Genomic DNA, 57,671 nt, shown 5'->3' with positions numbered 1-57,671 from the left:
AGACACGAAAGAGCCTATATGGCTAATGATATAGAAGGGGATTTAGACTTGGAAATAGGAGGACAGTATCGCTGGAGAAGAAATGGGGAAAAACATCAGTTTAATCCGTTGTCGGTAGCAAAGTTACAGAAGTCAGTACGAGATAATGATCCGAAAACATATAAAGAATATTCAGAACTGATTAATGAACAGTCTAAAAACCTAATGACTATTAGGGGGTTATTAGAGTTTTCTAATTATGATCCTATTCCTCTGGAAGAAGTAGAACCCTGGACAGAAATTGTCAAGAGGTTTAAAACAGGAGCTATGTCATATGGATCTATTAGCAAAGAAGCGCATGAGAACTTGGCAGTAGCGATGAATCGAATTGGAGGGAAAAGTAATTCAGGAGAAGGAGGAGAAAATCCGTTGCGATTCTATAAAGATGTAAATGGCGATTGGAAAAACAGTGCAATTAAGCAAGTAGCATCGGGGAGATTTGGAGTTTCTTCAAACTATCTCACCAGTGCAGCAGAGATTCAGATAAAGATGGCACAGGGAGCCAAACCAGGAGAAGGAGGACAATTACCAGGACCTAAAGTGAATCCCGAAATCGCAAAAACAAGGAATTCAACTCCTTATGTAGGGTTGATTTCTCCACCACCACATCACGATATTTATTCTATAGAAGATTTATCACAGTTGATTTACGATTTGAAGTCTGCTAACAGAGATGCCAGAATTAATGTAAAGCTGGTATCAGAAGTAGGAGTAGGAACAGTTGCGGCGGGTGTAGCAAAAGCAAAAGCTGATGTCGTATTGGTTTCCGGTTTTGATGGAGGTACAGGGGCATCCCCTTTGACATCGTTAAAACATGCAGGACTTCCCTGGGAGCTGGGAATAGCAGAAGCCCAGCAAACATTGGTAGGAAATAACCTGAGAAATAGAATTGTATTAGAATGTGACGGGCAGTTAAAAACAGGAAGAGATGTAGCGATTGCTTGCTTATTAGGAGCAGAAGAATTCGGTTTTGCAACAGCTCCTCTGGTAGCTTCTGGTTGTGTAATGATGCGAGTATGTCATCTCAATACATGTCCTGTAGGGATTGCAACTCAGAACCCTGAACTCCGTAAACGATTCAAAGGAAAACCAGAGCATGTGGTTAATTATATGTATTTCATAGCACAGGAATTACGAGAGATCATGGCACAACTCGGGTTTAGAACAGTGAATGAAATGGTGGGGCAGGTGCAGAAATTAAACCATAAAAAAGCGATAGATCACTATAAGGCAGCAGGAGTAGACATTAGTCCAATACTACATCAAGTACCCGTTGAAGAAGGGGTTAAATTATACAATACAGAAAAACAAGATCACTGTTTAGAAAAGTCAATCGATTTTGAAATAGTAAAACAGGCGCATCCCGCACTGTTTAGAAAAGAAAAAACTGTATTGGATTTTGATATTGTCAATACAGATAGAGCAGTAGGGGCTATTCTTAGTAATGAGATCTCCAAGATCTACGGAGCGCAGGGATTACCAGAAAATACGTTGCGATTGAATTTTACAGGGGCAGCAGGACAAAGTTTTGGAGCATTTGCCACCAGAGGTTTGACTATGGTAGTGAACGGGAATACAAATGACTATTTAGGAAAAGGGTTATCAGGAGCAAAACTGGTGATCAAAGTACCCCAGGAAGCAACCATTGTTCCGGAGGATAATGTTATTACAGGAAATGTAACATTGTATGGAGCGACAGCAGGAGAAGTATATATTAATGGAAAAGCAGGAGAGCGTTTTTGTGTCAGAAATTCAGGGGCAACGGCAGTTGTAGAAGGAATAGGAGATCACGGATGTGAGTATATGACCGGAGGAGTTGCTGTTATTCTGGGAGAAGTAGGTAGGAATTTTGGAGCAGGAATGTCAGGAGGAATAGCCTATATATATGATGACAAAGGTACTTTTGAGAAAAACTGTAATAAAGAATCATTAAACCTGGAAGAAGTAACATTGTATGAAGATAAGAAGGAACTAAAAGCACTTATAGAAAACCATTATAATGCGACGTTAAGTCCATTGGCTCAGCGCATTTTAGAAAACTGGGAAACAGCATTATCTAAATTTATCAAGATATTCCCAGAAGAGTATAAACAAGCCTTAAAACGATTAGAAGAAGAGAAATTAGCCGCTCAAGAAGCATAAAACGATATTGATATGGGAAAGACCACTGGATTTTTAGAATTTGAAAGAGAGATTGAACAGTATCAGCCTGTTAAAGATCGTATTAAAAATTATAAGGAGTTTACAATTCCTTTAGAAAAAAAAGCATTAAAAAATCAAGGCGCCAGATGCATGGATTGTGGAATACCATTTTGCCATAGTGGTTGTCCTCTCGGGAACCTAATCCCTGATTTTAATGATGCTGTATATAGAGGGAAATGGGAAAAAGCAGCAAGAATACTTCATTCCACGAATAATTTCCCTGAGTTTACAGGAAGGCTATGCCCGGCACCTTGTGAAGAGGCATGTGTTATGGGAATCAATCAAAACCCGATAACCATAGAGAATATAGAAAAAAATATTGTAGAGCAGGCATTTAAGAACGGATGGATTAAGGCTAAACCACCTGCTGTTCGAACAGGGAAAACAGTGGCGGTAGTAGGGTCAGGACCCTCAGGATTAGCAGCTGCACAACAACTAAACAGAGCAGGGCATTGGGTTACTATTTTTGAAAGAGATGAAAAACTAGGTGGGTTATTACGTTATGGGATTCCTGATTTTAAAATGGAAAAACAAGTAATTGATCGCCGTTTGGAGGTATTGGAAGAAGAAGGAGTTATTTTCAAACCGAATACCTGGATAGGAAAAGATATTACTGCAGAAACATTGAAGAGTGAATTCGATGCAGTGGTTTTATGTACAGGAGCAACTGTCAGAAGAAGTTTACCAGTAAAAGGAGGAACGCTCAATGGTGTTGTTCAGGCAATGGATTTCCTGAAACAAAACAATAAAAGAGTAGACGGTATCAAAGAATTAGGAGAAGAGATTCTGGCAACGGATAAGGATGTTATTGTGATAGGAGGAGGAGATACAGGATCAGATTGTATTGGAACTTCGGTTAGGCACGGAGCGACCTCTGTAACTAATTTTGAGATTATGGGTAAAGGTACTATAGAACGGCCAGCACATCAACCTTGGCCCTTTTGGCCGATGCGTTTACGGACAAGCTCATCTCATCAAGAAGGAGCAGAACGAAGATGGAGTATTTCTACGAAAGAATTTATAGGAGATGATGAGGGGAATCTGGTTGGGTTGATTACAGTAGAAGTAGAATGGGTAAAAGAAAATGGACGCTTTAACCTGAAAGAAGTACCAGGAACAGAAAAAGAATGGAAGTGTGATCTGGCATTACTCGCTTTAGGGTTTACTGGTTCCGAAACAACTATTGCAGAGCAGTTAGGAGTCGATATGGATGCCAGAACCAATATACAGGCAGAAACCGGTTCGTATGCTACTAATGTCAAAGGTGTTTTTGCTGCAGGAGATAGCAGACGAGGACAATCGTTAATTGTCTGGGCAATCGCAGAAGGGAGACAGGCAGCTCATTACGTAGATACCTATCTTATGGGGAGTTCGGATTTACCATTAAAAGGAGAAGGAGATCTGCCTAGAGTATAAAAATAAACAACCTCTGAGTAAATGTAAGATGAAGGGGTGTAGAAAAATGAATTATAATTTAGAGGGAAACCTCAATGCCTTTTAATACTGATTATTAGGTGAATAAAATATTGAAGAGTAAAGTTTGTTTGAGTGAGTTAGATAAACTTTTATTGTTGTTTGTTTTATAAATGAAAAGCTACTAACCTCAGTTAGTAGCTTTTTTGATATATAACTTTTTCTTTCTGATCATATGGAAACATCTGAGATGTTTTTAAATAAAAAAATGTAACAAAATGCAATTCTTTTCGTCATATTAATACAATGTTGCTAATTTTATTAGCATATATAAATCAATCATCAATCAAAAAACTACTATATTATGAAAAAAGACAGCAGTGTTCTCGTTCTGGCACATCTATCACAGTTATTGGATGTCATCACAGGTTTTGGAGGATTTATAGTGCCTCTGATTATTTGGTTAACCCAAAAAGACAGAATTGATCAAATGGATGCACATGGAAAATCGATTATTAATTTTCAGATCAGCATGCTGATTTATATGATTATTTGTATCCCGTTAATTTTGTTATTCGGACTAGGGATTGTAGGGTTGATTGTATTAGGAGTAATATACCTTATATATCCTATTGTCAATGCTGTTAGAGCGAGTAATGGGCAACAGCCATCTTATCCGTTGTCACTGAATATTATCGGATAGACCAATATAACAAACAATACGATAAAGCCGACCTTTAGTCGGCTTTTCTTTTGAGTTCAATACATATCCTGATATATGTATTATATGTAGGAACCGATAAGTAATGTATTGGCTCCTTCTACATCGTGATATTGTTCAAAAGTAATTGTATCGGAGAGCGTTTGGATAAGTTGATCTATTTGCTTGTAATTCTTTACGTGAATTCCTGCATTAAATACGACTTTACCATTTTTATTTAAAAGTCGTAGTAAGTTTCTCCAAAAAATAACAGAATAGTATTCTTCTGGTACTTTGTTATCTATAAATAAATCGACAATAATAATGTCGTAATGATGAACACATTTGTACACAAAATGAGAAGCATCCTGACATACAATTTGTAAATTTTTTGATTCATCTATAAAGAACTCTTCTTTTGCAATTTCAATAACAACAGGGTCGATTTCTATAGCGGTTATTTTTCCTTTGTGTTGGAATCGCTTTCGCAAAGGATTAATAATACTACCGCCTCCAAGACCTAATAAGAGGATGGTAGCTGTAGGTGGGATCTCAATTTTAGACAATCCGTAGGTTAGTAACTTTTGTAGTGTGCCATAAGAGTAATTGGCATTTTTACTATCGAGTACTTTTTTTCCATTAATCCAGGTGAGTTCAAGGGGTCCGTTAATAGTAGAGTCGATGGTCCTGGTCAAAGGCCATACGTAGCTCAGTAATTTTTTCATGTAATTATTTCTATGGTTTTAAGAGGCATTTGGTAGTACCTGAAAGACAAATGCGTATTCATGGAATAGCATTCTTATGTCAATTGATAACATACGAACTATTGAACTGTATGCTATATCTGAAAAACTAAATAAATGGGGTTGCTTTTTTAGTAGAAATAAAGAAGAAAAGGTTCTCTGGTGGAGCGTGTAAAAATTGTGTCATACGGGTAGAAATTTTAAGATTATATTTCCAATGTAACAACATATGACGATTATTTTTAGTGTTTCGTTATTGTTTTTATCAATTTTACCATAAATAAAACTGATTATGTTTTGTATAGGAGTAAAAAAAAAGGAATTTGATAAAAATAAATGAAATAATTGAATAATCTGTAAAAACAAGACCTGATAAGGGAGGAGCTATCAAGTCTTGTTTTTGCTAATAAAAATCATGAATACAGTTCTTTTTTGTAATATGGTAAGAGATATTCCTACAAATAAACATTTGAAGCTGTTTTTTTAGGAGCTTATTTGTAAGGTAGATTAGAGCGTTATTTTATAGAAGAGGATCTTTTTCCTCTTGTGATGTCAATATGAAAACCAACTGTGAGGTAATAGCTGTTTTGACTGTCAAAATCATACAGGGTTTTATTATCATCATCAATTAGTTCATAATTTTCATATACAGAATACATCCCTTTAATTGATAAACGCGTAAAACGGCTAGCCCAGAATGCATATCCGATTCCAGCTGATACAGATGTAAAAATAGCTTTTGTTGCCTGGGTAGAAGAAACGCTATGAAGAGAAACGGGGGTAGACAGCGTGGTCATAAAATCATTTAATTCTCCGGAGATACTGAATAGATGGTTTCTGTGAGGTTGATATTGAATCTGAGTTTTAGGCATTCCTATCTGTACTAGGAACATACGACCTATTTTCTTTTCAATCATTAACAATGGTGTAATTCTGGATTCTCCTATCATGGTGAAATACCCGACACCAGCACTGATTTTTAAAGTGTTTTTACTAAAAGAACGCTCTACAAAAAGTCCTCCATTCCATAAGAAGTTGTCAATGGTATGTGCTATGGGTTTATTAGAAAGTAAGGAAGTTAGACTAAAAACATTAAAACTCCACGCAGGAGTGATTCTGTGCTTAAAAAGAAAGCTATGGTTTATGGTATAGATACTTGTCAGGTCTTCAGAAAATGGAAGTTCTTGATTGTATGTGAACTCGTGAATATCCATGCCGATAGTATTGATAAATAGTGATTTCTTAGTCGTAATTGGAGGAGGTGTTATTTTTATTCGTTTTCTGTTGTAATCAAAATTTTTTTTGGAGAGAGACATTAGGTAAGTAGTCGATACCATATCTCTGTTTTGCTGAGCATAGCAATTAATACAGAGTAATAGAATAATGTATATTCCGAATTTTTGTAACATAATTTTTTCCCGTTTTTACTTTTAGGTTTGTTTGTGTTTTCAAACCCAAAGATCAACAGGAAATCTCTTCGTGAAATTGCCAAATGACAAGAAATACTTATTTGATTTCCTTTCGTATTCGACTCAGAGAAGAAGGAGTGATCCCTAAAAAAGAAGAGAGGTCTTTTAGAGGAACGCGTTTGACAATATCTGATCTCTTCATAATGTCGAGATACCGTTCTTTGGCGGATAATGTTTGGAAGTTATGAACTCCGTTGAGGACACTGGCAAAAGATTCTTCCCATAACAATCGACCAAATTTTTGCCATATAGGGTAGGTTTCGTATAACAGCTCCATTTTTTCGTGCTTGATGGTAAGCAATTCAGTGTTTTCAATTGCTTCAATATATGTATTAGATCTGCCTCGGGCTTTAATTTTAGAAATATCGGCAATCATTTCCCCTTCAAAGGCAAAATAACGAGTTAATTCGATATCATTATGCACGATATACATGCGTAAACCTCCTGAAAGAATAAAGTAATAATCAGTTACAAGTTGATTTTTTTTGATTGCAAATTTTCCTTTAGCAATCGTACGTGACTCAAACGAAGATACAATGGTGCTGAGTACATTGTCATCAATATCAATGCGTGCCTTAATGTATTTTGCCAGTTTATCCATAGAAGAAGAAAGAAGCGTGAGGGAATTTGTAGTAAGGGCTCAAAACAAAAAAACCACAACACAATTGTTGTGGTTTTCGATATATATTAATTTTCGTATTTCTAATCATTAAGCATTACTGGCATCACTAGCATCGTAACATTTTCTCCCTCATCAAGCCCATCGATAGGAGTAAGGATTCCCGCTCTGTTAGGCAGAGACATTTCTACCTGTACTTCATCAGCGTTAAGGTTATTAAGCATTTCACTCAGAAAACGAGAGTTAAACCCTATCTGCATATCATCTCCTTGATAATCACATGTCAATCGCTCTTCTGCTTTATTAGAGTAATCGATATCCTCAGCAGAGATATTAAGTTCAGCTCCTGCAATTTTTAAACGAATCTGATGTGTCGTTTTATTAGAGAAGATAGAAACCCTTTTTACTGAATTCAGAAATTGTGTTCTGGCAATTGTTAATTTATTAGGATTCTCCTTAGGAATTACTGCTTCATAATTAGGGTATTTACCATCGATAAGACGACAGATAAGCTGTGTGTCATCAAAAGAGAACTTCGCATTTGATTCATTATATTCTATAAGTACATCGCTATCACTACCCGCCAGAATTCCTTTTAGCAGATTTAATGGCTTTTTAGGCATAATAAATTCTGCAGCCTGAGAAGCCTTCACATCTTCTCTGGAATATTTAACAAGTTTATGAGCATCGGTAGCTACAAAAGTTAATTGCTCTGTAGAAAACTGAAAAAACACACCACTCATAACAGGTCTCAGGTCATCATTACCGGTAGCAAAAATGGTTTTGCTAATTGCGGTAGCCAGAATGTCCCCTAGAATATTGGTAGCACTAGGGTCTTCTAATTCTACAGCTTTAGGAAATTCTTCTCCGTCAGCATACGCAAGTGCATACTTACCGTGATTAGAGCTGATTTCTATAGTGTTATTGTCACCGACCACAAACGTCAAAGGTTGTTCCGGGAATGTTTTAAGAGTTTCTAATAATAATTTTGCCGGGACAGCAATAACTCCCTCATCTGCTGATTCAACTTCCAGTTTAGCAGACATAGTTGTCTCTAAATCAGAAGCAGAAACCGTTAAGGAATTCCCATCTAGTTCAAACAAAAAATTGTCTAAAATAGGCAAGGTATTACTATTGTTAATAACACCTCCTAATACTTGAAGTTGCTTTAGCAGGTATGAACTGGATACTATAAATTTCATGTGCGATTCGTTATGTACAGTTTACGCAAATATAATTTTAATCTGCAAGGAATATAGTATCTCTAAAACTATAGTTATTAACAATGATAGAGGAGTTATTGACCAAATAGGAGGGAAATTACTTTTGTTTTGTATTGTTTTTATCTTTTAGTAGTGCATCTGTATAATGCGCCTGATGTTTTTCTTTAGAGAAACGAAGTTTATTGTATGCTTTCGAACCTCCTTTGGGAATAGATAAAGATTGCCACTGCGAATTAGAAATCATTTTGCCAACATATACGATTTGACCAATATGATAGGAGTAATGTGCCAATTGACGATGAATCGCTTCCGGTATTCGATGTCCTATATTACGAATGTATACCAATTGATCGAAGTTGGTCTTATTAATGGTGTCTAGGGCGGTAAACAGGCAAGTCCATCCTTCTTCCCATTTTTTGAGTAATTCAGTTTTGGAATGAATATCATTTGCGAATTCCTCATCTCTTTTTCTCCATTCTTTTTCTCCGTCAGTAGTCAAAAAATCAGTCCATCGGGACATCATGTTCCCCCAGAGGTGCTTGATGAGAATTGCAATGCTGTTACTCGCTTCATTGTACTGCCAGAAAATGGCGTCGTCCGGCAATTGATGCAAGGTTTTTTCGCCTAAGGTTTTATAATAAAGGAATTGTTTTTTTATGCTCTCTATATAGTCATTTCCATCCATAATAGTTATGATAAAAAGTGTATCTCTTTAAAAATACAAAATAGTATCATATTTGCTGTAGTAAGGATACAGAGCGAAAAGAACCTAAAGAGGTTTTTTGTACTTTCTTTTTCTCAAAAAGATAAACGCAACACCAAATAAAACAAGACATAATAAAGGCATTATAATATTAATTGCCTGCCATGTACTTTTTTGACGAACTACCTTTTCTATTTCTAAAAATGGGATGTTTATTTTTTTACTTCGTACACTAATAAGTCCCGAGTCATCCATCAGATAATTGACGGCATTCATCAAAAATTCTTTATTCCCGTATTGGAGATTGAGAATCGGGTCATAGCCTAATTCCATCGGACGATTTTTTCGTACGAAGTTCTTTGCAATATCACCATCGGCAATAACAATCATTTTTGAAGGAGCACCATGATCTTTATGCGCTTCATTTTTTACAGGTTTTACGCGGTTTTTATAGTTAGATTTAAAAGAACCTTCCAATAAAACTGCCAAATTTTGCTTCCCTTGATTGTAAGAAGTAAGATCCGGTTTTTTTTGAATAATATCCAGCGATATTTGTTTAGGAACTCCTTCTAGTTTTGTTTTTTCAGAGCTTTGTAATAAGATCGTTTTTTTGATATCGTTTTTTAGGGTGTCAATCTGATTTGCAAATTCAAATTGAACCGCCTCAATATTCTTAATAACGGGATGCTCACTTTTTGTTTTAGCCAGAGGGTTGTAAAACCAAGGGAAAGTATTAAACTGAGTGTTATTTCCTTCTCCTGATGCCAGTACCAGAGGGGAGGATATTAAATCATTAACCAATACCGGATTAATTCGAACTCCGTAGGAGAATAGCAGGTCATTAAGCTGCAAATCTCGGATTGTTGCTAGTGCGCTCCCACTGGGAGTGAGCAGGCTATCGATTTCCATATCCACAGGTTCGACCATCCAGATTGCTTTTCCTCCATGCATCAGATATTGATCCAATACATATTTTTCATTTTCACTAAATGTCTGGGTAGGTTTGGTATTAATAATCAAATCAAAATTCTGTAGATCTTCCAATGTTTTTAATGGATTCCCGTTAGCAGAATCTAAAGGAAAAGAATTGAGGTGATAATGCTTTTGCAGGTTTCTAACGAAGTCGGCAATTTTCAATCCATGTAATTGCCCATTCCCTTTGAGAAGGGCAATTTTTTGTTTGTTTGATCGGAGTAGTTTCGTCAACCCATCAGCAAAAGCATATTCGAGTTGCTGAATTGAATTACTAACACGTTCTTCTGTAGAAGCTCCAATAGTATGTTTGACTAGTGGAATTCGAACACTTTTATCCTGATAATTTACAATTGCCCAGGGAACAACCGTTTCGGTTTCTGTTTTTCCGCTTTCCTTAACGGTGACCTGCATGGGGGTTAATCCGTGTTGCTGTAATTGTAGCAAAGTCTCTTCCCGGATTTCTTCTTCCTTTAGCGGATCGATGAAAATGTATTTTACTTTCGGATTCAGTGCATTGAATTCTTCCAGTAGTTGCTTGGTTTCGGTTTGTAAGCGCCTGAACTCAGAAGGGAAATCCCCTTCTAATAAAACATCAATAGCAATAGGTACTTCGATATCCCGAACTAATTTCTTAGTTGCTTCTGATAGTGTAAATCGTTGGTCATGAGTAAGGTCAAAACGCTTGTAATACGTGTTTCCAATGGCGACGACAATGACCCCAATGATACAGCTCAATGCGATGGACTTCATTTTTTGAACGATAGTTTTCTTTTGCAGGGTAATAGCTGTCATGACTAAAAAAACAATAAGCACGAGTAGAAAATATACCACATCTCTGGTATCGATAACCCCGCGGCTAATTCGTTCATAATGAAACTGCATTCCCAACTGCTCGAAAAAGAGACCACTTACCCCAGAAGGATCAAATTCTGCCAAACTGTTCCATCCCAAATAGAATAAGAAGGATAAAAGCGCTGCAATAAGAAAAGCAATAATCTGGTTTTGTGTAATTGAAGATGAGAAAATACCAATAGCAGTATATGAGGCACTTAGTAAAAATAGTGCTATATATGACCCAAAAACACTTGCAGCATCGATATTTCCCACGGGATTTCCAAGCTGGTATAAGGTGATAAAATAAAGAATGCTAGGTAGTAAAGCGATTCCTATCAGTATAAAATTTCCTAAGAATTTTCCGAGAACAATTTCTCTCTTTTTTAAAGAACTAGTTAATAGGAGTTCTAATGTTCCTGATTTTCTCTCTTCGGCAAAACTTCTCATAGTGGTAGCAGGTACCAGAAATAGTAAGATCCATGGGGCAAGCTGAAAAAAAGGAGATAAATCCGCGAAACCGCTATTCAGTATATTATAAGGACCTCTAAAAACCCATAAGAAGAGTCCGTTAATCAGTAAAAAAATAGCAATAACTAAATAGCCTATTGCCGAGGCAAAAAAAGTGTTTATTTCTTTTCTTATGAGTGCAAGCATAGTGCTGTCATTATATTTTATAGCGCATTCGTAGCAGGATCATTAAGAGGATTCTGTCATACTCCAGGCTTCTGGTTTTTGATTGAATTTGATTTTGGTTTGCGCCCAAACTTCTTTGAATAACGCAGAGTTCCTATAGTTATTGAGATGTGTTTCCGATTCCCAGTGACTGTAGGTGAAAAATTGATTAGGAGTATGCTTATCTCTAAGTAATCTCAAGTGCGAGCACCCTTCGAAATGCCGAATGTGTTGCTTGTTTTTTTCGAACACGTTTAGAAATGCTTCAACCTCTTCTGGGATAAACCCCATTTTAACGACTCGTATGATCATGTTACTTACTCAAAATTAATACTGACTGTATCTCTGTAATCTAATCCGAATAAGCTGGAAGCGCCTCCCACCGTTTTGGGATTACTTTTATAAATGGCTAATTCCAGATAATCAGAAGAATTAAAAATAGCTAATTTTTTACCATCTTCTTCTCGTTTGCTCTTTTCAATCGAGAAATTAATAGCATCACTATATCGTTCATATACATTTTCGAAGATTGCATTTCGGGCATAGATTTTGAATTTTCTTCCTTTACCAACTTCTTCGAATAGTTTTCTGGTAATATTAGTGATAAGGTTTCCGTAGTTATCAATATAGATAATGCTGCCTACAATTTGCTTATCCCCGACATTAACGATAGGAGTCATTCCTTTGATAATTTTAATCTCAGAAATATTTTTGCCAATAACCTCCAGCGTTCCTCCCCGGGCGATATGACAGGCTACTGCTACAAAAACATCAAGAACAGGAAAGTTAGTGTCAATTGCATTATGAATATTAATTTCCACAATTTTTTCGGGAATAAATTCAGAAGCGATCAATCCGATAAGACCATTATTAGCACAAATGAAGTAATGATCATTGAGCTTAACGGCAATATGTTTGTTTTCAGGGTTGGGCTCACTGTCAATCCCCACGATATGAATACTGCCTTTTGGAAAGCTTTTATAGGCATTCTGGATAATATAAGCAGCTTCGGTAATATGAAAAGGAGAGATCTCATGAGAAATATCAACAATTTTTGCATCAGGTAATTCCGTATAAATAGCACCTTTAACGGCAGACACAAAATGATCTTTGATTCCGAAATCTGTTGTTAAAGTTATAATAGGCATGAACAATAATTGTTAATATCTTTTAATTGTAAGCGTCTAAAAATATGTAAATTTGTTTTGAAGTTGTTCGAAGTTTTATACCTGAATAACAAACTGTATTATTTATGCCCTGATTGATGTATGTGTTTGTGCTATCTGTAAATGATGTTCAAAATACTCAAAAAAGGAATAAGAACGCAGACGTTTTTCCAGTTCAAACCTCAAATAACTTCGCAAACTTAGTCAATCCTAAAAACAAATCATACTAAAATTTGTATAGCTTTTGAATGAACTTATAATAGAACTAACAGAAATAAATCCAAAGGAGTTTTTTGGACTCCAGAATGGAAATATCGAATTATTAAAAAAATACTTTCCCAAACTAAAAATTGTTGCCCGAGGCAGTAAGATTAAAGTCTATGGAGAGGAAGAGACACTGGAAGAGTTTGACATTCGCTTTAATATGTTGCTAGAGCATTTTGCCAAGTATAATAAGCTGGATGAAAATGGAATCGAACGTGTGTTGACAAGCGAGAGCAAGGCAGATTATGAGACCTCTGATGTCAGTTCCGAAGTATTAGTTCATGGAGTAGGAGGAAAACTTATAAAAGCACAATCAGCTAATCAGCGCAGACTGGTAGAAACTTCTTATGCCAATGATATGGTTTTTGCAATTGGTCCTGCCGGAACCGGAAAGACCTATGTAGGAGTTGCACTGGCAGTAAAAGCCCTAAAAGAGAAACAGGTAAAACGAATCGTTCTGACACGACCAGCAGTAGAGGCAGGGGAGAACCTTGGATTTCTTCCAGGAGATATGAAAGAAAAGCTGGATCCGTATATGCAGCCATTGTATGATGCTTTACGCGATATGATTCCTCATGAGAAACTAGCTAGCCTGATAGAAAAAGGAGTGATACAAATTGCTCCCATGGCATTTATGAGAGGACGAACACTGGATAATGCTTTTGTCATCCTGGATGAGGCGCAAAATACCACACATGCCCAGATGAAAATGTTCTTAACCCGAATGGGGAAGAATGCTAAATTTATTATCACAGGAGATCCGGGACAGATAGACTTACCACGACGGGTGACTTCAGGACTAAAAGAAGCCTTATTAGTTCTGAAAAATATCAATGGAATCGGAATTATACATCTGGATGATAAGGATGTGGTACGTCATAAATTGGTGAAAAAAGTGATCGCTGCTTATAAAGAAATAGAAAACAGGAACGGATAAATACTTTTTTAGGCAGGATTTTCTTCAAAAAGACAGATATTTGCAGACACCTAATCTACTGAGATTTCAGTATAGAGGGAAGGCAGCTTGTTATAAATTTAATTTAGAGTAAAACAAATGAATACCATTACAGGTACGGATTTTAATTTTCCGGGTCAAAAATCAGTGTATAAAGGAAAAGTAAGAGAGGTGTATACAATCAATGATGAGTTGTTGGTAATGATTGCTACCGATCGTTTATCAGCGTTTGATGTGGTAATGCCTAAAGGAATTCCTTTTAAAGGGCAAATCTTAAATCAGATTGCTACTCAGATGATGAAAGCTACAGAAGATTTAGTGCCTAATTGGCTAATTGCTACTCCGGACCCAAGTGTCTCTGTAGGGCATTTATGTACCCCGTTTAAGGTCGAAATGGTTATTCGGGGATACCTGTCAGGACATGCAGCGAGAGAATATAAAGCAGGAAAAAGAGTATTATGTGGCGTACCAATGCCAGAAGGTATGAAGGAAAATGATAAATTCCCTTCTCCTATTATTACACCTTCGACAAAAGCAGATAATGGAGAACACGATGAAGATATTTCCAGAGAAGCTATTTTAGCCCAGGGAATTGTTTCGGAAGCCGATTACCTGGTTTTGGAAGATTATACCCGAAAACTTTTCCAGAGAGGAACTGAAATAGCCGCCGAACGCGGATTAATTTTGGTAGATACGAAGTATGAGTTCGGTAAAACGAAAGACGGTAAGATTGTACTGATTGATGAGATTCATACTCCTGATTCTTCCAGATACTTTTATGCAGAAGGATATGAAGAACGACAAGAAAAAGGAGAAGCTCAAAAACAATTATCAAAGGAATTTGTGAGACAGTGGTTGATCAGTAATGGTTTTCAGGGGAAAGAAGGACAACAAATACCAGAGATGAATGAAGCATATATCAATTCTGTTTCGGATCGATATATAGAGCTTTTTGAAAACATTACAGGTACTACCTTTGTAAAAGGAGATGTTACAGACATCAATAAGCGAATTGAAGAAAATGTATTGACGTATTTAGAAACTGTTTAATACATCATCTATATAAAATTAGCAAAGAGCATTCACATTAGTGAATGCTCTTTTTGTTGAAGTTATAATTTGTGTTTTTTTATCGTTTCTTCAATTCCGATTTTATGTGCTTCTTTTTTAAAAAAGTTAGGAGGTTGTCCGAATTCTTCTTTAAAACATTTAGTAAAATATTTAGCATCTTTATAACCGACCATAAACGCAGCTTCAGAAATGTTGTACCCTTGCTTAATGATTAGTGTACAGGCTCTTTTTAATTTTAAGCATCGTTGAAGTTCTACCAGTGTTTTTCCAGTAATTTCATGACATTTTCGATAAATAACAGAATAGCTCATGTGCAGGGAATCAGAAAGTTCCTCTAATTTATAATTGGTGTTTTCTATCTGTTTGTTTAATTCATCTAATAAGTTGTCCATAAAGATGTCATCTTTGGAGCGTACATGATGATCTTTGGGACGACTGATGACATCTGTTTTATACTTTGTCAGTATTTTTTCTCTGGTTTCAATAATATTGTTGATACGCAATAAGAGTTCATGAAAGTTAAATGGTTTTTTGATAAACTCTACCGCACCGGATTGTAATCCTTCTAATTTTGTTTTGGTCGTATTCTTGGCAGTTAATAAGATAATAGGAATATGAGCCGTTGTCTTTTTCTTTTGCAGGGTTTTGCAGAATTCGATTCCATCCATGACAGGCATCATTACATCACTAATAATCACATCAGGAAGGTGTTTTTCTGCCAGAGCAACACCTTCCAGACCATTTTCTGCTAAGAGGATATTATATTGATTGGATAAGATATCTTTTAAGAAAATTTGCATTTCTACATTGTCTTCTACAATCAGTAAGGTATAGATAGCTTTTTGGGAACAAGGAGTTGTCAATACGGGAACAGCTCCTGTAATAGATGGAGACAGTAATTGGTGTTCAGAAACTTCTTCTTTTATTTTTTGTTCCTCGGAAAAAAGATCTTCTCTGGAGGATAGTGTTACGGTGAAGCAACTTCCCTTAGGTGTTAGAGGGGTCACGCTGATCTCCCCGTAATGAAGAGCGATCAATTCTTTACTCAGTGCGAGTCCAATTCCAGATCCTTTGGTGTTTTTACCGATTTCTGATTGATAAAATAGTTTAAAGATATCATCCGCTTCTTCTTTTGGAATTCCAGGACCGTTATCTGTCATTTTTATAAATACCTGCTGAGCGGTTATATCCTGACTTACCGAAATTTTAATTGTACCTTCTCTGGGAGTAAATTTAAAAGCATTAGACAGCAGGTTGTATATGACATGTTCTATCTTTTCTTTATCATACCATATATGCAATGCTTTTGTCGGGTACTCTTGTATAAAATCAATGTTTTTGAAGCGCGCTTGTTCCGAAAAAGAAAAAGCGATATTCTTTAAATCTTGTATGAGATCGTTTTTAGCTACCAGTATCTTTAATCTCCCCATTTCTTTATTTCTTACAATCATAAGCTCTGTAGCGATTCTGGAAAGTCGGTTTGCATTGTTTTTAATCATTAATAATCGCTGATTGAGTAGCTGATTTCCACTGGATTTTGCACGTTCTAGCATATCGTCAATTGGACCAGTAATGAGCGTAAGGGGTGTTTGAATTTCATGAGACATTTTGGTGAAAAAATTCATCTTCACAGCATATAGCTCTTTTTCCTTGTGGTTTTGCCAGGCTTCTTTATTTAATTTATTTTTTAGTTGTAGCCAGGAACTGATACTATATATGATTAAAGAAGCAAAAATGGTGTATAAAATATATGCAGTTGTACTAAGCCACCAGGGAGGTGTAATGCGTATATTTAATTTTCTGGAAGGAATATTCCATATCCCTTTTTTAGCTCCCCCTTTTACTTCGAACGTATACCGACCATGAGGGATATTAGTATACGTGGCAATACGATCTTTTTTAGGGGTAATCCAATTTTGATCAAACCCTTTCAATCTATATGCATAGTGGTAATTGGGGTTTAACACATTATCAATGGCAGAAAACTGAAAAGAAAAAGAGGCCTGATCAGCATTTAAGTATAAGTCAGATACATTTTCGGTAGTGGTAGAGAGTTGATTCCCTAAAATTTGTTTCGCGGGTTTGTTTAAAATTTCAATGGTGTTGATATAAAGTTGTGCATCAGTTTCTTTCTGGATCATCTGCTTGGGATCAAAAGAAGTTGCTCCGTTTTCTCCTCCAAAATAAATGATTCCATGAGTGTCCTGATAGGTACTCTGTACTCCATATTCGGTCACTAAGAGTCCGTCAGCTTCATAATAGGAGGTAATCAAATCTTTTTTGAGATGGTATTGGTGAATACCATTAGTGCTACTAATCCAAAGAATATCCGGAGTTTGTATTTGTATGTCTTTAATGTCGATATCATGTAAACGCGGATTTGTGAGGTGAGAGGTATACACATTTTTCGCAATATTATATTGTAATAAAAAACCAGAACGACAAGTAATCCATAAGTTTTGCTTGTTATCAGGATGAATAGAAAAGTTCTTGCAATCGGTATCGACATGATCTTTAGGAAAAGGAATGTGAGTAAAATCAGAATTAGCGATTGAATGTTGGTTCTCATTAAAGCGAAAGATTCCTCCTCTGACAACAGATATCCAGAATGTATTTGTATTGTCTTCTTTTATATCTATGACATGATCCCCGAAAAGACCGTTTACTCCCAAATCGAAATTGGCTAAAAAGTTCTTGTCAGCATCATAGAGATGCATTCCAATTTTAGACCCTACCCAGATTCTACCCTGTGTATCTTTTAGTAAACTTAATATATGCAAGGTCGTTTTTCCAGTATTAGATGTGATCGGAATTTTACTAAAATGCTGTTTTTTGATATCATAAACCCATAAGCCGTTCTGATAAGTAGCAATCCAGATATTGCCATTAGTATCTTCTACCAGACAATTGATATATTTTCCCTTGAAAAAAGAAGTATCTGTTTGTTGGTTGTTGTATTGTACTTTTTGCTTATCAGGAAATACTCTATTAATTCCATTACCGTCAGTACCTAACCACAAAGAATTATCCGATGCTTTTAAAATCGATAAGATTTTATGAGGTGTTCCTTTGACACAGCCATTATAGTATTGAATATTGTTATTCGTATAGGGCAAGACATCTATTTTTCCTTTCTTTAAGGTCAACCATATATTCCCTTTAGAATCTTCATTAATATGAGTAATAGAGTTATTGCTAATAGAAAACTTATCCGTTTCATTGTGTTTCAGAATGGTAGTGGTATCCGTCTCCGGGTCGATTCGATATAAACCATCTCCATCAGTACCCGCCCAGATAACGCCTCTACTATCACAAAAAACTGAAATAAACATATCTGTTTTTTGTATGTTTTCATTGGTTTTGCTAAACTGTGTAAAACCGTTTCTGGTTTCCTGATTATAACAAAACAGACCGTGTAATTCAGAAGATATCCATATTCTATTCTTTTTGTCTAATGCCAATTTTATAATATCTTCCTTATCAATAGGAAAAGGAGTATCGGCTTTCGTGAATACCTTTTTTTGTGTATCAAAAAGATATAGATCTTCCGGGGTACTGACCAGGATTGTATGCGGGTTGACAAAAATCATACTATTGACCTTCTTAAAAGGAGTAAATGCCCCGGGGATACTCGCAATTTTTTTCAACGTATCAGTGGCATGACTATAGGTGTATAAAGTTCCGTGTTTTGAGCCAAACCATGTATTTGTAGCTGTAGGAAGAATATATGTGATTTGATTGGAATCGTGAAAAGTACGAAGTTGTTCCCTAAAGGAAGTGTATTCTCCGTAGGGATTTATTTTTGTTAACTCTCCTTTCTGAGTAGCAATCCACAAATTGTAATGGCGATCTTTTGTGAAAAAAAAATCTCGGTCACTGATAAAATGTTCTCCAAAAATTTGTTTATAGGAGGTAAAAAAATAGTCATACCCATTGTATTTATACAATCCATCTGTATTGGAAATCCAGATATACCCAAGGTCATCTTCTACAGTCTGAGAATAAAATGTATTAAAAGTTTTATCCAGATGTATAAAATGAGAAGAAGATTGCCCATAAAAAGAAAAGGATAAAAAACACCAAAGTCCCCAGAGGAACCATTTTCTTTTTTTGGGTACGATCGTCTTGTTTTTTAGGGGGTATTGTAGCGTTTTAGTGGACACAATAATAAAAAAATAAAGTAAAATGATCTGTTTGAACTATCGAATTTACGCATAATGTGTTCGAAAACATAATAAAATGGAAGCGTTTTTGTTAATAACCTCCCAAAGAGCTTATATAACTGAGATTAGGGATAAATAAGAACATTTTTTTAGGGTGTTTTTTTGTCAAAAATGGTTGAAGTAATAGTGGTATTAGAAGAGTTGAACAATATACACCTGTAATTAGCCTAAAAACACTACGGACTGTTTTTGAATATCTTACCAACTTTGTAACCGTAACAAAGCGAAGAAAGCTAGCTACATAATTAACTAAGAATGAAGTAAGAAGTGCAATAACTAATAATGAGTACAAGAAGAAGTTTTATAAAAAAGTCAACATTAGCAGGAGCAGGAATTGCAATAGCGCCAGCTGTTACTTTTGGAAAAACTGGAAAGAATAAGAAAGGGAAGTTAAAAGTTGGTGTAATTGGCGTAGGATTACGAGGAACCAATAATTTGGATAATCTATTATTACGAGATGATGTACTGATTACGGCGGTATGTGATATAGATCCCAAAAGAATTGATATAGCGTTAGAAAGAATAGCCAAAACAGGGCAGGAGAAACCAAAGGTATTTGGTAATGATGACTATGATTATCGAAATCTGTTGAGTTTAGAAGAGGTAGAAGCAGTCGTCATTTCTACTCCCTGGTTATGGCATACCAAAATGGCTAAAGATAGCATGTTAGCCGGTAAATATACAGGATTGGAAGTTTCAGCTGCCAATACATTGGAAGAATGTTGGGATTTGGTTAATACTCATGAAGAAACGGGTTCTTTTTTAATGATTTTAGAGAATGTGAGCTATAGGAGAGATGTATTGGCAGTTTTGAATATGGTGCGACAACAGGTATTTGGAGAATTGGTACACTATCGATGCGGGTATCAGCATGATCTGAGAGCTGTGAAGTTCAATGATGGGAAACAACCCTATGGAGGAGGTGTGGAATTCGGAGAAAAAGGAACTTCAGAAGCTCGTTGGCGTACACAACATTCCTTATTACGCAATGCGGATGTATACCCTACTCACGGGCTTGGACCTGTAGCGATTATGGCGGATATTAATAGAGGAAACAGATTTGTCTCGTTGACCTCTCATGCGTCAAAAGCAGTTGGGCTAAATAATTATATAGTTAATCACCCTAACGGAGGAAAAGAACACCCAAATGCGAGCATCAAGTGGAAACAAGGAGATATAATTACATCTACTATCGAAACTGCCAGAGGAGAAACAATCATTGTTACACATGATTGTAACCTGCCCAGACCTTATTCATTAGGGTTTAGAGTACAGGGAGTTCATGGAGTTTCAGAGTTTGATTATCATACCAAACGAATTCATATCGAAGGAGAAACAGGAGGTCATGGATGGGAAGATATGGAGCAATGGTTAGTGCAGTATGACCACCCTTTGTGGAAAAAATATGGGACTCATGCAACTGCTTCTGGACATGGAGGCATTGATTTCTTTGTGATTCATGCTTTTGTCGAAGCAGCAAAAGAAAAAGTAGCCCCTCCGATGGATGTGTATGATGCAGCAGCATGGAGTGCTGTAACACCGCTATCAGAAGCATCTATAGCAAATAATGGAGAACCTCAGGATTTTCCGGATTTTACCCGAGGAAACTGGATAAAAAGAAAACCGTACGACTGGATAAAAGATACATATTAAAGTAGCTGCCAGAGAAATAATAAAAATAAAAACAAATTAGAATTTAGTTAGTCATATGAGAACATAGTGAGTACAGTATAGCAAAAGTGTGAGTAATCTATTTATATTATATAAAAGTGTAAATATTATCAACGCAAATACTTGTTGTTATAAGTAGGTTGCCAATTGATTAAATGCCACACTAAGATTAACAAATTGGGGGTTAATTAGGAGTGATTATTTATGCTTTTGTTGTCCTCACTTGTATTACCAATGACACTAAAAAATATAAAATACAGACAATAATAATACCCTATATTATTCTTACAGGAAAAAAAGGTAGGGAGTGAATTACATAAGTCGAACTGTTATAATCTATGAGAGTCGTATATTCTTTTAGTATTTCATTTTTGATTAATTAAGATTGACAGTTTTTCCCCCCTGTACTATGAATTCCCCCTCCTTTTTATCTGTTTGTTATAAAAAATAGCTATAGTCAGTGAAAACATACTGTTTTTTATTCATTGTCAGACATTTATTGTTTTATGTTTGACGTTCTTTTTACACGACTTAACAAAAAGACGTAATAGTAAAGAGGGTAAGACCAGATACCCATTGATGCTATTCTTGTTTATTTTCTTTTTGTTAAGTCGTAACTATTTGTAATACAGCTAGTTGTTACTTTCGTCGAAAAAACTTTTTTTTTGATTTAAAATATTGTGAATAAAAAAGTTAAATGCTTAATTTTAAGTTAATTATAACTAATAAACCAACAACAATGGCGACAACAAGTGATCAAATTCAGTTTATAGGACCGTATGCAGGTCAGAAAAATCCAGGGGCTAATTCCAGTGCCGCATTTGCATTAGTAACCAACGGAGGAGATGAAGCAATTAATATCATCGGGTGGAGTTCACCTACCGTACCGATGGTTATGCCTATGTATTTTGGGCTAGACCAGAATGAAGTATGGTCGATGATAGATGTACCTTCCAGAATTGTAAACGTATCTCCAGGGGTTCCTACTTTATTTGCTCCAGGCTATTTACATATTATGCTAATGAACTTACAATCCGAACTTCCTGAAAGTTTTGATTTGGTATTTACAATCAAAACCGAGTCCGGAACAACCTTTGATAAAACAGTAACATTCGAAACCGTTGAATGGAACCACTTAATTCGGCAGAGTGTCCCTTCAAAACCGGTTTTGTAATGTGATAGGATGCTATGATTTGTGAGAAGTTTATTGTAGCATCTATTATATCTACCAGGTAAATTCATAGGATAGGTGTTGGGGAGTGATATGATCCCCTCAGCTTTTGTTTAGCAATTGTAGAAGAATTTATGTGTGGAATTAAAATGCAGGAACAAATACTTTTTGGTTTGTAATCCTCCAGTTTACCTGGTATTCCAAAAACTGTTAACCTGAGCTAACAGTGGTATAGCAGCGCGTTAAGTCCTGTACCTTGTCAGGCTCAGTTTGACAATTATTACTATTTTTATGACGACCACTTTCTGTTTAGGGAGTGGTTTTTTTAATACGTTCGTTTTGACGCCCCATTCTCTAATACATAGGATTACTTAAAGAAATGTACAAGTCCTCATCATAGCTGTAACCGGTTCTTGCTCAAATCCATTTATCGACAGCTAAATAGCATTTCGTCTACAGTAATTTGTAGTTAATCTGATCACCCCTGAAAGCTTCCCTTATTCCTTGTAATTTTATCATAAGATTTTAAAAAACGCCTGCATATATGAAACATAAAGTAAGCAACAGTGGTTGCCTCTAAAAAGAAACATATACGAAGGATATTATAACATACAACCCCAAACCCGCTAACAATTGTAAGTTAATCAATAATAAAGTCGGAATGATCAGTGGCAGAAGAGGCTGACGTTTCGACTTTATTTTTTGTGTTTATAACATGTTTTAACTTACTGATAATTGCGCTGCCAATGCGCTGAAGTTACTCTCCATGGCAGGTATTTCTTTCTATCGTATTCAAGTATACCACGAGTAGAAAAACATCTTCGTAAGAGGAGTTATACTCTGAGTTTGTTGAACGTTATATAAGTAAGAGTGCACATATTAATGTATACCATTTGCTTTTTTGTATTCACGACTTTTGTTTTTCATATATTCAAAAACATCAAGGACACTTTTTGTATTGTATAGCAAATGAAAATCCGTTTGATGAATACAAAAACTAATAAAATCATCAATATTGATATACGGGATACCAAAGGCTTCTGCTATTGTTTTTTTAGGAAAAACAGCAATGATCTCTTTCTCTATACTGGTATTCTTATCAAGAGTTAATCGATGTTTAAGCTTTTTAGTCCTTCCGGAAAGACGGTTTAAAATTTTGTTGAGGTTTACTGCGACACCAACTCCAAAAGGACTTGCTCCAAACTCAATAAACTTTCCATGATCAGCCTCAAATAATAATCGTTCATTTTTTGTTTTGGCTTTTATTTTATTGTTAGGGAGACCAAGAGAAGATGGGGATATAAAGAGAATAGTATCCTTTTCCGAATTAAAAAGACTAAATGGTGTAATGACTACCTCATCCAGGCTAATCGTTCTTTCATGTAATTCGATGAGTATTGTTTTTTGTCGTATGATATTATCTGTTATTACGATTTGTTTTGTGTCGTATTGAACGGCTGTTAACCGAATTGTATCCGAAACATTAACATCGATAGTGAATACTCCATCCTTATCAGTAATGGTATGTTTGTTAGTATTTAGATTAAAAACCAAAACTCCTGTGATATCACTATCCTTACCTTGTATTTTCCCGGTAAGTTCAAAATGCTCCTGAGCATGCCCCATGCAGAAGATCATATAGAATATCAATAGCCCTGAATGTTTAAATAAGTAATTGTTTTTCAAGTTTTTTAGTATTAGGTTCTATTATAAACCTTTCGACTGTACCAATGTTACAATTAGGAAGCAATACAGGAAGAATTGATAGAAAATAATACAAGCTGTAAGTTGTCTATTTTGACCAGCCATCATCACATTCATACATTTTTCAGAAACTAATTGAGTTATCGGTATTATCCATTTACAAATATGTGATTAGTAAACAGTGTATGTGGGGCACTTACTAAATTTATATCAAATTTTAGAGAGGGTTCAACTCTCGAACTCGCATTGTGAATTCTAAATGTTATTTGCCACCCTTCGTTTAGGGAAACTAATAATGTCGTTGTTGAGTTTTCCTGATAGACGATTTCAATAAGTCTTGTTGGTAATTTTAATTTTGGAATTTTAGCAGTTGATTTTATACGACCTAATGGAAGATTCAGAGTGCTGTGTAGGTTATAAGCCTGGATTTCTACTTTCTTTTGGGATTTGATGACTTTGTAAAAATCGTGATGCCCTATTAGGTATTGGACTAAATTTTCTGCAACAATAGTAGGGTTTTCTTTGTCCAGACGAAGCAGTTCTTTTCTAAAGGCATCTAAGATGGGCATATAAACTACCTGATGCATATTTTCAATCGAACTCCATTTCGTTGATTTGTCTTTGGCTCTCAGTGCAGTTAACATATCAAATATGGGATTGATTTCTTGGAAATAGGTATTGGAACAAGAAACACCCAGCCATTTTTCTCCAAAGTTGATTTTATTTGATAATCTTGAATGTTTGACGGCTCTATGGTTATTTTTTGCAGAAATTCCGATTTCCCATTTTTGCAGGGGACGTATTAGTAAGACATCTCGAACATCTCCTGTTTGTCCGGCTTGATCACTTGCTAATTCCAAATTCAATATATCTTCTTTGCCGGTACTATTCGATAATCTGGGTTCTAAAGCAATAAGAAAGTTTATTGCGGCATGGGCTGTATTCCTAAAAGTAGCTTGCTCTTTCTCACTAAAGCCTTCAAAAAAAGCTTTAGCAGTTTTATAAGGCTCGTTTTCAGTTATAGATACAGCTGTTATTGTATGTAGATATTCATAAAACCCCAAGAGCAGGGCATATTCGAAGGCTTTTCCATTAACTGTTTGACTAGCCATAGTGTTTTAAAGCGTATTTGCAGATACAACTGTTTTCCGGGTTTTCTGCTTTTGTTTTTTTTCTGCATGCTCGATTTGAGACTTAATACTTATGGCAATATGCTTGGCAAGGTTTACAGGCACGGCATTTCCTATCATTTTATATCCGGCAGAAACGTGTTTGTAATAAAAAATGAAATCATTAGGGAAAGTTTGAATTCTCGCGCACTCTCGCACACTTAATCTACGGTATAGTGCTTCTTTTCCCGGAACAAAAACCCGTACATTCTGTTCGATAAGTTTCATTTTTGGTGCTTGTGGATGTAGCGGAGCATGCCTTCCTCCGGCCTGGATCGTAAATGATTGTTCATCCCAGCTTCGCACTCTGTTTCTGGACATAAACATTGAAGAAAACCCACCAATCATATATTCGTGATTAGGGATGATGCAGTTTTCTTTATTGGTTTTGTTTCCTTCTTTGGCAGGAACTACAGAATCTTTTAAATCAGCAATTGCTTCTTCGAGTGTGATTTTTTCTTGTAAGGGAGCGGGGAACTGAAATTCAAAATCAAGATCTTCTCGAATACCTACAAAGAATACTCGTTTTCTGTCTTGAGGCACATCAAAATCCGAGGCATTTAATAGCTTGAAAGATAATTTATACCCAGCATTTTTAAACATCTTTTTAATGTTTTTTAAGGCATCCCGATGTCTTTCCAATAGCATTCCACTTACATTTTCAGCCAGAAAAAATTTAGGTTGTTTTGCTTCTAATATCCTTATAAAGTCATAAAAAAGCTGACCGCGTTTATCATCGATTCCACGTAGGGATCCTGCCTCGCTCCAGCTTTGACATGGAGGTCCCCCGATAATACCATCACATGCCGGAACTTCTTCTGATTGTATATCTACAATGCTTCGTCTGTCCAGAATGGTATTTTGATGGTTTTTTTCATAGGTTTCCCAAATATCTTTATCGTATTCATTTGCCCAAACAACAGAAAAACCTGCTTTTTCAAACCCTAAATCGAGACCACCGGCCCCTGCAAAAAATGATACTATATTCATAGATGTTATGCTTGTAGTGTTTGCTTTAATTTTCTGCGGTATTCTGCTTTTTCTTCCGCGATTTGAAGTAGTTGTTTGGTGCAATTGGTTTCGTAAATATGTTTTCCGATTTGATCAGTTATATATTCGTTTCTTAGTTCTTTAAGAGTAAGTTTGAATACTTTTGCAAGTTTTGGTAAGCGTTTTTCGTCAAAGTCTCGTTTTCCGTTTTCAATTTTGCTCAGGTTTGCAGCATCCAAATCCAGTTTGGCAGCAAGCTGAGTTAATGTCAATGCATTTTCGTTTCGTAAAAGCCGGATGTATTCTCCAAAAGTGGTTTTCATAAGACTTGTCATTTTTTGACAAATTTATGGGTTTTGATTCGAATAATCAATTCGGACATCAGGAAATTTTCACCCTTTTGGGTTTTTCCCAAGAATCCTCGTATAGGCAATATGTAAGTCTAATTAGTCAGTACGTAATAGAAGTTATGATAAATAAAAAGGAGAATAACACTGGAACGCACATTTTTGTGATGTTCAGTAATGTTTTGTTAGCCACGTTGTATAGAATTAACTCAGGGTATTGTTAGTATAGGATGTTTTATATAGAAGGTGTTATTATTTCAATCCCCCAGTTTTTATCACGCTTAAATTTCCGGTTAAAGTTTGGTGATTTTGCACCTATATAGATCATTCCGGTAGCGGGGATTGCCAGTAAAAATGCAGATGGATTGACTAATGCTCCAATCAAGGCGCCAAATCCTAACATTAGTGCTCCTCCATAGGTAAAAAGTCCAGTGATAAGAATAGATAGAAGTAAAGGATTTCGTTTGATAGTTTCAATATCAGATATTTCAATTTGTGTACCTTTTATGATGATTGAGTTATTCTCGATTTTAAAACGTCCCGAGATCTTATCTCCTCCTGTTGTCTTTATTTTTATTCGTTTATTCTCCTTAATGATGATTTCTTTTTGCAGAATGTGATGTGTGATTTTTATCGCTCGCTTCTGACTGAATATAGTACAGCTAATAAGCAAACTAATGATGGTAATAGAAATGGTTTTCATTCTTTGTTCTTTATTAAAAATAAAAATGTTGTATTGAGTGATACGTTAATTTCATTTTTTAATTAAACTATAAAAAAATATAGTAACAAAAATAATTATAGTATTGAGCCTTTTCAATAACGGTCAAAAATGATAGTATTCATTTTTATAGAAATGATATCTCAAAGGCATTTAAATTCAGAAGAAATAATACACTTATTTTATTAGTAGTAAGACAGGGGATATTGATATAAAAGGGAGAAGATGTCATTTAAAAAATAAGCCACCGGATCTGTAACAAGGTAGGAAAACCAAAAGAATTGTTCTAGAGAGCACATTGGATATGCCGTGTTAATTATTGTTTTATTGAGTGTTCGTTGCTATTCTAAACCCTAAGTCTTCTATTTTAAAAGAGAAAGGATGGCTTCTTCTGCGAGTTGTAGCCATAACACTTCTCTCTTGATCACACCAGCCACCACCACGAAAGACACGATAGGTTCCGTAAACAGTCTCGTCGTATATGTCAGAACACCATTCCCAGACATTTCCTAACATATCATAAAGTCCCCATTTGTTTGGTTTCTTTAGGCCTACTTTTTGAGGCTGATTGTTGGAGTTTTCTTTAAACCAGGCGACTTTATCTAATTCATCATATCTGTTTTTCGGCGTTCCTGCTTGACAAGCGTATTGCCATTCAGCTTCTGTTGGTAGTCGAAATCCATTTGCTTCAGGGATCAAAGTGATATTTTCTGTCACGGATTCGATCGTATAGCATTTGTCCCTTCCCAAAGATTCCGATAACGTATTACAGAAATGAACAGCTTCTATCCAGGAAACTGTTTCTACAGGCAATGAATCTCCCATGAAGGTAGAAGGGTTTTTATTGGTAACAGCCTTGTAAATTTCTTGTGTAACCGGGAATTTACTAAGTTCAAAAGAAGGGATAGTAACAGACCAGGTTTTGTTTGTCCGGTCATCTCTCATATCTACAGTTCCTTTGGGAATGGTCACAAACAATTCATCGATCATTTTTTGATCTATTTTTTTCTGTACGGTTTTCATTTGTTTTTTTACTAATGGCTAATAGTTTTATGTGAAAATAACGGAGGGGACTATTCAATAACTGTTCAAGTTATATAGAGTTTTGTTCTGGTATATGTATCTTAGTAATCTAACTGAGTAATATTTATAAATATTGTGTATTCTATTTACATCACTAAAAATACACGATATTACAGTATACATGCTCTTTTATTGACATTGTCAAAGAATATAATCCCGCAAGGCTTGTCTTGAAATTGAAAAATTGTTTCTAACGAATGCCTTGCAGGCTTGCCCCGGGGTAATTTATTCTTTTTTTTGTTCCTGCTCAGTATAATGTTGGTTTCCTGTAACCATCTTGCTCTCGTCATGCATTGCATTGGACATTCCTAGCATACATGCAGTAAGTATTAATAGTATTTTTCTTTTTATCCATTGGATTATATACCCGGATTTTCCCAACCCAGGAGTATTTTGTTGTTTATACATCTTAGTAATAATAAATGAGTAGACATTTGTTTTACCATATTCGTGCAGTTATGCATAAATATGTTTAGAAAATCAGCTTCTTTTATAGGCTGTATAAACAGGGATGGTGATGATGGGTGGTAATGATTTTATTTAAAAAAACACATTGAGCTCTTACAGCGCTTATTTTTTGATATCGCTTACTCCATATATTAAGTGTAACCCGGATAAGTAGACTATATACATCTTTAAGTTTTAGGAATATAATACATAGTATTAACAATCGTTTTTCTATACGATGTAATCCAGTGTATACATACAATTCCGATTGGGCATGCCTATGACCTTTTCGGTTGTCGGTAAATAAGATTGGATAGTATGTGGGCGTAGTTTTTTGAGAAGATATAGAACATTCACCAACTGCTAATCCTAAAATTAGAAGAAGGGAAATCAGGTATTTTATATATTTTCTCAATGTATTTAGACCAATAATTAATTTGGAAGGAGGGGAATATACAAGGGTTTTGTACACCGGCTACCACAGATTTCAAAGGTACTACTTTTTACTTAATCAGAAGCAGGAACAATTTTTTGTAGGTTCAGAACACCTCAAACATGTACAAGAAGTATCAGTGTCAAATCAATTATTAAGGGAACTGATGAGGAGAATCAAATCGTTTAGTATTCCATACTATCTTCATGGATAAAATTATACGTGTTATCCATCAATTTTTTTAGATATTCTTCAAAACTGTCTGCTATGACCTTGAATTCATCCGGATCGTGTAAAAATCGTATAACCTGTCCTTTTTTCCCTTTTTCAGAAGGGCTAAAATCAATGAATAATTGAGAAGTCCCTCCATTATTCATACAATTAGAAAAATGAAGCCAGTTCATTTTATCAGCTTCATTAGTTATTTTTTCGTCGATAACAATCCCCTCGTATCTTTCTTCAATATAATCAGCATAATATTCTTGGGCTTGGTTCTTATTTTCTATTATTTCGTTGGATGATAACAGGTAATAAGGATATTCGTACACATCAGATCCCAACATAAAGAATGTAATCTCCGTTTCTCCATATGTTCTCCAATAAGTTCCATCTACATACTCAAGTAACCCGATCAAAGCATTAGAAATTTCAGGATACATTTGCCTTAACATTGCTACATTTTCTTGTGTTGCTCCGGATATCACTTTTTCAAAATGTTCCCAATCTTTTTGTCCTTTGTTGTCAAAATATGCGTTTTTAAGTCCTTTTATATAAGTTTTAACGATGGAATTCATTTGGCTGTTATAAATGGTTGTAAGTAATTTCGTTTTTTGTGTTTTTTAATTCTTTCAGTTTTCTCCTAATCAGTTTTCCCTCTTCGTAGCTAACATCTAACTTATTCAATTTAATGCAAGAGGAGTTTTTTTGATTAGTTATTTCCAAGGTAGATTTTATACCGTTATAATTAAATGATGCTGTTCCATTTAATTTTTGTTCTAAATAGATTTTATTACGGATTATTAGAATTAATCTTTTTTCTGTCAGAATTAAAAAATCATTTTTATTTCTCGTTAGGAGATAAAAAGCAGTGATAATAGAAATCCATTGACTAAAAAAGGCTTCCCAAAAAGATTGTTTAGATTCTTTTTTTAACAGAATAATTCCAGATTCATTTTTCAGAATAAGATTAATCTTTTCCTTAGTTATCTTACGCACAGTATGATCCGTTATCTTATTAATTATCTCACATTATTTCTATAGTAAGTGTATAAGTAAATATACATCATTTTTGCTTCTTTGGTAAATCAAAAATTATAGAAGTAACTGTGGTAGGTATTGGTTAATGTCATTTGTTTTAAGCTGTTTTTTTCTTTAAAAAGCTAAAAAAAAGAGACTTAAAACCATTTTTTTTAGTCCTAAATGACGATTAAAAAATCATGTTTTTATAAGTTTTTTCTTATGTTTTTATAAGGATACTGCAAGAGGTATTCCAAATGTATTGTTTTTCTGTTGTAATTTTTTGTTATATAGTTTATTGTGTTTATTGGGGAGATGCTTTTTTACTTAAAAAGGAAGATCTTTTGGTTAGGGAGATCAAGTGTTATAAGGAAATAAAACAGGGTTCTTTTTGTATAACAAATAGTTAGATCCTGGAAGGGGATAAGGGCAATAGCCTGGAATCTTCCAAAGCAGCAGTTCTGTGACCGGCATATTGAAGGTAATCTTCACTTTGTGCAAATTTCATAAAAACTTCTACAGAGACATGTGCGACTAATAATACCGCGTCCCATTGTTCTCCTTCTGGCCCGATCAGGTATTCTTTTCCGGTTCCGGAAAAAAGAATTCTGCTTCCTGCTTGTTCGAGTAGAGGGGCAGTATGTTTCATATATAGTGCATAAGCAGCAGCTCCCGTAATCGTTTCTGCAGGGCGAAGTGCCGGGAGAGCGCTATAATCGGCAGTAACCTTAAATTTTAATAGGTTGAGCATTACAATTTCTCCTTTTTTATGAAAATCGAGATAAAATTGTTTGCCTGTTTCAGGCGTAGCGTGAAGGTAGTTTTTCATAAGAAAATATTTTTCCTATAAAAATAGGAAATCGTAACTGGTTTTTATAGTAACTACGGGAATTGTACTGTAGAAGAATAGCATCAACAAATAATGGCGATTTGAAAAAAAAATCAGCTGAAGGTTTACATTCAGACAGTTATCTTCCGGACAGTTTTAAAAGATGAGTACAACTCCTTATTGCGCTGCAGTAGTAAAGTCAATCAAAAGAGGGCGTAATGGAATATCGTTCTCCGTTCTAAAATTATTTGATACCAAAAATTGATAACGTTTATTAGGAACTAAGGAAACCTTGATACGCCATTGAGTGCGATCTTCTGACCATACCCGATCCTTAATATGGATGGTCGGAAAGGCTTCTTTCCCCAGATCGCCATAATCAATTCCGGTATTATACCCGTTCAGAGGTTCTGAAAATTCGAATGTAATTTCCGTAAGTTTAGGATTTACATTAGTACTCCCATTTTCGAATTGTTTAATTGCGACAATTGTAGGGCGTTTTTTTTCAAAATCAGTATATAATGTTTCCAAAGATTTAGAAAAATAGTTAGTAGCCTTTACATAAGTTTCAATCGCTTTTTCATTGGTATAATCCAATTCAATCAGTTGTTTGATTGCTTCTTTTTTATTCGGAGCGGCATTATAGAAATTCTCTGCCATTTGATAGCCAACATAATACCCCATATCGCGTATGCCGAATGCATTCGGTGCATTGCTGTATAGCCACTTACGTTCATTGTTTGGATAAAACATTTCTTGTTCGAATATTGCCCGTACCTTTTCTGGATTGCGCTTACCATATGCCACAGCAGGAGTAGAGGAAGGTGTGTTGAGCGCTAATGTAGATACGAATTCTGCAACTCCTTCATAGATTACCTTAGAGAGGATATTGTGTACTATTGGTTTTTGCTGTGTATGTACATATTCATGCACATTCAATAAGACAATATCATTTATTGGTTCTGAGTCAAAGAATGTACGTAGCGCGTTACCTTGTCGCTCAGGAAACTCTGTAGTTACCGTATTTTTATCGGTCATTGCCATTTCACTGCCGATCAGAACTAAGCTATCGAGCGTAGTTCCTCCTGTTCTAAAAACTCCCATGGTAAAATAAATTGTAGCTGGTTTGATTTCCGGGTACAATTCAGCTAATTTTTCTATTCCTTTTTCAAAAGCCGCTTCATAACTCCCGGCTTTTAATGTGTTTTTCCGAATGGATGTCCAGAACTTCGGGTATTGATTGATGGCATCGATATAGTCTTTAGGAGTATAGTTTCTGGCTTGTCTGATTGCATCTAACCCGGGACTTCCTTTTTGTAGATATAGACTGTCCAGATACTGATACTGCATGACAGTATCTTTTGTGGTTATAATTTGGTCATAGGCTTCCCAAAAATGAGTGATATCGGTCGTCACAATTTTTTTTGAAGAAGAATGCTTAGATTGGCAATTAGCCATTAGGAATGCAAGTATTAATACGGGAACTACCTTGGTCATTTGTTGTTTTTTAGAAACTATATAGAGTTGGTGTCTTCGCAAAGAAAAATGTTACAAAATGGTATTTGTTTTTCTATCCTCTGTTTTGTATAAATGATTGATAAACAATCAGTAGTTCTAAAAAGAATGATCAGATTATTCCGTAAAAAAAGGGACTTGCCTTATCTACAAGCCCCCTCTTCCGTTTTAAAAAAACTAATCAACTATTTCTTAAGGTATGTTTCTTATAAAGAAACCGTAGCAGTAGTGGTTATATTAGTAATGGTGTTGACTCTTTTATCATTTTCAAAAGAAATGATTGCTGCTACGGTTCCGTTTTCCTGGTATGTTTTCCATGTTCCCTCACGTTTTCCCGCGATAAAATCTCCTTCTATCTTTACTTTTCCATTATCATAAAAAGCTTTCCATCTCCCATCTTCCAGCCCGTTTTTATAAGACTCTATGCGTATCAGTATTCCCGCTTTATTGTATACATACCAGTTTCCTTCTTCTTTATTATTTATAAAAGCCCCTTCTTTTTTTAATTGTCCGTTATCGTGATATAATTTCCAGTTCCCTTCTAACTTCCCATTAACCGTTTGTCTTATTTCTTTAACGGTTCCATTGTTATAGTATCTGGTATTAGGAGTATCAACAGCTATTTGATCCATCTTTTTATCGAATTTTATAGAAGCTTGTGATTGTTGTGCTAGTATAGCACTTCCTGCCGTTTGAACTAAGACGATGATAATGGTGATAATATGTTTCATGGTTGTACTGTTATTAATTGTTGACACTGCAAAGATTCTACTTTTTTAAGGTGTGTACTATACCGTTATAAGTGAAAATGCATACCCTGTTTTCAGGGTGTGTTTTTGTAAGTTGTTGTTTTTTAGTGTTTTTGTGAAAAGGTGTGGAGAAAATAACGATTCGAAATGTTTTCTTCTTTTAAACAATATAGATGGGTCAGGAAAAAAATATGACTTGGAAGTGATTTAGACTTTTTTGATTTAAGTGAAAAATAGTGGTTTTGTGTTCAGATAAAGTAATTTTTTAGTTGCATAGCAGAGCTACGGAAGTCAAAAATTGCGAAATATGAGCGCAAAAAGATATTTTTTTAACAAATTGAAAAAAGTTTAAATCACTTCTTGGTATAAAAAATTAAAAGCAAGACGTTTTGCCTTGCTTTTTAATTTCGTGGATAGTACGTTAATAGCTTCCTGATTAGGTATAGCTAAAAACGCTTATAGCAGTATCGTATCAGCAAAGTATATGTTATGGAGCTGGAGATTGAGAAGCTGCCTGCATAGAAGAAAGTACCTCTTCGGTCACATCTTTTCCTCCACGTATATTTGTATACAGGGAGCTGATGGTATAAATAGGTCCCCATGGAATTCCCCACCATCCGATAAAAAAGCTAAGAAGAGTCCACCCAATACTATACTTTATAGTAGATTCTCCTTTCTTGATAAAATAGATGGCAGTATTTTTTCGAAAAGTCATTAGAATAATAGAAATACAATATTGAAATACGATAAAACGGGCGCCGTTGACGAGCTCTTGATTGATTTGATCTGTTGTTAATCCTTCGATGTTTTTTATTTGTGCCATATCTAAGAGGGTTTAGCAGGAATTAACTTCCTATTTGAAAAAGAATATCTAAGTGTATTTGTGTATTTCCTTTTTGGAGGGTATCAAGACTTTCGGTACCTCCAATAGCGAGTGCAGGAACGAAATGAAAACTCTCATTGCCGGAGAGTTCTCCATACCGTTTTATTGCAGCAGTAAACAACTCTTTCCGAAGTACTGAATCGATAAACTCTTTATCACAGACGATATGATTAAAGAAGCCTGTCAAGCTCCAGCAACAATTGGTAATGTCGCGATAGTGAGGAGTAATCATGCAGACATCTTCTTCCTCATTCCCTAGTTGTCGGTAATAGAATAAATCGCCAAAACCATTGATGGCAATAGGCGTATAAGTAGCGACTTCTTTTCCTAACCAGGTCCATAGTGTATCATTAAAGTCATCGGGATTGACAATCTCCAGAATTCCGTGATTGTATTTTCCAAATCCGTAGTGTTCCCATAATGCGAGTAGAGCAGCCGGGACTTTTTGCTCGTATTTTTTTAGAATTTCCGGACTGGCTTTTTGAGTATGTGTAGCGGTATACTCCTGTAGAAAAGGAGCGAGTTCTGTAAGTTGCATTGAATATTGTTTAAAAAGTTAATCAAGTGTACTGATCATATTATAACTACTGCTGGAAGTTGTTTTTTGCTGACGGGCAATGCGAATTTCATTTTTGATCCGGTCGTCTTTAAACGTTATTTTCCTGTCCAGATACCCTTCTTTCGTATAAACAGCCCATTCTCCCTGCCGTTTTCCTTGAGAAAAAGAACCGATAACCCGCAACGTTCCATTTGGATAAAAAGCTTTCCATTCACCTTCTTCCACTCCGTTTATATATCGTTCGATATAGGCGAGTGAACCATCTTCTTTATAGCGTTTCCAGATGCCATTTGCTTTATTGTTTTTAAATCTCCCTTCCTTCTTTAGCTTCCCGGAACTATAGTAGAACTTCCAGGAACCATCTAATTTTCCATGAAGAACTTCTCTTTCTTCTTTTAGGGTACCGTTTTTATAATAGAATTTTTTGAGAACCCGCTTTTGCTCCTCATTATTGAGGGAAATATGTGTTCTAGTACTTTGCGAACTGTTTTTCTGTACTTCTTGCGCATTAGCTTGAATGACAAGAAATAAATGCATAAGGATAATAACGCTTTTGATGAGCTTTTTCATAGTGTTATGAATATCATAATTGTACAAGGCAAAGATGCTGTGCTTATCAAGGGTATGAAATACCTCAAATAGGGAAAATCAATACCCTGTTTTCAGGTATGTGATGTGGGAGTATATAGAAAAAAATACAGTGATTTCTCTTGAAAAATAAAAAGGAATGCATATAAAATGAGAAATAACAGAAGAAATTAAAAGGGGGATTTACCCCGAATATACAAAGCCGTTTTCCTATGATTTCTTAGTGATTTGACTTGTGTTTTTTATTAGGAAGCACTGTAATTTTACATCAGTTATATCAGTAGTCTCTCTGAGGGGATTAAGAAAAATAACATTTTTATTTTCAGAGACGGGGGAAAGTCAAACATAGGTAGGGGTACAGTTTGTTTTAATTCGGAAACTGAGACACAAAAAACAGGTTATCACAGAAAACAAACTCAGGGAGAAACTGATATATAAACCCAGATATAACATCAGGGGGTTAATAAAGGAATTGGGGGATTTCTTTTTAGTAGGATGCGATATACGACCCCATGGTATAATGCCTACACATAAAAACCCGATAAGGAAGTACGATTCCCGTTCCATTCTGATTACCACTACTGAGCATACATACAGCTCAGGAAAGAAGATATACTAATAAACGAAACAATCAGCTATGATTTTTGAGGTACTACAAATCATCAGAGAAGAGGTCAATAACTTTTTTAATGCGACGATAGAAGAAGAGCCGGTATTTCTGGATAATATAGCTTTTATAGATACAGATGTTTCCGAATCTTCGGAAACCAATAATATCGTATTAACACTACTGCATTTAGAAGAAGAGGCAACTTTAAAAAACGTTCGAAATTACCGTATAGAAGGAACAAAAGTAGCTTATAAAAATAATAAAGTATACCTGAACTTGTATATCCTCTTTGCGGCAAATCGAACAGGGTATAAAGAGTCCTTAAAAAGCATTTCAAAAATTGTAGCATTTTTCCAGTCCAAACGGGTATTTACACAGGCGAACACAAGCTTTGACAGAGCACTGGAAGGAATGGATAAAATTAAAAATTTCAAATTTTTAATCGAACTATATACCCCCTCATTCGAAGAGATGAATTTCATCTGGGGTACGTTGGGAGGAAAACAATATCCATCTGTTATTTATAAAGTAAGCGTATTAGAGATAGAACGGGATATACTACAAGCAGAAGGAAGTGTCATCACAGAAATCAATGGGAGTTTAAATCAATTATAATGGCTTTTAAAACTGTTTATAAATCATTGGCTAAGATAGAAGTATACCACTCGTACTTCTTAGACGATGGAGCACAATCGTTTACATCGATGAATGCAGCGACCAAGGAACTGCAATTGCTCACTTATGATGTATCAGAGTACCTGGATATCGTTCCCACTTTTGCTACGGCAAAAGAAATGATAAACCACAAACTGGTTTTTAGAAAAGGAACGGACCATTTTAGTATACTCAATAAGGTGACCGAATCCGGAAATGATGTGATATCCGATATCTTTTTAGCAGAAGAGCTGACCTTGAGCTTTTATATCTATCACAAGGATTATCGGTTCTATAATTACTCTTCCATTCCCAAAGAATACGGACGTTTGTATCATTTTTCGAATACCAAACCAGCAGCTGTGTCAGGGAGCTATACCTATATGGAAACTGCTGCTTCCGCTGGATTAATTACTACTGCCAGCCGTTTATCAGAAGCAGCAACACGAGGGGTATGGTATGCAATAGAGCAAGAAAACAAACGACAAGACCCACAGATCAGATTGGATAAAATATTTGATGTAGAGGGAGACGAACTAGAAAGTACCGAAGGACAGTTAATTCTGAATCAGGCGGTGATCAAAGAACAAAGCAGAGGACTCATAGGAATTATCCAACTTCGTATGAAAGGAGATGGGGGAAGAGATACTGTAGCTATAGATACCTCAGATCCTGAAAATCCAGTAAGCCTGCACCTGGACCCCATTCCTGTATTCCGAATTCATTTTGACAACAGAAAAACAATCTGGAGATATATAAAACGAGCAGAGAATAACTTCCTGGAAACACAATCAGTAAAACCTCTGACTAAAAATGGGTTTATCGAGATAGATCCGGATGTTGATTTTGCAGCTCCTTTACCCGTAGATATCAATACATACCTGTTTCCTAATCCAAGAGCAGATACCATCCGGACAGTGACAGATCAGGACACGAATACTACAACTACATATTCTGAAATATACATTTAAAAAAAAACACAAAAAATCATGGCAAGTACATACAATACACCAGGGGTTTATATAGAGGAAATCGTAAAATTTCCCCCTTCGGTAGCACAAGTAGAAACAGCAATTCCAGCCTTTATCGGATATACAGAGAAAGCAACCGCTAAAATTAATGGAGATTTAAAAGGGCTCCCTACCCGTATCACTTCGATGTTGGAATACGAAACATATTTTGGCGGAGCCAAAGCAGAGACCACAATAAAAGTAGCCATCACTGATGAAAAGATTGATGGAGATATACAACGAACAATTGTAGTGGATCAACCCTCAGAAAAACAACCATTTTTGATGTATTATTCCATGCAGATGTATTTTGCTAATGGAGGAGGTCCCTGTTATATTGTTTCCGTAGGACGATATGGAGATAAGTTGGATGAAGAAGATACAGAGGTAACAATGATTACCAATACCACAGCACTTCTCACGGGATTAACAGCACTAAAAAAAGTAGATGAACCTACGTTAATTCTCTTTCCAGACGCAACCAGGGTAAGTGGTATTGATGCAGCTACTTTTTATGGTTTGTATAACAAGGCATTAGAACAATGTAAGGAATTACAGGATCGGTTTACCATTATTGATACTTTGGGATATGATGAGATCCCGACAGATACTTATGTTTCGGATCTTAGAGGAAATATAAGTGCCAATAAGGATGAAATTAAGTACGGAGGGGTATACTATCCTTACCTGGACACAATATTGGATTATAAGATTGACGAAAATCGCATTGTCATTCATCATAAAAACGAAGAGGAACCAGAAGCACAAGAGGTCATTACATCGAATCTGAATACAATGGATGTAGCTGCGGCAGTAACTGCTATTGCCAATGAAATAGGAGATTTTGATACTACTTTTGAAGGGAGTCTGATAGCCGTATTGCAGTTTTTATACGATGCGACTAATGGGTTTAATATGGGTGCTTCAGGAGCAGGAACTGATGTCAAAAATTATGCAGCTCCAAGACCGTTAACCCTGCATAGCTTATTAGAGACGTTGCAAGCTGATCTGGAACATCTTATTCAATTAAAAGAAAATACGAATGTAGAAGCCAATGCGGCAATTTCTGCTTTATCTGATGAAATCCCGGTGATTGATGTCAGTCCAATAGAAACTGCATTGACAAATTTCAATGATCTTTTTGAAGGAGATGGAAAAATAGAAGTACTCTATAAAGCATTAAAAAAATTAACAGCCAATCTCAAAAAGAATATAGACGAGGGTAATGAAACCAAAGTGAATAACTTGATAGATTCCAATACCTCCAATGTATTAAAAGAAATCGAAACCCTGATTACCGTAGCCGATATCGATAACCCGGCAGATACAGATACCACATTATTCGATAGCGTAGCAGCTAATTGGGAAACATTAAAAGATGCGATTATAGATAATAACCCGGATGATGGTACTCCGGAAGATATCTCTCAAGATACCAATAATGGAGCTCTGCATGGAAGAAGTCTGGCATCTATAGAACAATTGGATAATGTGACCTATAATAAAATTTTGGTAGAAATAGGAAAACTTCCAATGGAACTACCTCCTAGTAGTACGATGGCAGGGATCTATGCCAAAGTAGATAATGATAGAGGCGTATGGAAAGCACCTGCGAATGTGAGTCTGAATTATGTAACCAAGCCTTCTGTAAAACTAACAAATAAAGAACAAGATCTGCTGAATGTAGATGTACAGTCGGGAAAATCAATAAATGCAATCAGAACCTTCACCGGAAAAGGCGTATTGGTATGGGGAGCAAGAACATTGGCAGGAAATGATAAAGAATGGCGTTATATCCCGGTGAGACGCTTTTTTAATATGGCAGAAGAATCCATCAAAAAAGCCACAGAACAATTTGTGTTTGAACCTAATGATATGAACACCTGGGTTCGGGTAAAAGCGATGATCAATAACTTTCTGACATTGCAATGGAGAGCAGGAGCTCTGGCAGGTCCCACCCCGGATAAAGCATTTTATGTCAATGTAGGTCTGGGAGAAACAATGACAGCTGATGATGTATTAGACGGGAAGATGATTATCGAAATCGGAATGGCTGTCGTAAGACCAGCAGAATTTATCATCCTTAAGTTCTCTCATAAAATGCAGGAAGCATAATTGATTAAACAAATTCCATTAACACAAAAAAATACTAGAAATCATGGCAGAATATCCATTACCAAAATTTCATTTCAAAGTAACGATAGGAGGTGATACCGAATTGAATTGTACTGAAGTTTCAGGACTTGACTTTGAAACAGAAGTAATAGAATACAGAGGAGGGGCAGATAATGACTATTTCAAAAAGAAACAACCGGGAATGACCAAATTTGCTAATATCTCGATCAAACGGGGAACATTTGCATCCAGCAAAGGACAGTTTTATGAGATGTGGAAAAAGAATGTCTTCTTTCAGGAAGAAGCAGAAAAGTACAGAAGCACACTTACCATTAGCCTGCTGAACGAAAACCACGATCCGATTGTAACCTGGGAAGCAGCTGATGCTTGGTTGATGAAAATACAATCAACCGATCTCAAAGCAGATGGGAATGAAATAGCGATTGAATCCGCAGAATTTGCAATTAACAGCCTTACGCTTGCCTCATAATGGAAGCATTTTATCCACCAGTAGGTTTTCACTTTAGCGTCGAGTTTACCGGGTTATCGACTGCTAAAAAAGACCACCACTTTCAATCCGTTTCCGGATTGTCAGTGGATGTGGACACAGAAGAGATAACCGAGGGAGGAGAAAATCGATTCAAACATAAAATTCCGGTACGAACCAAATATCCCAATCTTATACTAAAAAGAGGGATGCTCATTGACTCCAAAGTAGCCGAATGGTGTAAAAAAGCGGTTGAAAATTTCGATTTCCAACCCATTAATCTCATTGTGAACTTATTAAATGAGCAACACCAACCATTACTGAGCTGGAATGTAGTACATGCATATCCGGTAAAATGGGCTATTTCGGATTTTAATGCAGAAGAAAGCAAGCTCGTCATAGAAACCATCGAGTTAACGTATAACTATTATAACACTATCGTACCTAATGGGAGCAATTGAAATCAAAGAGTTACATATCAAAATTAATGTGGATAATGAAACCAAACCTACTGCGGGTACTATGAAAACAGGAATAGACAGACAACAGTTGATTGCGGAGTGTGTCGAACAGGTTATGGATATTATTGACAACCAAAAAGAACGATAATTATGAGCACCGGAGAGTTGACAAAACTGGTAGTAAAAGCCTATAAAGATCCTAAATTCAGAACTGCAGTGGCAGAAGGAGAGTTTACCACATTGGTAAATCCGGAAAAATACATCTTTAAGTATAGGATCGATCAGAATAACGATCAGGCTTCCGGAACTAGTGATTTATCTCCCCGGTTTAATAAAAAACTACCGGAAGATCTGGATTTGGAATTTTTATTCGATAGATCGGGTGTTATTATTCATTATGGAACAGACCCTAATAGTAGCAAAGATGATAAGGTATATAAAGATGAAGGCGAGGGGATTGTAGGAGATATTGAACAGTTCAAAAAGGTGATGCTCGATTATAATGGAGAAGAGCACAAACCAAATTATGTTATGATCTCCTGGGGAACTCTTTTATTCAAAGGCAGTTTGACAGAGATGGATATCGAGTTTAAATTATTTAAACCCGATGGAACACCGATTCGGGCAGTAGCCAAAGCAAAGTTTCAGGGGTTTGTAGAAGATGAACTCCGGGTAAAAAAAGAGAACAATCAATCCCCTGATTTAACGCATATACGTATAGTAAAAGAAGGAGATACATTACCGCTGATGAGTTATCAGATTTACGGAGATTCCCGCTACTACCTGGAAGTAGCTAGAGCAAATCAGTTACACCATTTCAGAAAATTGATACCAGGACAAGAAATATATTTTCCACCAATAGAAAAAACACCCTAATCATGGCAGAAGGAAGTGTAATACAAACCTCAAAAAGTGCAGATCTGGTCACTCATAAGATTCTGGTTAATGGAGAAGAGTTATCCAAACAATATCAGGTCAAAACCATTCAGGTGAGCAAAGAAGTGAATAAGATACCCACAGCCTCTTTGGTATTGCTTGATGGAGAACCATCTAAACAGGATTTTCAATTGAGTAACGAAGCCTTTTTTACCCCTGGATCAGAGATAGAAATTACTGCGGGTTATCACTCAGATGAAGAAACTGTTTTTAAAGGTTTGGTGATTAAACACACAATCAAGATAAGGAATAATGGTTCTTATTTGATGGTGGAGTGTAAAGATGAAGCGGTAAAAATGACGATAGGAAAAAAAAGCACCTATTATTACGAAGCTAAAGACAGCAGTATTATCGAGGAAATCATCGATACTTATGGATTACAAAAAGAAGTAGAATCAACCAATCATGAGCATAAAGAACTGGTGCAATACAATTGTTCAGATTGGGACTTTATGGTTAGTAGAGCACAAGCTAATGGCAAACTGTGTTTTATCGATGATGGGATGATCACTGTCGCAAAACCAGATATTACCAAAGAATCCATAGAAACGGTCACTTTTGGAGCGACGATGCTGGATTTGGATGCTGAGATTGATGCGAGACATCAATTGACTAAGATCACTTCCTATGGTTGGAATTATGCAGATCAGGAAATTGTAGAAGTGGAGGCAAAAGACCCTTCTATATCACTGAATGGGAATCTGACTCCTGGCGACCTATCGGATATTATGTCTTTGGAAAATTATGAATTGAGACATGGAGGGGCTCGTACTGTAACAGAGCTACAAGACTGGGGAGATGCCCGATGGCTATTTCACCAATTAGCAAAAGTAAGAGGCCGAGTGAAGTTTCAGGGGATTCCGGCAGTAAAACCAGGAGAAATAATCACCCTTTCCGGAGTAGGAGACCGGTTTAATGGAAAAGTATACGTGACAGGAGTACAACATCACCTTGCAGAGGGAAACTGGACAGTTGATGTACAGTTTGGGATGAACCCTACATGGTTCTCTGAGACCTATGATATAAATCCGCTACCAGCTTCAGGGTTAATAACTGGGGTATGTGGTTTACAGGTTGGGATTGTAAGTCAGTTAGAAGAAGACCCTGATGGAGAAGACCGGATTTTGGTACAAATCCCTATTATCAATACGGAGGAACAAGGAATTTGGTGCCGGGTAGCCACCTTAGATGCTGGAGAAAACAGAGGATCATTTTTTAGACCAGAAATTTCGGATGAGGTTATTGTAGGGTTTATCAATGATGATCCCAATGATGCGATTGTCTTAGGAATGTTGCACAGTAGTGCCAAACCAGCTCCAATAAGTGCGACCGATGATAATCACGAAAAAGGGTTCATTACCCGAAGTGAGATGAAACTACTCTTCGATGATGATAAAAAATCCATCACCATCGAAACCCCGACAGGAAAAAAAGTAATTCTGGATGAAGATGCAGGAACGATTGTTATAGAGGATGATCACGCCAATGTTATCACAATGGATGATAGTGGAGTAACCATGGAGAGTGCAGGAGATATCAATGTTTCTGCCACTGGAGATGTTATTATAGAAGGAACCAATATCAACCTGAAAGCCAATGCCAGTTTAAAAGGCGAAGGAACTTCAGGAGTAGAAATGTCGTCCAGTGCGACAGCAGTTCTCAAAGGATCATTAGTACAAATTAATTAAAACAAACCAATAAAATGGGAGCAGCCGCCAGAGTAGGAGATATGCATGTATGCCCAATGGTAACAGGAACCGTGCCTCATGTGGGAGGTCCTATACTACCAGCGGGAGAACCGACCGTATTAATAGGAGGAATGCCAGCTGCCCGGGTAGGAGATATGGCAACCTGTACAGGACCACCTGATACGATTATTTCTGGTTCAGGAACAGTAATGATCGGGGGAATGCCAGCCGCCAGAATGGGAGATAGTACAGCACATGGAGGAACAATAGTATTAGGGGATCCCACCGTATTAATAGGAGGATAAATTATGGAAACAAAAACATCATTTCTGGGGAGTGGATGGAGCTTTCCACCCGAGTTTACTAAAAAAGGAAACGCCAGTGTCAAACTGACGGCAGATGAAGAAGACATTAAAGCAAGCCTGAAGGTCTTACTATCAACAAGGTTAGGAGAGCGAATAATGGTACCGGAATATGGGTGTAACCTGGAAGAGTTACTTTTTAAGCCCCTGAATCTGACACTGAAAACGTATGTAAAAGAATTGATTAAAAATTCAATTCTCTATTTCGAACCAAGGATTGATGTAGAAAAAATAGAAATAGATCAAACAGAAGAATGGGAAGGCAAATTACTAATTGTCATTTCCTATAAAATTAGAGTAACAAATTCGAGAAGCAATCTGGTATTTCCTTTTTATAAGGAAGAAGGAACCAATGTGTAACCACAGCTTTTCACACGAATCAAACGAAATACCAAAGCGGTAATCAAAAAGGGGAATACCCATCGCATCTTATAAAAGATGTAGTTATAGCTCGATTATCGGGTACATAAAATTAAAACGGATGAACAGGAATTGCGAACATACTTCTTTTTTGTCGATGCGAAATGGAACGGCTCAGGAACAACGTTTTATAACGATGTTGGATCCGGATCAGGTAACATTGCATGAACTCACTGTAGAAGACTGGATGCGTTTTGCATTCTCCTTTTCCAAACAGTTAAAATATTATGATACAGCCACCAATGAAGTCGTTGGAGATTGGGAAGCTTTTTTTCTTAATGAAGAAGAAATAAAAACCTTTGTGTCAAAAATACAGGAAATAGAGGAAGGAACTGCTGATTCAGCCGACATTACTCCACATCTTACTTTATTTGCAGCCTTTCTGAAGCTGACTTCGTATAGTCAACAGCGTTTAAACGGGATTACCAAACGCCATTTGGATTTTTATTACAAAGAGGTATTACAACTTCGTAACAAAGAAGCAAAACCCGATAAAGTACACCTGTTATTCGAGTTGGCAAAAAAGATAACTACTGCCCAAATACCGAAAGCTACTCCAGCAGATGGAGGAAAAGATAGTACAGGAGAAAAGCGAATTTATATAACGGAGGAAGAGCGGGTGATCAATGATATGAAGGTTGCAGAGGTTCGAACGGTATACCATGATGAAGGAAGTGGAATTCGGCAAGCAGGTATAGCAAACTCGTATGATGGAATAGGGGGAGACTTTCCGGATGATGATATCCGGTGGTGGCCCTTTGGATACCCGTCCGATACCCGGGGAGCTACCCAGCAGATGACAGTATATCCAGACCTTCCGTTTGCGAAATTGGGATTTGGGATAGCCTCTCCGGTGTTACAACTCAAAGAAGGTAAGCGGAGAATTACCATCGTCATTACCCTTTCAGAAATTCCCACAGGACATTCCTTTTCAATCACTACAATAGGAGATGCCGTCGCAGTATTTTTTAGTGGAGAAAAAGAATGGATTCCGGGAACTATTATTGTAGCGGATTCAAGTTTCGAGGCAGGAGTATTAACGCTGGTTATAGAACTGGATGAAGGAAAAGAAGCCATTGTAGGATATGACAAAGCAATATTGGAAGAACCGTATACAACCACAGATCCGGTAGTACGGTTTTTGGTGAACGCTCAGGCAACAGCCAATGCAGGCTATGTTTTCCAACAGTTGTTTGCCAAAACAAAGGTTACTCAAATTACAATTAGTGTATCAGTAAGTGAAATTCAGGACGTAGTTCTGGAAAATGATTTAGGAATGCTAGATGCATCCAAACCTTTTTATCCTTTTGGTCCACAACCCAAAAAAGACGCCGGGTTCTTTATTGGAGCCTCAGAGATATTGGATAAAAACTGGGAATCGATTAGCATAAAAGCGCAGTGGAAAGACTTACCGGATGATTTCTCAGAGTTGTATACCGCTTATAGAACCGAATTTGAAGAACGGATTAGCAAAGCATTTTATACTCTTACACTGGATGATAATGGAAATTTACAAGAAGGAGAATTGACCAGGATCGTTGATAATAAAGAACATTTTACCACAGACATCAAGGTATTACACAATGGGGTATGGAAAGAAGCAGCGGGGCAGCAGCTATTTGCCGACGAATGGACCATCAATTCATCGATACAGTTTGAGGAACCTTTGCCTCTTTTATTTATGGAAAATATGATGTGGGGGGTATATCCGCTAAACAAGTTTGGACAAGTACAGAAAGAACCTAAAAAAAATAAGTTTCAAAAGAGCAGACTACGAAGAAAAAGTACGCCACAACAGTTCTCCGCCAGTGTCAAGAAAGGATTTATTCGGATTACTTCTAATGAGTCATTCCTACATGAGATGTACCCAAGAATATTTTCAGTAGCACTGTCCAAAGAATCTAGCCAGGAAGTACTTATTCCTAATGCTCCGTATACACCTATGATCGAACAGCTTCGATTAGGGTATAGCGCTACAGCGAGTAGCAGTGATCAGGAAGTTACCTTATTTCATGAACATCCCTTTGGGATATCGGAAGAAACTCAGGAGGTAAAAGAAAATTCTGTAGCTTCATTGAGTAACCAGGTGATTCGGCTTGTTCCTGCCTATAAAAAGGGGAGTTTATTTATAGCCATAGAAAACGGGACAAACCTACAACAGTTGTCATTATTGGTACAGGTATTGGAAGGTAGTGAAAACCCGGAAACCACTAATGAATTCGAAGAAGAAGAAAAGTTAGAATGGTCTGTACTATGTGATAATGAGTGGTTGTCACTACATCCTTCGTATGTTTTGAGTAATACCACAGATAATTTTTTGAAAACAGGCGTTGTTACACTTACGATTCCGAAAGAGGCTACAAAAGAAAATACCAAATTCCCGGAAGGGTATTTTTGGATTCGGGTAGATAACCCCAAAGATTATGATACGATAAGTCAACTCATCGATATACAGGCACAAGTAGCAACGGCGGTCTTTTCACCAGAAGGAAATAGCCTGGAGCATTTGACATACGGATTACCGGCAGAAACAATTAGCAAATTAACAGAGCGTCTGGTGACGATCAAAGGAATAACACAACCTTTTAACTCATTTGACGGGAAACCAGAAGAAACTGATCGCGCTTTTTACCGAAGAATCAGTGAACGTTTACGGCATAAAAACCGAGCAATTAGTCAATGGGATTATGAACATCTGATATTGGAAGCATTTCCGGATATCTATAGAGTAAACTGCTTACGGCATACCTCTCAGGAATCGTTTAAAGCCCCGGGAGAAGTTACATTGGTCGTTATTCCTAATAGTATTCAGAAAAATGTATACGATCCCTATAAACCCAGAATTAGTAAGGCGAAACGAAATGAAATACAGCAGTTTATCAATACGCTGAATACATTGCATGTGACCGCAGCGGTCATCAATCCGGTATATGAAGAAGTAAGAGTGATCCTAAAGGCAAAATTCTATAAAGGAAAAGATGAATTTTATTATACAATACAATTACAAAAAGATATTGCTAAGCTCTTTGCTCCATGGGCTTTTGAAGAAACAGCTGCTATTGATTTTGGAGTGACATTACATGAAAGCAGCGTCATTAATTATATAGAAAAACTACCCTACCTGGATTACATAACAGATTTTCAGTTACAGAAACAAGTTGGGGTAGCAGCAGATGGAAGCCTTCTTTTTGAAACGGTAAAAAAAGTAAGCCCAACAACACCCAAAGGGATTTTAACCTCTGTAAAATATCAAGAACATCAGGTACGTATAGTGGAGCATGAATGCCCGGTATAATCAAGAATAAAAAAGATGCAAACGACAACAACCATAGCAAAACAGATACATACGGGAGATGACCTGGATTTTGAATTTTTAAAAAAAACAGGAATAGAGTATATCGAGAAACTGGGGAGTGACCTATGGACAGATTATAACGCCCATGATCCTGGGGTTACCATTTTAGAAATGTTAGCCTATGCAATAACAGACCTGTCACAGCGTATAAATATGCCTATACAGGATTTGGTTGCAACAGAAGAAAATAACCTGAAAAACATGCATGAGCAGTTTTTATCAGCGATTCATATTCTTCCTTCCAAACCCATCACTGCCTTAGATTATCGGAAGTTGTTTTTATACATTCCGGGAGTTAAAAATGCTTGGATCGCAGCCCGTGAAACACAGGTGTTTGTAAATTGTGATGAACATCCTGCCTCCTTATCATACACTCCTTTTGAAGAAACTGAAATAACACATGATCCGTTTATTCTAAAAGGACTGAATACCATTCTGTTGGATTTGGAAGATGAGGTAGAGGAGCCTGATCAGGTAATAAATACCGTAAAGAAAATATATCACCAAAACAGAAATCTATGCGAAGATTTGGTGGAGGTCTCTGTCATCGAAACACACCCGATAGCTATTTGTGCGTATATCGATCTTCATCCGACAGCAGATGAAGAATATGTATTAGCATTGATATATCAGGCAATTGACGCTTATTTTTCCCCAACAGTTGATTTTTATTCCCTGAAGCAAATGTTGGATAAAGGGTATACTACCGATCAAATTTTTGAAGGACCGACTCCGCTTCCGGAAAAGGAAAATACTCCTGTCAAAGGAGGATTTATTGACAGTAAGGAATTAGCCGCAGCAGATCTGAGAAGGGAAGTACGTCTATCAGATATTGTACAATTGATTATGAAGATAGAAGGGGTTCATATTATCAAAGATATCTCTATTAGTAATTGCGATGGAAGTACAGGAGAAAATCAATGGAATATTTGTATAACCCCCTGGCATAAACCGATCCGCTGTGATAAAAGCACGTTTAATTTTACAAAAGGAATATTACCTATTGGAGTTAATGAAGAAAAAGTAGCTCACTATCAAGAACAGCTTCAGGAAGAAGAACGAGCAAAAAAACAAGAACATAGTATAGAAGATATTCCGTTTCCCAAAGGAACCTATAGTGCCCCTGATAGTTATACAACTTTTCAAAATGACTTTCCAGATACTTACGGAATTTCAACCATCGGATTACCGGGAAAAGCAACAGTTACCAGAGAAGCAAAAGCAAATCAGCTAAAGGCCTATCTGTTATTTTTTGATCAGGTACTGGCGAATTATTTTAAACATTTGTCCAAAGCAAAAGCATTACTCTCTATCGATGATACATTAAAAGCGATGTACCTGGATGCTGCCATATTTTCGGAAGAAGAAAAAGTAGCAGCCAAGCAGATGTATTTTTCACAGCCGGTAACGGATTTGGCTGATAGAGATTCCATATTACAGACGCCAGCTACCTATGAACAAGAACTGATCGCTATCATGGGAGATGTAAAAGGAGTAGGAACAGGCGAAGAGGTGTTTTATAAAAAGCGAAATGAATTACTAGATCATTTACTGAGCCGTTTTGCAGAGCGTTTTAGTGAATATACATTTCTAATGAAAATGCTGTATGGGGACAATACGGTATCCAATGATGAAATACTCAGTGCCAAGCTTCATTTTCTACAAGATTATGAGGTGTTGAGCAGAGAAAGAGGAGTGGGAAGTAATTATTGTTGTCCCGAAGTTTCTACTACGGATACAGGGATTTGGGATACGGTCAATGTCTCTGGAGTTCAAAAACGAATCGCTCGTTTATTGGGAATAAAAAACTATAGAAGAAGAGATCTGACAACAGCATTTTTGGAAGTATACGAGGAGAAAGATACCGATAATCTAAAAGAATATAGGTGGCGGATTAAAAATGATACAGGGGTTTTACTGTCATCCAGTAAACACTATCATCATCTGAATCAGGCATATGAAGAGCTGTTTCTGGCATATTACTTGGCACAGCAACAAGAAAACTTCGAGTTTAAAAAAACAGCAGGAGGGGATAAAACCTATTTCAATCTGATAAACCCCGAGGTTACAGATAGTACGGATGAAGACAGAATTGTAGCTAGGAGAATTGCATTTACAGAAACAGAAGAAGCTTCTATTGAAGCCAGAGATGCATTGATCGAGTTAATAAAAGAAATAAGTGTAGATGAGGGGATGTATATGATAGAACACATACTGTTGAGACCGGATCGTTATCATCTTGATCAGTTCGAAACAGAAGAACCGTTAGCTCCTGATGCACCGGCAACACTTTTTATGCCGGTTTGTATCGATGCTGACTGTACTGCCTGTAGTCCGATCGATCCGTACTCATACAGAGTGACAATTCTGTTTCCCGGATGGACCAGAAGATTTAGGAATAAAGATTTCAGGCAGTTTGCAGAACAGCTTATAAGAGAAGAACTACCCGCACATGTCATGGCGAAAATATGTTGGATAGGACAGCCGGCAAAACTAGTCGCTGATGAAGCAAATGATATGTTGAATATTCAGGAACGATATAAGGCTTTTTTAGAAGCAATTTCCTGTACGAATACAATAACAGCAAAAAAAGATATAGAAAATTACCGATCGACTCTCAACGATTTGATAACACAAATCAATACCGTTCATACCATTTATCAATCGGGGCGATTACACGATTGTGATAATGAAGAGACAGAAACCAAAGGGAATAAGATCATATTAGGAAGAACGAATATAGGCAACCTTTAATAGTAGCAGAAGTCATGGCAACACTAAAATTAGAAGAAATCACAACCACCTACAGATCATTTGTAGATGATCAGGTGTTAACAGCAGCACAGTTAAATACAATCATAGACTATTTTGAGGATCAACATAGACTCACCAGGGTCTGTTTAAGTGGAGTTGGAATTGTATGTGGAATGAAGGTAGCTTATCAGGGGGGCGGAACTATTACAATTTCACCAGGGTGTGCTGTTACTACCGATGGGGATTTGATACGATATATGGGTAATACCTATACACACATTAAATCTTTTGAGGATAGAGACGCGGCATACGAACGTTTTTCGGGAATCGATAACCTGATTGAAATAGTACCTTCTTCCGAAGAGTTGCAGCCACTTAGTACATTAGAAGATTTGGAACGGAAAGTAGTGGTGTTATACCTGGAAAATTACAAAAAAGAAGAAACGCCTTGTACTTCCACAAATTGTGATACACAGGGAGAAGAACATATTGCCAATATTCGGATACTGCTACTCAATCCGGAAGAAGTGAATGCCTTGCACGCAGCAGATACTGTTTTTTCGAAACACCATACGATGGAGCAATTTCTAAACCTCCCGGAAGCAGCTGTAAAAAGAGTTATTCTCAGTCAATTAAACACGAAAAAATACAGTCAGCTGGTTGCAGCATATGCCCGGGTAATGAATGAAGCACCAGCAACTTTATCCGCATTGAGAAATGGAATAAAAAGCCTGTTCACAGATTTTGATGCACTGCTGCAAATAGAAGATGTCGTAACCAAAAAAAATGAAATAGAGACAGCGTTTACCCATCTGTATACCTTCTCGTATAAGCAATTACCACTCGATATTCAATATCGTTATGATTTACTTAGAGATTTGGAGATGACCTATGAAGAAATTAAGCAGCAATTATTCGATTTGAGACTAGGATGCTGTACAGCCGAAACGGCATTTCCTAAGCATATCGTCTTAGGTGAACTCGTACAGGAAAAAGCCTACTCCCTGTATCGGCATTCGTTCTATCCGGCAGCGATAATACCAGATGGGGTACATCGATTACAACAACTAAAAAGCTTACTTAATAGAATTCATCAAATGATGAAAGCCTATATGATGCATAGTGTAGAGCAGATAAAAATTACGCCATCCAGCATCGGCAATAGTGCTTTGGGAGAACGTGCCATTCCTTATTACTACCAAACGACGAAAGAACTGATCAAATATTGGGATTATAACAAAACCCGTCAGTTCAAAGAAGGATATAATCTAGCCTATTACCCTCAATTTTTATCCTCTTTGGATAAGATACGCAACCCTCTGGATTATACTCTGGAGAAACATAACTTTTATAGAATCGAAGGTCATTTGGGAAAAGATTATGCATCAGCACTACGAGAAATAACCGACCTGAAAGTTCAAAAAGGTTTGGCATTTGATATTAAGGTATTGAGTATTGATGAAACTCTGGAGGGGATGGATATAACAGATTTTAAATGCCATTTTGAAGACCTAAATGTGATCCTTCAAGCCTGGTTAAAGGAGCAAGAGTGTTTGTATAAAGATATTGCCCTTTTCTTTTCGAGTTTTCAGAACAGACCTCCCTGGAAAAATACACATTATATGGCAGCAGGAATTGCCTCTGAGACGGTAGCAGCAGAAACAGTATCTCCGGTTATAGAAGCATCGGAAACCATATCCCGAAACAGTCACCTGGGAAATCAATTAGAAAAAAAGACCCTTGGGAATGTGTATAAAAGAAAGGTCTATACTCCTTTGCGTATTGTAGAAAATGCTTTGAATACTTCAGAAACAGTATTAGGAAGTATGATTAAAGAAGCGATAAAGAAGCATCCTGACAGAGAAGCAGAAACTATTGTCAAAGCAATTGATGACAAAGTAAAAAATATGGCAGAGATTCAGCAATTAGATGAGGATACAAAGGCAGTATCCATTGTATACCCATATCGACTAATTGTATATGTTGATGCAGTAGAAAAAGCCATTCCTACCGATGTTTCGGAAATCAGTGAAAGCAGGCTCCGTCAGTTTGCAAAAGCGACCAAAGAATTATGTGATTTGGTAGAAAACTACCAAAAAAGATTACATACAGCATTACACAAAAAGAATACTGTTTACAAACGAAAAGGGTATGAATCAAGAGTAACATTATTGCTGGATCAGTTGACGCTTAACTGTTGTGCTGCAGAAAAGATTAATGTGCTAAGAAAAGAAATAGAAAAACGAAAACTTAAAATATTAGAAAGCAAGTCACTCGCTAAGTTTATCGAAAGACATCCCGGTTTAGAACATACCGGAGGTGTAGTGCCAGGAGGAACATTTGTATTAGTGTATAAAGGAAAAGAAAAGAGAAAAAAATATCCGAGACCATTATTGCGGGCAGAAGAAACCCGAACAAAAGCCAGTGTAGCTAGAGAAGTAGAAGAAATGGTGACTCGTATCAATACCTTGTCTAATAATGCATTGACAAAAGAAGAGGTAGCAAGAACACTACACAATATAGTAGGACGTATAGAGGATGTTACCATAGCTCCTTATTATGATATTGCAGCAAATACAGTCGTGGCAGATTTTTCATTGCCTTATCTGTGCTGTAGTGACTGCAGCCCTGTTAACTTTATTGTTCCGGCTCCTCCTGTATCCCTGAGATTACCGGCAGCACATGTATGCCTTGATGAAGATACTCAACCTCTTTTATTCGAAGTACAACCTACTGAAGGTATTGTCAAAGCAGTAGTATCTTTGGGGGAGAATGGAGGTGTACGAAGAAATGATGATGCTAAGTTTGTTTTTGATCCGACTTTGGTAAGCCCTGGTTTATATGGAAAAGAAATTACGTTTACCGTGAATGATCAGGTAACTGATTGTGTGATAAAAGTATATAAGAAACCAGCCATAGGATTATCACATACCGTACAATATTTAGATGAAATAAGAAGCCGGGCAAGAGTTATCTATACTCTTTCCGGAGATCAGTTAGGAGAGACGATTGCCTATAGATGGACCTTTGGAAATGAAGAGAGTAGTACTGAATCACCTAATTCAGATGGAGTATTAACCAAAGAGTTTTCGCTTCCGGTTAATGAATCGAATAGCATGACCACTCATCTGGAAATGACGAATGGGATCTGTACGATGGAAGCAAGTACTCAGATCAATTTTGAGGGGCCTATAGCAGTAGATTTAACACTTTTGGAAACCGAAATATGTTTAGACACAAGCACCTCTGAACCTCGTGTAATAGGAACAATCCCTAGTCCGGCAGAAGCAACCATTGCTATAGCAGATCCGATCACAGAGATCACTATAGATGGGACGGATATCTTAATTCATCCATCTAATTTTATAGCCTTTGATCAGGAAATCGGTTTTACAGTAGCAGGAGAAACTGTAAGTGCAAAATTAACCGTACGGAAGAAACCAGAAGTTGGTATAAAGTTTTCACCCAACCCACTGGTAGTACAACAAGGAGATACAGAAGTAACAGTAGATCTCGGTATCAGTAATAATAATGATTTTAATGAGGATTTATTTGAATATTCCTGGAATGTAGGAACCGCTAATCCGAAAAAAGGGAAACAGATTACTCATACATTTACAGGATTAGAAACCCAAACTGCCAGTCAGATAAGTCTGGCTGTCGATCTGGAGGTAACAGGAGTCCCTTGTATAATAGCCCCTCTTCTCAATGTCAAAATTCCTGTGCAGGTACTTAGAGAAGATTCAGTAGTAATCTCATTATCAGAAGAAGATTTCTGTGAGGACGATAAGCGGTTCTATCCGTTTACCATCACTCCAGATGGGAGTACGGTCACTATTGATGGGGAAGGCGTTGTAACCCGAAACGGTCAACAAGGCTTTGTACCTTCAACAGCCAGTACTGGAACTGTTAATTTTACAGTAGATGGAAATCCCTCAGGAGTATTCGTGACAGTGCATTCGATACCAGATGCAACTGTTTTTTATACGGCTAATGCAGCCAGTTTTGTCATCGCTGCAACTACACCTCCAGAGGCAAACTGGACATATCACTGGGATATCGTTTTAAGAGATGGAAACAACAATGTGTTGGACGCTAGTGGTTTAGTGATTAGGAATCATGTGGTTAGCTGGAGTAGAGAAGAAATTCCTGCAGCTTTTGTAGAACTCACTCTAACTGTAGGAAGTAGTGCAGGAACAAATGTAGAGTGTGATCAGGTAATTACAGAAGTGATCGATATACATAAAATAAGTTGTGAAGAAAACCAATTCGGGATGGTGCGGCTAATGCATCAGCTTCTTCAAAAAATGGTAAAAGACGGACAGTTGACCAGTACCAATCCGATATTGAAACAATTGGTGAATCGCATTGTAGAAGAGTATGCATTTTTTTCCAGAGAAGAAAATCAGAACCTCTATGAACCAGTCAATAGTACTACAGCTATAGATCGATTTAATACCTTTTTGGCGGCAGATGGAGACTGGACAACCGATACGATAAAAACAACACAGGATAAAAACTTTTTTAAATCCGCTATGGAGCTGCTGTACAGATTAGCTACTATGGTTACTCAATGTGCAGATGTAGACCTTAAAGAGGTCGAAAATACGATAGCTGCATTATTGCGAAAATTAGACATTATTTCTACCAATACACCTATGACTGCGTTGAGAGCGAATCCTGTATTCAGACCATCGGGAACCATTAAAATGGACACCTTTTCCAAGGCAATTACAAGTCGTGTGACAATGAAGAAAGTACTGGATATACTAAAAGGAAAAGAATGAATCCATCGACTCATATCATACAGAAATTAGTTGTAGAGGTAACCACATCAGAGGCATCCAGAGCATATGTGCTTCAGAAGGAAGTCGATGTATTGGTCAAAGAGCAGCTAATTCCGGCAGTACAGACTTATTTGGATAGTATGGGGAGCACTGTCAAGGGAGTTATGAGATTTGATACAGTACAACTAGTACTCGAAAAGGTAGCAATTCGGGATACTATGCAGTGCCAGTTGCAGCTTGTAAAAGCATTAGGACAACGATTACAAACAATGAAAAATGAAGGCATACAAGAAAAAAGAAAGCTTGAGATTTCTATAAAAGACACAAAAAAAGATGCTTTGTTTTTCTTTTTAAAAACAGGAAGGACTCCCTGGTGGGACCATTCTGAAAAAGGGGAATTCCTGAATCAGAAATATTGGACAGCTATGCGATTCTCAGTAAAAGATGCGCACATTCTAAAGCAAATGATGAAAGACGATATTGTGAGAAAACGACTGGATTATCAACTTTCAATACAGGAAAAATGGAAGCTGCTATCCGGAGTGTTACAACTTTCTCCTCAGTTGACAACCACGTTTTATTCAGCGATAAAAAACACCTTTGTAACAACTCAATGGCAAAAAGATTTTATAGAGGCATTATTGGCAGAACATCTTTATGAGACAGCATCAGGATCTCCTTTAAAACGCTTTTGGGAACGCTATCAGGTGTTTTGGCACAAGAAGAAAGCAGGTAAAGAAGCATTACTTCAGGAAGTTGTGAATGCTTTGGGAGAGGGGAAAGTAATACATTTAACTAAGAGCGAACTCTTCACCAAAATAAAAAAACAATTAGAAGGTTCCTCTGTAACTACTTCTATAAGAAAGGATATTGCCAGTAATATCATAAAGGAGTATAAACAAAAGGTAACGAAAGTATTTATCGGAATAAGGAAATATAATACAGCTACATCAGCTGTAGCGGAAGAAGTAATATTGTCTTGTTTCCCTCTTAAGGATATCTCACAAATACATCACTTTTTGTCAAGTAGAAACGAACCATGTACCCTATCAGAAATCAAGGAAATTGTAACAACATTATTTAGAGAACACAATGTTGTTAAAAGAATAGAAGAAGAAATAACGGCTATAGAAAGCAGCTACCAAAACAAGCTGCAAAAACAATTTGAGTTAGAAACTACTTCTATCAGGAAGATAACAGTTTCTCATGTTCCAGAGGTTGTAGTAAGACAAACGAAGAAGAGGAATATGTTGCAGGAGAAAAACAGGTCGGAAATTAGGAGTGAATTTCCTTCTCAACCGGATAATACAGTTACGGATGTGGTATGGTATACAGCTACAGCAGGGTTGGTATTAGTACACCCATTTATAGAATCTCTTTTCAGAGCTACGGGCATCATTCATGAGAAAGCCCCTGTGATAGCTGATAAAGAAAAAAGTCTGGCAGTACATCTGTTACATTACCTAGCCACCGGAAAAGAACAGGTTTTGGAAAGTGAGATGCTACTGGCTAAGTTTTTATGTGGTTTCTGTGTGAACACTCCTATCAAAAGGGAATTAGTGATTCCGGAGGAAATGAAAAGAGAAGCCGATGCGCTAATCAAAAGTGTGATTTCGCATTGGGGGGTATTGAAAAGCACTTCTGTAGATGGATTAAGAGAAGGATTTATTCAACGAAATGGAAAATTGATACTAGATACCAGTGATAAATACAGACTGATAGTAGAGAGAAAAGCGCAGGATATTTTATTAGACAAGTTACCGTGGAACCGTTCAATCATCAGGCTTCCGTGGATTGATAAGTTAATTTTTGTGGAATGGTAAACAAATTAGGGACAGGTTCACTAGGCATTCTAAGGAAACTACTGAAAAATATTTCGAAACAAGTATCGGAGCATTTACATCTCACTTAGTGAGTAAAATAATAAGCGATGAGATTTCTAAAACAACATAAAAAAAACAAAAAAGGAAGCAATACTCCTTTTATAGGACCTAAAATACAACCTAAGTTGACTATAGGAACTCCTGGAGATGCTTATGAAGTAGAAGCTGATCAAATGGCAGATACCATTGTCAATAAATCTTCGGAGCCAGCCGTGGTACAGAAAAAAGAAATGCCGGTAGAGGAGGAAACAGTTCAGGCAAAATGTACCGACTGTGAGGAGGAAGCAGCGATACAACGGAAAGAAGAAGAACAGGAGATCCAGGCAAAATCAGATCAGCCATCACAAGGGACTCCCGGTTTGGAAAGCCGTTTAAATAAGGGAATGGGAGGACAAAAATTAGAGAATAAGACACGATCAGAAATGGAAGCTGGTTTTGGAGCAGATTTTAGTCAGGTACAAATTCATACAGATAACAAAGCTGCTCAAATGAATCAGGAGATCGGGGCGCAAGCATTTACACATGGCAATGATATCTATTTTAATACGGGGAACTACAATCCAGAAACTAAAAAAGGAAAGCATCTGCTGGCACACGAACTAACCCATACCCTCCAACAAAAAGGAATGGTACAACAGAAGGTTCAGCGACATATGCAGGATACGTATCCCTGGTCTGGGATTATTGCTAATACATGGAGCGCTTCTTTGCGGGGACAACCAAGACATACAGACTTTATAATGAACATTCCAAGAGGAACAAAAGTAGAGGTGAAATCAAATG

General features: G+C 36.7%; 46 protein-coding genes (2 of these 46 cut by a window edge). 22 read left to right on the top strand and 24 right to left on the bottom strand.

Features of this window, described 5'->3' with window-relative positions; all coding sequences use genetic code 11:
- From gltB to HN014_RS21315, 3 genes are all read left to right on the top strand, one after another.
- Positions 1–2,181, top strand: the end of a protein-coding gene (gltB, locus tag HN014_RS21325; protein WP_176030851.1) for a glutamate synthase large subunit. The gene continues 2,325 nt to the left of window position 1, outside the view; only the last 2,181 of its 4,506 coding nucleotides appear in the window; the start codon falls outside the window, past its left edge; the stop codon is at positions 2,179–2,181.
- A 12-nt stretch (positions 2,182–2,193) separates the two neighbouring features.
- Entirely contained in the window at positions 2,194–3,657 is a 1,464-nt protein-coding gene (locus HN014_RS21320) for a glutamate synthase subunit beta (RefSeq protein ID WP_176030850.1), read from the top strand.
- Between the two features lie 361 nt (positions 3,658–4,018).
- Entirely contained in the window at positions 4,019–4,357 is a 339-nt protein-coding gene (locus tag HN014_RS21315; protein ID WP_176030849.1) for a DUF4870 domain-containing protein, read from the top strand.
- Positions 4,358–4,437: 80 nt separating this feature from the next.
- Here HN014_RS21315 and HN014_RS21310 read toward each other — a convergent pair whose 3' ends face one another.
- From HN014_RS21310 to HN014_RS21275, 8 genes are all read right to left on the bottom strand, one after another.
- A complete protein-coding gene (locus HN014_RS21310; RefSeq protein WP_176030848.1) occupies positions 4,438–5,079 on the bottom strand; it encodes a spermidine synthase in 642 nt (213 codons plus the stop codon).
- A 533-nt stretch (positions 5,080–5,612) separates the two neighbouring features.
- Positions 5,613–6,506 (bottom strand): DUF6268 family outer membrane beta-barrel protein, encoded by an 894-nt coding sequence (locus tag HN014_RS21305; RefSeq protein ID WP_176030847.1) that lies wholly within the window; start codon positions 6,504–6,506, stop codon positions 5,613–5,615.
- A gap of 97 nt (positions 6,507–6,603) precedes the next feature.
- Entirely contained in the window at positions 6,604–7,167 is a 564-nt protein-coding gene (locus HN014_RS21300) for a Crp/Fnr family transcriptional regulator (RefSeq protein ID WP_176030846.1), read from the bottom strand.
- Between the two features lie 101 nt (positions 7,168–7,268).
- Positions 7,269–8,387, bottom strand: coding sequence for a DNA polymerase III subunit beta (gene dnaN, locus HN014_RS21295; RefSeq protein ID WP_176030845.1), 1,119 nt, complete (start codon positions 8,385–8,387; stop codon positions 7,269–7,271).
- Positions 8,388–8,505: 118 nt separating this feature from the next.
- A complete protein-coding gene (locus tag HN014_RS21290; protein ID WP_176030844.1) occupies positions 8,506–9,093 on the bottom strand; it encodes a DUF1572 family protein in 588 nt (195 codons plus the stop codon).
- Positions 9,094–9,177: 84 nt separating this feature from the next.
- Positions 9,178–11,574, bottom strand: coding sequence for a gliding motility-associated ABC transporter substrate-binding protein GldG (gene gldG, locus HN014_RS21285; RefSeq protein WP_176030843.1), 2,397 nt, complete (start codon positions 11,572–11,574; stop codon positions 9,178–9,180).
- Positions 11,575–11,616: 42 nt separating this feature from the next.
- Complete coding sequence (locus HN014_RS21280) at positions 11,617–11,904, bottom strand: putative quinol monooxygenase (protein ID WP_176030842.1); 288 nt, start codon at positions 11,902–11,904, stop codon at positions 11,617–11,619.
- A 5-nt stretch (positions 11,905–11,909) separates the two neighbouring features.
- Positions 11,910–12,740, bottom strand: a complete 831-nt coding sequence (locus tag HN014_RS21275; protein WP_176030841.1) for an S-adenosyl-l-methionine hydroxide adenosyltransferase family protein — start codon at positions 12,738–12,740, stop codon at positions 11,910–11,912.
- 262 nt (positions 12,741–13,002) lie between these two features.
- On the opposite strand from HN014_RS21275, the gene HN014_RS21270 reads away from it, so the two are divergent.
- On the top strand, positions 13,003–13,959 hold the full coding sequence (locus HN014_RS21270) for a PhoH family protein (protein ID WP_176030840.1): 957 nt from the start codon (positions 13,003–13,005) through the stop codon (positions 13,957–13,959).
- Positions 13,960–14,076: 117 nt separating this feature from the next.
- Positions 14,077–15,027: a phosphoribosylaminoimidazolesuccinocarboxamide synthase gene (locus tag HN014_RS21265; RefSeq protein WP_176030839.1), complete on the top strand. Its 951-nt coding sequence runs from the start codon at positions 14,077–14,079 to the stop codon at positions 15,025–15,027.
- Between the two features lie 62 nt (positions 15,028–15,089).
- On the opposite strand, the gene HN014_RS21260 is transcribed toward HN014_RS21265, so the two are convergent.
- Positions 15,090–19,211, bottom strand: a complete 4,122-nt coding sequence (locus HN014_RS21260; RefSeq protein WP_176030838.1) for a response regulator — start codon at positions 19,209–19,211, stop codon at positions 15,090–15,092.
- Between the two features lie 342 nt (positions 19,212–19,553).
- Here HN014_RS21260 and HN014_RS21255 point away from each other — a divergent pair, with 342 nt between their 5' ends.
- On the top strand, positions 19,554–20,924 hold the full coding sequence (locus tag HN014_RS21255; protein WP_176030837.1) for a Gfo/Idh/MocA family protein: 1,371 nt from the start codon (positions 19,554–19,556) through the stop codon (positions 20,922–20,924).
- Between the two features lie 757 nt (positions 20,925–21,681).
- Positions 21,682–22,116, top strand: a complete 435-nt coding sequence (locus HN014_RS21250) for a copper chaperone PCu(A)C (protein WP_176030836.1) — start codon at positions 21,682–21,684, stop codon at positions 22,114–22,116.
- A gap of 876 nt (positions 22,117–22,992) precedes the next feature.
- Here the strand turns inward: HN014_RS21250 and HN014_RS21245 are convergent.
- The 15 genes from HN014_RS21245 to HN014_RS21175 form a co-directional block, all read right to left on the bottom strand.
- A complete protein-coding gene (locus HN014_RS21245; RefSeq protein WP_176030835.1) occupies positions 22,993–23,799 on the bottom strand; it encodes a carboxypeptidase-like regulatory domain-containing protein in 807 nt (268 codons plus the stop codon).
- 167 nt (positions 23,800–23,966) lie between these two features.
- Positions 23,967–24,929 (bottom strand): HaeIII family restriction endonuclease, encoded by a 963-nt coding sequence (locus HN014_RS21240; protein ID WP_176030834.1) that lies wholly within the window; start codon positions 24,927–24,929, stop codon positions 23,967–23,969.
- A gap of 6 nt (positions 24,930–24,935) precedes the next feature.
- Positions 24,936–25,976: a DNA cytosine methyltransferase gene (locus HN014_RS21235; RefSeq protein ID WP_176030833.1), complete on the bottom strand. Its 1,041-nt coding sequence runs from the start codon at positions 25,974–25,976 to the stop codon at positions 24,936–24,938.
- 5 nt (positions 25,977–25,981) lie between these two features.
- A complete protein-coding gene (locus HN014_RS21230; RefSeq protein WP_176030832.1) occupies positions 25,982–26,299 on the bottom strand; it encodes a helix-turn-helix domain-containing protein in 318 nt (105 codons plus the stop codon).
- Positions 26,300–26,558: 259 nt separating this feature from the next.
- Entirely contained in the window at positions 26,559–27,026 is a 468-nt protein-coding gene (locus HN014_RS21225) for a hypothetical protein (protein ID WP_176030831.1), read from the bottom strand.
- A 342-nt stretch (positions 27,027–27,368) separates the two neighbouring features.
- Positions 27,369–28,067 (bottom strand): SUMF1/EgtB/PvdO family nonheme iron enzyme, encoded by a 699-nt coding sequence (locus tag HN014_RS21220; protein WP_176030830.1) that lies wholly within the window; start codon positions 28,065–28,067, stop codon positions 27,369–27,371.
- Between the two features lie 285 nt (positions 28,068–28,352).
- Positions 28,353–28,535, bottom strand: coding sequence for a hypothetical protein (locus HN014_RS21215; RefSeq protein WP_176030829.1), 183 nt, complete (start codon positions 28,533–28,535; stop codon positions 28,353–28,355).
- Positions 28,536–29,192: 657 nt separating this feature from the next.
- Positions 29,193–29,801: an SMI1/KNR4 family protein gene (locus HN014_RS21210; RefSeq protein ID WP_176030828.1), complete on the bottom strand. Its 609-nt coding sequence runs from the start codon at positions 29,799–29,801 to the stop codon at positions 29,193–29,195.
- A gap of 7 nt (positions 29,802–29,808) precedes the next feature.
- Positions 29,809–30,222, bottom strand: a complete 414-nt coding sequence (locus tag HN014_RS21205) for a hypothetical protein (RefSeq protein ID WP_176030827.1) — start codon at positions 30,220–30,222, stop codon at positions 29,809–29,811.
- A 427-nt stretch (positions 30,223–30,649) separates the two neighbouring features.
- Positions 30,650–31,072 carry a DUF1330 domain-containing protein gene (locus tag HN014_RS21200; protein ID WP_176030826.1) on the bottom strand — a complete coding sequence of 141 codons (423 nt, stop codon included), beginning with the start codon at positions 31,070–31,072 and terminating at the stop codon, positions 30,650–30,652.
- Between the two features lie 177 nt (positions 31,073–31,249).
- Positions 31,250–32,569 carry a hypothetical protein gene (locus HN014_RS21195; RefSeq protein ID WP_176030825.1) on the bottom strand — a complete coding sequence of 440 codons (1,320 nt, stop codon included), beginning with the start codon at positions 32,567–32,569 and terminating at the stop codon, positions 31,250–31,252.
- Between the two features lie 224 nt (positions 32,570–32,793).
- A complete protein-coding gene (locus HN014_RS21190) occupies positions 32,794–33,318 on the bottom strand; it encodes a toxin-antitoxin system YwqK family antitoxin (RefSeq protein ID WP_176030824.1) in 525 nt (174 codons plus the stop codon).
- A 505-nt stretch (positions 33,319–33,823) separates the two neighbouring features.
- A complete protein-coding gene (locus HN014_RS21185) occupies positions 33,824–34,159 on the bottom strand; it encodes a hypothetical protein (protein WP_176030823.1) in 336 nt (111 codons plus the stop codon).
- A gap of 22 nt (positions 34,160–34,181) precedes the next feature.
- Positions 34,182–34,757 (bottom strand): T6SS immunity protein Tdi1 domain-containing protein, encoded by a 576-nt coding sequence (locus tag HN014_RS21180; protein ID WP_176030822.1) that lies wholly within the window; start codon positions 34,755–34,757, stop codon positions 34,182–34,184.
- 18 nt (positions 34,758–34,775) lie between these two features.
- Positions 34,776–35,348 (bottom strand): toxin-antitoxin system YwqK family antitoxin, encoded by a 573-nt coding sequence (locus HN014_RS21175; RefSeq protein WP_176030821.1) that lies wholly within the window; start codon positions 35,346–35,348, stop codon positions 34,776–34,778.
- A 655-nt stretch (positions 35,349–36,003) separates the two neighbouring features.
- Here HN014_RS21175 and HN014_RS21170 point away from each other — a divergent pair.
- The 15 genes from HN014_RS21170 to HN014_RS21100 all read left to right on the top strand — a co-directional run.
- Positions 36,004–36,591, top strand: a complete 588-nt coding sequence (locus HN014_RS21170; protein WP_176030820.1) for a DUF4255 domain-containing protein — start codon at positions 36,004–36,006, stop codon at positions 36,589–36,591.
- Positions 36,591–37,601 carry a hypothetical protein gene (locus HN014_RS21165; RefSeq protein WP_176030819.1) on the top strand — a complete coding sequence of 337 codons (1,011 nt, stop codon included), beginning with the start codon at positions 36,591–36,593 and terminating at the stop codon, positions 37,599–37,601. Before HN014_RS21170 ends, HN014_RS21165 begins: the two co-directional genes overlap by 1 nt.
- Before the next feature lie 18 nt (positions 37,602–37,619).
- Complete coding sequence (locus tag HN014_RS21160) at positions 37,620–39,755, top strand: phage tail sheath C-terminal domain-containing protein (RefSeq protein WP_176030818.1); 2,136 nt, start codon at positions 37,620–37,622, stop codon at positions 39,753–39,755.
- Positions 39,756–39,798: 43 nt separating this feature from the next.
- A complete protein-coding gene (locus tag HN014_RS21155; protein WP_176030817.1) occupies positions 39,799–40,245 on the top strand; it encodes a phage tail protein in 447 nt (148 codons plus the stop codon).
- Positions 40,245–40,703 (top strand): phage tail protein, encoded by a 459-nt coding sequence (locus tag HN014_RS21150; protein ID WP_176030816.1) that lies wholly within the window; start codon positions 40,245–40,247, stop codon positions 40,701–40,703. Before HN014_RS21155 ends, HN014_RS21150 begins: the two co-directional genes overlap by 1 nt.
- Positions 40,690–40,851 (top strand): DUF5908 family protein, encoded by a 162-nt coding sequence (locus HN014_RS21145; protein WP_176030815.1) that lies wholly within the window; start codon positions 40,690–40,692, stop codon positions 40,849–40,851. Before HN014_RS21150 ends, HN014_RS21145 begins: the two co-directional genes overlap by 14 nt.
- Before the next feature lie 2 nt (positions 40,852–40,853).
- Positions 40,854–41,579 carry a LysM peptidoglycan-binding domain-containing protein gene (locus HN014_RS21140; RefSeq protein ID WP_176030814.1) on the top strand — a complete coding sequence of 242 codons (726 nt, stop codon included), beginning with the start codon at positions 40,854–40,856 and terminating at the stop codon, positions 41,577–41,579.
- Positions 41,580–41,581: 2 nt separating this feature from the next.
- Complete coding sequence (vgrG, locus tag HN014_RS21135; RefSeq protein ID WP_176030813.1) at positions 41,582–43,327, top strand: type VI secretion system tip protein VgrG; 1,746 nt, start codon at positions 41,582–41,584, stop codon at positions 43,325–43,327.
- 14 nt (positions 43,328–43,341) lie between these two features.
- The gene (locus tag HN014_RS21130) at positions 43,342–43,632 is read left to right on the top strand and encodes a PAAR domain-containing protein (RefSeq protein WP_176030812.1); all 291 of its coding nucleotides are present in this window, start codon (positions 43,342–43,344) and stop codon (positions 43,630–43,632) included.
- Between the two features lie 3 nt (positions 43,633–43,635).
- Positions 43,636–44,049 carry a GPW/gp25 family protein gene (locus tag HN014_RS21125; RefSeq protein WP_176030811.1) on the top strand — a complete coding sequence of 138 codons (414 nt, stop codon included), beginning with the start codon at positions 43,636–43,638 and terminating at the stop codon, positions 44,047–44,049.
- Positions 44,050–44,170: 121 nt separating this feature from the next.
- Complete coding sequence (locus HN014_RS21120; RefSeq protein WP_176030810.1) at positions 44,171–47,404, top strand: baseplate J/gp47 family protein; 3,234 nt, start codon at positions 44,171–44,173, stop codon at positions 47,402–47,404.
- Positions 47,405–47,419: 15 nt separating this feature from the next.
- Positions 47,420–50,218 carry a hypothetical protein gene (locus tag HN014_RS21115; protein WP_176030809.1) on the top strand — a complete coding sequence of 933 codons (2,799 nt, stop codon included), beginning with the start codon at positions 47,420–47,422 and terminating at the stop codon, positions 50,216–50,218.
- Between the two features lie 14 nt (positions 50,219–50,232).
- A complete protein-coding gene (locus HN014_RS21110) occupies positions 50,233–55,005 on the top strand; it encodes a DUF4402 domain-containing protein (RefSeq protein WP_176030808.1) in 4,773 nt (1,590 codons plus the stop codon).
- Positions 55,002–56,828 carry a contractile injection system tape measure protein gene (locus HN014_RS21105; RefSeq protein WP_176030807.1) on the top strand — a complete coding sequence of 609 codons (1,827 nt, stop codon included), beginning with the start codon at positions 55,002–55,004 and terminating at the stop codon, positions 56,826–56,828. The genes HN014_RS21110 and HN014_RS21105 overlap by 4 nt, the downstream gene beginning before the upstream one ends.
- A 107-nt stretch (positions 56,829–56,935) precedes the next feature.
- A protein-coding gene (locus HN014_RS21100; RefSeq protein WP_176030806.1) for a DUF4157 domain-containing protein crosses the window boundary here: on the top strand, positions 56,936–57,671 show its 5' portion. Its footprint extends 758 nt past the window's final position; only the first 736 of its 1,494 coding nucleotides appear in the window; it begins with the start codon at positions 56,936–56,938; its stop codon lies off the right edge, out of view.

The sequence above is a fragment of the Aquimarina sp. TRL1 genome (assembly GCF_013365535.1).
Lineage (GTDB): Bacteria > Bacteroidota > Bacteroidia > Flavobacteriales > Flavobacteriaceae > Aquimarina > Aquimarina hainanensis.
The sequence above is the reverse complement of the archived record's forward strand: the minus strand, read 5'-3'. Positions and strand labels throughout refer to the sequence as shown.

Bases quoted from the DNA above. Each gene is read 5' to 3' on its own strand.
- HN014_RS21320 (WP_176030850.1), top strand. From the start codon at position 2,194: ATGGGAAAGACCACTGGATTTTTAGAATTTGAAAGAGAGATTGAACAG.
- HN014_RS21315 (WP_176030849.1), top strand. From the start codon at position 4,019: ATGAAAAAAGACAGCAGTGTTCTCGTTCTGGCACATCTATCACAGTTA.
- HN014_RS21310 (WP_176030848.1), bottom strand. From the start codon at position 5,079: ATGAAAAAATTACTGAGCTACGTATGGCCTTTGACCAGGACCATCGAC.
- HN014_RS21305 (WP_176030847.1), bottom strand. From the start codon at position 6,506: ATGTTACAAAAATTCGGAATATACATTATTCTATTACTCTGTATTAAT.
- HN014_RS21300 (WP_176030846.1), bottom strand. From the start codon at position 7,167: ATGGATAAACTGGCAAAATACATTAAGGCACGCATTGATATTGATGAC.
- dnaN (WP_176030845.1), bottom strand. From the start codon at position 8,387: ATGAAATTTATAGTATCCAGTTCATACCTGCTAAAGCAACTTCAAGTA.
- HN014_RS21290 (WP_176030844.1), bottom strand. From the start codon at position 9,093: ATGGATGGAAATGACTATATAGAGAGCATAAAAAAACAATTCCTTTAT.
- gldG (WP_176030843.1), bottom strand. From the start codon at position 11,574: ATGCTTGCACTCATAAGAAAAGAAATAAACACTTTTTTTGCCTCGGCA.
- HN014_RS21280 (WP_176030842.1), bottom strand. From the start codon at position 11,904: ATGATCATACGAGTCGTTAAAATGGGGTTTATCCCAGAAGAGGTTGAA.
- HN014_RS21275 (WP_176030841.1), bottom strand. From the start codon at position 12,740: ATGCCTATTATAACTTTAACAACAGATTTCGGAATCAAAGATCATTTT.
- HN014_RS21265 (WP_176030839.1), top strand. From the start codon at position 14,077: ATGAATACCATTACAGGTACGGATTTTAATTTTCCGGGTCAAAAATCA.
- HN014_RS21255 (WP_176030837.1), top strand. From the start codon at position 19,554: ATGAGTACAAGAAGAAGTTTTATAAAAAAGTCAACATTAGCAGGAGCA.
- HN014_RS21250 (WP_176030836.1), top strand. From the start codon at position 21,682: ATGGCGACAACAAGTGATCAAATTCAGTTTATAGGACCGTATGCAGGT.
- HN014_RS21240 (WP_176030834.1), bottom strand. From the start codon at position 24,929: ATGGCTAGTCAAACAGTTAATGGAAAAGCCTTCGAATATGCCCTGCTC.
- HN014_RS21235 (WP_176030833.1), bottom strand. From the start codon at position 25,976: ATGAATATAGTATCATTTTTTGCAGGGGCCGGTGGTCTCGATTTAGGG.
- HN014_RS21230 (WP_176030832.1), bottom strand. From the start codon at position 26,299: ATGAAAACCACTTTTGGAGAATACATCCGGCTTTTACGAAACGAAAAT.
- HN014_RS21225 (WP_176030831.1), bottom strand. From the start codon at position 27,026: ATGAAAACCATTTCTATTACCATCATTAGTTTGCTTATTAGCTGTACT.
- HN014_RS21220 (WP_176030830.1), bottom strand. From the start codon at position 28,067: ATGAAAACCGTACAGAAAAAAATAGATCAAAAAATGATCGATGAATTG.
- HN014_RS21215 (WP_176030829.1), bottom strand. From the start codon at position 28,535: ATGTATAAACAACAAAATACTCCTGGGTTGGGAAAATCCGGGTATATA.
- HN014_RS21210 (WP_176030828.1), bottom strand. From the start codon at position 29,801: ATGAATTCCATCGTTAAAACTTATATAAAAGGACTTAAAAACGCATAT.
- HN014_RS21200 (WP_176030826.1), bottom strand. From the start codon at position 31,072: ATGAAAAACTACCTTCACGCTACGCCTGAAACAGGCAAACAATTTTAT.
- HN014_RS21195 (WP_176030825.1), bottom strand. From the start codon at position 32,569: ATGACCAAGGTAGTTCCCGTATTAATACTTGCATTCCTAATGGCTAAT.
- HN014_RS21190 (WP_176030824.1), bottom strand. From the start codon at position 33,318: ATGAAACATATTATCACCATTATCATCGTCTTAGTTCAAACGGCAGGA.
- HN014_RS21185 (WP_176030823.1), bottom strand. From the start codon at position 34,159: ATGGCACAAATAAAAAACATCGAAGGATTAACAACAGATCAAATCAAT.
- HN014_RS21180 (WP_176030822.1), bottom strand. From the start codon at position 34,757: ATGCAACTTACAGAACTCGCTCCTTTTCTACAGGAGTATACCGCTACA.
- HN014_RS21175 (WP_176030821.1), bottom strand. From the start codon at position 35,348: ATGAAAAAGCTCATCAAAAGCGTTATTATCCTTATGCATTTATTTCTT.
- HN014_RS21170 (WP_176030820.1), top strand. From the start codon at position 36,004: ATGATTTTTGAGGTACTACAAATCATCAGAGAAGAGGTCAATAACTTT.
- HN014_RS21165 (WP_176030819.1), top strand. From the start codon at position 36,591: ATGGCTTTTAAAACTGTTTATAAATCATTGGCTAAGATAGAAGTATAC.
- HN014_RS21160 (WP_176030818.1), top strand. From the start codon at position 37,620: ATGGCAAGTACATACAATACACCAGGGGTTTATATAGAGGAAATCGTA.
- HN014_RS21155 (WP_176030817.1), top strand. From the start codon at position 39,799: ATGGCAGAATATCCATTACCAAAATTTCATTTCAAAGTAACGATAGGA.
- HN014_RS21150 (WP_176030816.1), top strand. From the start codon at position 40,245: ATGGAAGCATTTTATCCACCAGTAGGTTTTCACTTTAGCGTCGAGTTT.
- HN014_RS21145 (WP_176030815.1), top strand. From the start codon at position 40,690: ATGGGAGCAATTGAAATCAAAGAGTTACATATCAAAATTAATGTGGAT.
- HN014_RS21140 (WP_176030814.1), top strand. From the start codon at position 40,854: ATGAGCACCGGAGAGTTGACAAAACTGGTAGTAAAAGCCTATAAAGAT.
- vgrG (WP_176030813.1), top strand. From the start codon at position 41,582: ATGGCAGAAGGAAGTGTAATACAAACCTCAAAAAGTGCAGATCTGGTC.
- HN014_RS21130 (WP_176030812.1), top strand. From the start codon at position 43,342: ATGGGAGCAGCCGCCAGAGTAGGAGATATGCATGTATGCCCAATGGTA.
- HN014_RS21125 (WP_176030811.1), top strand. From the start codon at position 43,636: ATGGAAACAAAAACATCATTTCTGGGGAGTGGATGGAGCTTTCCACCC.
- HN014_RS21120 (WP_176030810.1), top strand. From the start codon at position 44,171: ATGAACAGGAATTGCGAACATACTTCTTTTTTGTCGATGCGAAATGGA.
- HN014_RS21115 (WP_176030809.1), top strand. From the start codon at position 47,420: ATGCAAACGACAACAACCATAGCAAAACAGATACATACGGGAGATGAC.
- HN014_RS21110 (WP_176030808.1), top strand. From the start codon at position 50,233: ATGGCAACACTAAAATTAGAAGAAATCACAACCACCTACAGATCATTT.
- HN014_RS21105 (WP_176030807.1), top strand. From the start codon at position 55,002: ATGAATCCATCGACTCATATCATACAGAAATTAGTTGTAGAGGTAACC.